This is a genomic window from Streptomyces sp. NPDC001380 (assembly GCF_042895785.1).
GTDB lineage: Bacteria > Actinomycetota > Actinomycetes > Streptomycetales > Streptomycetaceae > Peterkaempfera.
This window is the reverse complement of the sequence record NZ_JBIAWP010000011.1, coordinates 43085-100218: the sequence shown is the minus strand read 5'-3', so window position 1 is coordinate 100218 and position 57134 is coordinate 43085. Positions and strand designations below refer to the sequence as shown.

Here is a 57134-nt window from a genome sequence, read left to right as displayed (position 1 = left end):
GCAGCGTGATCGTCGACATGGCCGCCGCGCAGGGCGGCAACGTCGCCGGCTCGGTCCCCGGCGAGGTCGTCGTCACCGGCAACGGCGTGACGATCATCGGTTACACGGACCTGGCCGGACGGCTGCCCGCCCAGGCGTCCCAGCTCTACGGCACCAACCTGGTGAACCTGATGAAGCTGCTGACGCCGGGCAGGGACGGGCAGGTCGTCCTCGACTTCGACGACGTGGTCCAGCGGTCCATGACGGTCGTGCGGGACGGCGGGAAGACATGGCCGCCACCGCCGGTGGAGGTGTCGGCCGCGCCCGTGGCGCGGCCGTCGGACACCGCGGGGCCCGCCGTGGGGAAGCCCGCCGTGGGGAAGAGGTCGAAGCCGCCGCTCACCGACCGCCGCAGGTTCGCGGTCGTCGGCCTGGGCGCGGCGGCGCTGTTCCTGCTCGCCGGGTTCTCGCCGAACCAGCTGGCCGGGAACTTCACCGTCTTCGTCCTGGCCGTCGTCATCGGCTACTACGTCATCGGCAGCGTGCACCACGCACTGCACACCCCGCTCATGTCGGTCACCAACGCGATCTCCGGGATCATCGTCGTCGGCGCGCTGCTCCAGATCGGGCACGGGCACACCGCCGTGGACGTGCTGTCGTTCGCAGCCGTCCTGCTGGCGAGCATCAACATCTTCGGCGGCTTCGCGGTCACCCGCCGCATGCTCAGCATGTTCACGAAGGACTGAGGCCCATGACCGCCGCAACGGCCACCCAGGCCGCCTACATCGTCTCCGCCCTCCTCTTCATCCTCAGCCTGGCCGGACTGTCCAGGCACGAGACCTCCCGCTCCGGCACCGTCCTGGGCGTCTCCGGCATGGCGGTCGCCCTGGCCGCCACGGTCGGGCTCGCCTCGCGCAGCATCCCCGCGACCGGCGTCGGCCTCGCCGCCGCCGCCATGGCGATCGGCGCGGGGATCGGGCTGTGGCGCGCCCGCGTCGTCGAGATGACGGGCATGCCCGAGCTGATCGCCGTCCTGCACAGCTTCGTCGGCCTGGCCGCCGTCCTCGTCGGCTGGAACGGCTACCTCGACGTCGAGGCGCGGCCCGGAACCCCGACCGAGGTCGCCGGCTCCCTGCTGGGCGTGCACCACGCCGAGGTGTTCATCGGCGTCTTCATCGGTGCCGTCACGTTCACCGGGTCGGTCGTCGCCTACCTGAAGCTGTCCGCGCGGATCAAGTCCCGCCCGCTGATGCTGCCGGGCAGGAACGCGCTCAACCTCGGCGCCCTGGCCGCCTTCGCCGTCCTCACCGTGCTCTTCGTGGTGCAGCCGGGCCTCGGGCTGCTGATCGCGGTCACGGCGGTGGCGCTCGCCCTCGGCTGGCACCTGGTCGCCTCCATCGGCGGCGGCGACATGCCGGTCGTGGTGTCGATGCTCAACAGCTACTCCGGCTGGGCGGCCGCCGCCTCGGGCTTCCTGCTGAACAACAACCTGCTCATCGTCACCGGCGCCCTCGTCGGCTCGTCCGGCGCCTACCTCTCGTACGTCATGTGCCAGGCGATGAACCGGTCCTTCCTCTCCGTGATCGCGGGCGGCTTCGGCATCGAGGCGCCCGCCGCCGCCTCCGCCGAGCAGGGCGAGTACCGCGAGATCACCGCCGAGGAGACCGCCGGGCTGCTGCGCGACGCCTCCTCGGTGGTCATCACCCCCGGGTACGGGATGGCCGTGGCCCAGGCGCAGCACCTGGTGGCCGACCTCACCCGCAGGCTGCGGGAACGGGGCGTCGAGGTGCGCTTCGGCATCCACCCCGTCGCGGGACGGCTCCCGGGCCACATGAACGTCCTGCTCGCCGAGGCCAAGGTGCCCTACGACATCGTCCTGGAGATGGACGAGATCAACGACGACTTCGCCAAGTCGTCCGTCGTCCTGGTGATCGGCGCCAACGACACCGTCAACCCCGCCGCCGAGGAGGACGCCGCCAGCCCGATCGCCGGCATGCCCGTCCTGCGCGTCTGGGAGGCGGAGGACGTCGTCGTCTTCAAGCGGTCCATGGCCCCCGGCTACGCCGGCGTGCAGAACCCCCTGTTCTTCCGTGAGAACAGCCGGATGCTCTTCGGCGACGCCAGGGACCGGGTCGAGGACATCCTGAGCGCTCTGGGCACGCCGGTGTGAGCCGCGGCGGGGCCGGTCCCGGCCCCGCGCGGGCTCCCCGGGCCCCGGGCTCCCGTGCTGCCGTCCCGGCGGCACGGGAGCCCGTTCTCGGGTCTCAGGCGTGCCCGGGGAACTCCTCGGCCCGCACGCCGCTGATGAAGTCGGTCCACGCGTCGGCCGAGAAGCAGAGGACCGCCCCATGGGGGTCCTTGGAGTCCCGGACGTCGACCAGGTCGAACCGGTCGCGGACCTCGACGCAGTCCCCGTCCGGGATGCTGTGGCCGGACTTGTGCCAGGTGGTCGGGCCGTCGTGCGTGCCTGCCGTGTCCATGGTTTCCGCGTCCTCCTTCTCGGGGCGTGCCCGCTGTCCTGCCGCCGTCGGTCCGCAGCGCCGGGACCGGTGTGCCCTCCGGCGCGTACGGACCGGTGAACGCCCGTCGGGCGCCGGGGGTTCAGGCCTGCGGTCCCTGCAGCCCGTCCCGCCTCGGGCGGGTAACGGTCCGGGCGGCTCGTGCGATGCACGGGAGCGGACCGCGCAGGCGGACGGAAGGGGATGCGGTGTCGTTCGACGGATGCGACGCGGGGGCGGAGTTCGACCGGCAGCTGGGGGTGCTCGTCGACCGGGGGTACCCGGAGGCGGCCGGAGTGGACGCGCGCGCGTTCGCCGCGATGCTGGCCCCGCTGCGGGAGGTCGCCGTGGCGCGCGGCGCGGGGACGGCTCCGCCGAGCGGCGGACGGGTGCCGTTCCTGCTGGTGGTGACCCGCGACCTGGTGCCGGTGGAGGAGTCCGTCCCCCGGACGACGCTCGAGGGGAAGGACCGGCCGGGTGTCGTCGACCGGAACTACAGGGACGGTGACCTCGCCCGGTTCGCTCCGGCCCGAGGCGTCGTCCTCCCGGCGGGCGGCGCCTACCTGCTGCTCGACGTGGACCGTGGCGAGGAGTTCTGCGGGGCGGTGCCCGACGAGGCGGTGGAGGCGGTAGCGGCGCGGGGGAGGAGCCCGCTGACCATCGAGGAGGGCATCGCCCTCGTCACCCTGTACCCGGGGGCGCTGGAGAAGAACAGGTGCTTCTCGCTGGGGGGTTCGCGCTGCGGTGACCGGCGGGTGCCTGCGGTGTGGATCAGCCGGGGCGCGCCGAAGCTGGGCTGGTGCTGGGCGGGCAACCCCCACACCTGGCTCGGCATGGCGTCCGCCGCCGCGCGGGTGGGAACCGGCACGGACCGGTCGGCCGCGGTGGGCTGAGAGGCATGCCCCGGCAGGGCGGCCCGGTACTGCTGCCGGGCCGCGGCCCGGGTCCTGCCGGCGCCCTCACCCGGGTTCGCCGTGGAGTCCGGCCGGGGTTCCGGCGGGTGTTCCGTCGGGATCCCGATGCGGCTCCGTCGCCCCGGCCGCCGGTGCCCTCCGTCGGTGGTCCGCCCCGGGACGGTCCCGGCCGCCCTGGGGGAGGTTCCGCGCCTCCGGTTCGGCGGCTGTCCCGCGGGACCAGACCCGGTGGGCGGCATCACGGCGGCCCGGTCGGCGGACGGCACCGCGGTTCCGGCCCCGTAGTCCCGGCAGCACGATTCCGGCCCCGCGATCGCTCCCCGGCGGTCGGCCGGCCGTGCACCGGTGGGATGATCTGCCGTCACCGGGGTGGACCGCGCGGTGCGCAACGAGGACGCAGGGGCAGGGGCAGGGAACGCGGGGCACGGGACACGGGACACGCGGGACACGCGGGACACGGGGAGGACGGGCATGCGGGTGGACGGGGCCGGGGCGGAGCGGGCGGGGGTCTCCCGTACGGGGGGCGGTGCGGAGGCGCGGCGGCCGGGCAGGCGCGGGGTGCTGCTGGCCGCGCTGGGGGGCGGCGCGGTCGTCCTGGGCGGGGGCGTGGGCGCCGCCGTGGTCGAGGACGTGCTGCCCGGCGGCGTGCGGCTGCGCCGCGCCCTGGGTCTGACCGGCCCCGACGGCACCGTTCCGGACGTCGCCCCCGGGCCCGTGCACACCGTCACCGAGCGCTCCCGGGCCCGCGGCGGCGCGGTCCGGCTCGTCACCATGGCCCCGCCCGGCCACGATCCGGCGCGGCTGCCCGTCTGCCTGGCCCTGCACGGCCGGGGCGCCGACGCGCGGACCCTGGTGACCCTGGGGATGCCGCAGTTCCTGGCGGCCGCGGTGCGCGCGGGCGTCCCGCCTTTCGTGGTGGCGGCGGTGGACGGCGGCGACGCCACCTACTGGCACCGGCGGCGCGGCGGGGGCGACCCGCAGGCGATGCTGCTGCACGAGGTTCCGGGGTGGCTGCGCGCCCGCGGGCTGGGCCGTTCCACGGCGGGGGAGCCGCAGGCGGTGCTGGGCATCTCCATGGGCGGCTCCGGCGCCCTCCAGTACGCCCTGGGCCGGCGCGGCGCCGTGGACGCCGTCGCGGCCCTCAGCCCGGCGGTCTTCCGCACCTGGCCGGATGCGGCCACCACGGGCGGCTACGACGGGGAGGCGGACTGGCGGGCCCACGAGCCGCTGCTCGCCCTCGGCCGGCCGCACGGCCGGCGCCTCGGGGTCTGGTGCGGCACCGAGGACCCGTTCTGTGATGCGGCCCGCGTGCTCGCCGACCGCGGGGGAGCCGTCGAGCGGCACTTCCCGCGGGGCGAGCACACCGACGGCTTCTGGCGGCGCGTCATGCCGGATGCCTTCGCCTTCGTCGGCCGGTCCCTGGCTGCGGCCCGCCGATGACAGGATCATGTCGTGAACTGAGCCGCATATGACATGGTGCTGGGGCGTCGCCTCATCCCGGCTGGGCTGCGGACCCGCTTCCGTCATCTCCAGGAGAGACAGGCGCCTTTGAGGCCCGCCGCATACCCGCCGCCGCCCTCGCCGTAGCCGCCGCCCTCGGCGCTGCCGCGCTGCTCACCGCCGCCCCGGTCCGGGCCGCCGGATCGGTGCACCTCGCCAAGATCTCCTACGACAGCCCCGGCAAGGACATGCGCTCCAACGCGAGCCTCGCCGCGGAGTACGTCCAGACCAGGAACTCCACCTCCCGGCCGGTCAGCCTGCGCGGCTGGACCCTCACGGACGCCTCCCGCCACGCCTGCGTCCTCCCCGCCTTCACCCTCCGGGCGGGCGCGACCGCCACCGCCCACACCGGCCAGGGCCGCAACTCCGCCGCCCACCTCCACCAGCAGCGCCGCGCCTACGTCTGGAACAACGACCGGGACAGGGCGACCCTGAGGCGCTCCTCCGGCGCCGTCCAGGACGCCCGCTCCTCCGCGAACGCCGACCGCGACTGGACCTCCTGCTGACGTTCCGTCCGAGGGGATGACGGGCTCCGGCCCGCCCGTCCGGCCGCTGGCCACCCGTCCGGCCGCTGGCCACCCGTCCGGCCGGTGGCCGCCCGACGGGGCGAGTGCCGGCCGGACGGCGTTGCGGCGCCGGTCCGGGGCGGGTGCACCGGGGGGGGCCGACCCCCTCCGCGCCGTCCGCCGGCAACCGGGGTGTGGCAAGCTGTCCCGTCCGGTGGCGCCGAGACCCGGAGGATGAGAGCGTCGTGGCACGTCCCTCGATAACCCGCGCGCACCGCGCACTGATCGGCGTGGTCGCCGCGGGCGCCTGCCTGATCGCCGGCATCGGCTTCGCCGGTTCCTACAACGCGGTGCGCGAGCTGGCCCTCCGCAAGGGCTTCGGCACCTTCTCCTACGCCTTCCCCGTCGGTGTCGACGCCGGGATCGTGGTCCTCCTCGCCCTGGACCTGGTCCTCACCTGGCTGCGCATCCCCTTCCCGCTGCTGCGGCAGACCGCGTGGCTGCTCACCGGCGCCACCGTCGTCTTCAACGCCGCGGCCTCCTACCCCGACCCGCTGGGCATGGGGATGCACGCCGCCATCCCCGTGCTCTTCGTGGTCGTCGTGGAGGCGGCCCGGCACGCGGTGGGCCGCATCGCGGACATCACCGCCGACCGGCACATGGAGTCCGTCCGGCTGGTGCGCTGGCTGCTCGCCCCCGTCCCCACCTTCCGGCTGTGGCGCCGCATGAAGCTCTGGGAGCTGCGCTCCTACGACGAGGTGGTCCGCCACGAGCAGAACCGCCTGGTGTACCGGGCCCGGCTGCGCGCCCGGTACGGGCGCGCCTGGCGCCGGACCGCCCCGATCGAGGCGGTCCTGCCGCTGAAGCTCGCCCGGTACGGGGTCCCGCTGGACATCGCCGCGCTGGAGCGCGGCGGCGGGGCCGACCCCGCGCCCGGGTACGGGCAGGAGCCGGCCGCGCCCGTCCTGGACGGGGCCGCCCGGATGCAGGAGATCGCCGTGGCGGCGGAGCAGCCCGAGGCGTCCCGGGAGGGGGCCCAGGACGCCGGGGCGGCGGCCCGGGCCGGGTCCCGCCCCGTGCCCGACGCCGCACCCGGGGCCGGACCGGTGCCGGCGGACCCGGAGGTCCCCGAGCAGCCCTCGGAACCGCCTGCGGAGCCCTACGCGGAGCTCTACGCCGAGCCCGAGGAGGACCTGGTGGCCTCGGCCAACGGCCACCGGCGCCCCCTGCGGGTGCCCAGGCCGCGGCAGGCGCAGCCGTACGCGGACGGGCCGCCGCAGCCGCAGCCCCAGCGGCGCCCGGAGGCGGACCCCGAGGCCGCCTGGGCGCCTCGGGCCGACCCGGGCCCCGCCCCCGCCCCCGCCCCCGACCCCGACCCCGCGCCGGGCCCGTCCGCCGGTCCCGCCTCCTCCTCCGGGCCCGTGGGCGGGCCGGAGGAGCCGTGGCCCGGGGTGCCGGAGGCGCCGGAGCCCGGGGAGCCCGAGCCCGCCGCGTCGTCCAGGGAGCAGAAGCTCGACGTCTACCTCAAGGGCCTCTGCACCTACATCGACACGTACGGCAAGGAGCCCGACCACTTCCGGCTCTCCCAGCACCTCTTCCACCAGCACGGCGTGACCGGCCGCCCCGGGCAGCCCGTCAGCCCGGACCAGTTGCGCCGCGCCTGGCCGCAGCTGCAGGAGCGGTACGCCGAGCTGGGCCGCGAGTAGCCGCTGCGGTCGGCCTGCCCGCGGCGGCCGCCCGCCCGCCGGCCGCCCGCTCACCGCTCGGCCAGCCGGCGGCGGCACTCCGCCGCCAGCTCCGGGTAGGCGCGGGCGATGGCGTCGAGGAGCCGCTCCCGCAGCAGCTGGGCCGCCTCGGTGCGGCCGGCCCCGCCGTGGAGGCCGTCCAGCAGGGCGTCGTACCCGGTGAGCCGGTGGCGCAGGTAGTCGACCTGCCAGCGGGCGAGCGTCGCGGTGTCGGTGGTGGCCAGGACCGCGGGCCTGGGTACGTGGTCCGGCCGGTCCCAGGCCCGTTCCCGGTCGCGGCGGTTGCGGTGCCGCACGGCTTGCTCGGCGAGCTCGTCCCGTGCGAGCCGGGGCACCGCGACGGCCTCGGCCGCGATGCGGTCCAGCACCGCCCGCCGCCGCCGCGCCGCGGCCTCACGTGCGGCGGCCGACCGCCGGGCCGCAGCGGCCAGTGTGCGGGCGAACTCCTCGGTGCCCTCGGCGGCCTCCACCCGGCCGACGGCGAACATCCGGGTCGGCGCCTCGGCCCCGTAGAAGGGGCTGCGCCCCTGGGCGTCGGGCTCGCCCAGCAGGTCGCGGACCATGGACGGCGTCCAGCCGCGGGCCCGCAGCGAGGCGAGTGTGTAGTAGGCGCGGTGCCGTCCGCCGCGCTCGCGGTCGGCGGCCGCGGCGGGCGTCTGGGTGTCGCTGGTCCGGGATTCCGCCATCGTGGTGTTCCCCCCGTCGTCCGGCGAAAGTCGGAACCCCATGTATAGACGACACGACTGACAGTGACCGCAGCGGCTGTGCGCCCCGGAGGATGCGGGCGCACGCCCGGCAGCGGGTCCGCAGGGCCTCGGCCCGCCGCGTCCGCGGCCCTCCGGCGCCGGAGGGCGTCCCGGAATACGCCCCGTGGCGGCGGACTTGGCCTCCCACAGCGCCCGCAGACCGAAAGGACGTCCATGTCCCGCTCGTTCCTCCTCCTGCTGGCCAGCAGCCGCCCGGACGGCAACACCGAGCTGCTGGCCCGCGCGGCCGCCGGGCACCTCCCGCCCGGCACGGAGCAGCGGTGGGTCAGGCTCGCCGAGCGCCCCCTGCCCGACTTCTCCGACGTCCGCCACGCAGACGGGCCCAGGGCCGCACCGGTGGGGGAGGAGGCGGACCTGCTGGATGCCACGCTCGCCGCCACCGACGTCGTCATCGCCTCGCCGCTGTACTGGTACACCCTCTCCGCCGAGGCCAAGCGCTACCTCTACCACCGGAGCGGCTGGCTGCGCCTCCCCGGGCGGGACTTCAAGGCCGCGATGGCGGGCCGCACCCTGTGGGGCGTCACCGCGATGGCCGGCGACGCCGGGACCGCCGGCCCGCTGGTCGGCGCGCTCCACCACACGGCCGCGTACATGGGCATGCGCTTCGGCGGCGTACTGCTCGGGAACGGCACCAGGCCCGGGGACGTCCTGGCCGACACCGGCGCCCTGGAGCGCGCCGGGACGTTCTTCGCCCGGGAGGCGCCGCTCGCCCGCTTCCCGCAGGCGGCGGATGCGTCGGCCGGGTGACGGGCGGCAGCGGCCCCCGTCGGGCGTCGTCGTCGAGCCGGGAGCATCGAGCCGGGAGCATCGGGGCGGGACCACCGGGGCGCGCCGCTACCGTGCTGCCGTGACCGCTTCTCCACGTCGCCCGCTGCTCTTCCTCGATGTCGACGGACCGCTCATCCCGTTCGGGGCGGCGCCGCAGCAGTACCCGACGTACCGGACCGGCCCCCACCTGCGGGAAGGCGGCTCGAATCCGCTCCTGGCCAGGATCAATCCCGCGCACGGGCCCCGGCTGGCGGCGCTGCCGTGCGAACTGGCCTGGGCCACGACGTGGACGGCCGACGCGAACGAGTGCGTCGCGCCACTGATCGGCCTGCCGCCGTTGGCCGTGGTGGCCTGGCCGGAGCCGTCCGACCTGGATGAGCAGGACGAGCGGAACGGGTTGCACGGGAAGACCCGCGCTCTTGTCGGCTGGGCAGCAGGGCGCTCATTCGCCTGGGTCGACGACGAGATCACCGACACTGACCGCACCTGGGTCTCCGCGCACCATCGAGGACATGCCCTGCTCCATCGTGTCGATCCGCGTCGAGGCCTCACCGATCATGATTTCGAGTCTCTTCACGCATGGCTGCAGTGGGCGGCCGGGCCCGTCGGCACCTGATCCCGTGTCACCGGGCGTCCACTGCCCGTCCACCACCGGGTGAAGGGCGGAGCCGTCAGGCCGTGAGAAGGGCCCGTCCGCGGAGCAGGCCGAGCCCGGCGCGGCCGCAGCCCTTCTGTCCGATGAGCTCGATCCGCGGGGCCCGGCCCTCGACCCGGCCCGGACCCCAGGAGCCGGACAGGCCGGCGACGACGGCGTCCTGGTCCCGGCGGAGGCCGCTGACCGGGGAGAGCGGAGCCGGCGGGTCGCCGGCGATCAGGCCGGTGTCCCCGCCGGTCGTGTGGTCCCGATCGGTCCGCAGCCCGTCGTCGTCCGGCAGCAGCCGCGCCCGCACGGCGGGCGGGACGTGCCGCGCCGCGTGCGGTACGTGGGGCACGTGCGGGACCGCCGGGACGTCCGGGGAGCCGCCGACGGTGCGGAGGCCCGGTGGGCCACCGGGCAGGGCGGAGTCCGCCGTGGGCGCGCTGCGGGCGGCGGGCCGGGCGCGCCGGGCGGTGGTGTTGCCCGGGCGGCCCGGTCGGTACCGGTCAGCGGTGCGGCGTCCTCCCCCGCGCTCACAGGCGCCGGTGCATGATGTGCAGGCCGACGTAGCCGTGCTCCGGGTGGAGGAAGCCCTCCGGCAGGGTGCCGATCACCTCGAAGCCGAGCGAGCGCCACAGCGCCACGGCCCGGGTGTTGGTCTCCACGACCGCGTTGAACTGCATGGCGCGGTAGCCCTCCGCGCGCGCCCACGCCAGCACGTGCTCGCCCAGCGCCCGGCCGGTGCCGCGGCCGGAGTGCGCGGGTGCGACCGCGAAGCTCGCACTGGCGATGTGCGCGGCGGGGCCCATGTGGTTGGGGTTCATCTTGGCGGAGCCGAGGACGGTGCCGTCGGCGTCGACCGCGACGACCGTGCGGCCCGGGGCGTCGAGCATCCACATGCCGCGCGCCTGCTCCTCCCCGACGTCGCGGGGCCAGGTGTAGGTCTCGCCGGCCGCCATGATCGGCTGGAGGAACGCCCAGACCGCCGGCCAGTCCGCCGGGGTCGCCTCTCTGATCATCATGGCCCCAGCATGGCGCCCGGCCCGGGGGAGGCGCGAGCGGATTACGGTCGGCGAGGCGCCCTCCGGCCGGCCTGCGGGGTGCGGCCGGGCGGCGCAGGTTCACCCGCGGGAGGTCCGGGGCGCCGAGGCGCTGCCGGTCCCGGCGGCGCCGGGCCGGACCGCCGAGGTGATGTCGAGCACGAAGACCATCGTGGCCCCCGGGCCCACCCCCAGGCCCGGGCTCCCCTTGCGGCCGAACGCCTCGGCCGGAGGCGCCACCACCAGCAGCCTGCTGCCGACCCGCCGCCCGATCACGGTGTGCTCCAGTGCCCCGATCACCTGGTCGGCGCCCGCCTGGAAGAGCTGCGGCCGCTCGCCCCGGTCGTACGAGCTGGGCACGGCCCTGCCCGCCGTCCAGTCCACCGCCGTGTAGTTGACGGTCACCCGGTCCTGCCGGCGCACCACCCGGCCGTCGCCGGCGCCCACCAGGCGCACGGCGAACCGCTCGCCCCGCGGCGGCCGGTCCGGCAGGGTCAGCACCGCCCTGGTCCCGAAGGCGCCGGAGACCGTGATCCCCGGGTCGATGCTCCCGACGTCCCCCGCGGCACCGGCGCTCCCCGTCCCGCCGCCCGGGGCGGCCGCGCCGGGGGTCCCCCCGGCCGGCGGGACGGCCCGCGGCGCGCCGTTCCCGGGCCCGGCGGCCCCCGGGACGGCCGGGGCGGCCGCGCCGCCCGCCGGCTCCCGGGTGCCGCCCGACACCTGGTTGACCACCGTGTACCCGACACCCCCGCCGGCCAGCAGCACGAGCGTGGCGACCGCGGCCAGCAGCCGGGGTCGGCCGGGGCGGCGCCCGCCGGGGACGGTCCACTCCTCGTCCGGCGCCGGCCCGCCCCGGGCCTCCCAGCCGGTCCGCCCGTCGAAGCCCCGCCCGTCGAAGCCCCGCCCCCCGAGGTCCCACCCCCCGAGGTCCCACCCGTCGCCCGGCGGCACCGGCCCGCCGCCGGCCCACCGGTGGGGCGCCTCAGGCCCGCACGGCACCCGCCAGTGCGCCGCCAGGGCCGACTCCAGCGCACCGCCGCCCGCCGTGCCCCCGCCGCCCGGGGGCGTCCCGGCGGACAGCAGCAGCAGGCAGCGCCCCGCCAGCTCCGCCGCGGCGGGCCGCCGCGCCGGGTCCTTGTCCAGCGCGGCCCGCACCAGCGGCAGCAGTCCCGCGGGCACCCCCGCGGTGTCGGCCTCCTCCCGCATGATCCGGTACGCCACGGCGTCGGGTGCCCCGCTGCCGAACGGCAGCCGTCCGGTGGCCGCGTACGCGACCAGGGCGCCCCAGGCGAAGACGTCCGCCGCGGTGCCGCCCCGGTCGCCCCGGTACTCCTCGGGGCTGGTCCAGCCGGGCGTCCCGGTCCAGCCGCCGGTCCGGGTGATCGCCGTCTCGTCCAGGACGCGGGCGATGCCGAAGTCGAGCACCCGCGGCCCGTCGGACGCCAGGACGACGTTGCCGGGCTTGAGGTCGCGGTGCACCACGCCCGCGGCGTGCACCCGGTGCAGGGCGTCGGCGACGCCCGCCGCCAGGGCCGTCGGGGTGGCGCCGGGCAGCGCCCCGTGGCGGGCCAGGTGGTCGTGGAGGGTGGGGCCGGCGATGTACTCGGTGGCCAGCCAGGGGCGGGCGGTGTCGGTGTCGGCGTCGAGCAGCGGCACCAGGCAGGGGCCGGTGACCCGCCGCAGCAGGTCCACCTCGCGGCGGAAGCGGGCGCGGAACGACGGGTCGCCGGCGATCTCGGCGCGGACCGCCTTGACCGCGACCCGGCGGCCGTCCCGGCCCTCGCAGGCGTAGACGATGCCCATCCCGCCCGCGCCGAGCCGGCCGAGGACCCGGTACGGGCCGATCTCGGCGACGTCTCCGTCGACCAGGGGAAGAACGCGGCTGGTGGCCATGGCTCCTCGGGTGGCGGTCGAGCCCCGCTCCGGCGCGGGGCGGCGGATCGGGGCGGCGGACCGGCCGCCGCCCGGGCGGCGGCGGCGTACTGCTGCACGCATGACGCGGCCGGGTGCCGAAGGGTTCACCCGGGACGGGTCCCGCGCCGCGGTGAGGGGACCGCCCCGCCGCGTGCCGTGACACCCTGCCGCGCGCCGCGGCGGCCGGGCACGCCGTTGACGGCGCGGACGGCGCTGGCTAGCGTCCCGTCAACAGAGTGTTGAACCCGGTACCGGACCCCCGGAAGGGGCGCGGATGGCGCAGCACGACACCCCTGCCCGCACCACGCTCCCCGCCGCGCTGCGCGCGGACGTGGACGCCTCGCTCGCCGCCGTGGACGCCGACCTCGCCCGCCGCTACCCGGGCGACCCCGGCACCCGGCAGCCGGTGCACACCGTCTACGTCCCCGCGGACGTCCTCGACGCCGGCACGGTGCGCTCCTGGGGCGACCGGGCCCTGGCGGCGATGGACGCCCACGCGCCCGGCCCGGCGGCCTTCGCCGCCGCCCTCGGCCTGCCCGCCGGCCCGTCCGCGGAGGAGGTGCACGGCCGGGTCCGGGCCAAGCTCGCCCGCGAGCCCGTGGAGGACCTGCGGGTCGACTTCGAGGACGGCTACGGGGTGCGTCCCGACGCGGAGGAGGACGCCGCCGCGGTCCGGGCCGCCCGCCTGCTGGCGGAGGCCGCCGCCGAGGGCTCCGGGCCGTTCTGCGCGGGCATCCGGATCAAGTGCCTGGAGGCGGCGTCCCGCAGCCGCGGCGTCCGCACCCTCGACCTCTTCCTCACCGCCCTCCTCGACGCGGGGGGCGGCCTCCCGGAGGGGTTGCGCGTCACCCTGCCCAAAGTGGCGTACCCGGAGCAGGTGGCCGCGATGGTCCGGCTGTGCGCCGGGTTCGAGGAGGCGGCCGGGCTGCCCGCCGGGCGGATCGGCTTCGAGATCCAGGTCGAGACCACGCAGGCCGTCCTCGGCGCCGACGGCCGCGCCACCGTCGCCCGCATGATCGACGCGGCGCGGGGCCGCTGCACCGGGCTGCACTACGGCACCTTCGACTACAGCGCGGCCTGCGGCGTCGGACCGGCCCAGCAGAGCCCGGACCACCCGGCGGCCGACCACGCCAAGGCCGTGATGCAGGTCGCCGCGGCCGGCACCGGCGTCCGGCTCTCCGACGGCTCGGTGAACGTGCTGCCGACCGGCACCACCGCCGAGGTCCACGCCGCCTGGCGGCTGCACCACGCCCTGGTCCGCCGGGCCCTGCACCGCGCGTACCACCAGGGCTGGGACATGCACCCCGGCCACCTGCCGACCCGCTACGCCGCCGTGTACGGCTTCTACCGCGAGGGGCTGGCCGGGAACGGCCGCCGCCTCGCCGCGTACCTGGCCCGCACCGCCGGCGGCGCCGTCCTGGACGAGCCCGCGACCGCGCGGGCGCTCGCCGGGCACCTGCTGCGCGGCCTGGACTGCGGGGCGCTCGACGCGGCGGAGGTCGAGCGGGCGTCCGGACTGGACCGCGCCCGGCTGGAGGCCCTGTCGGGGCGCGGACCTGCGGGCTGAAGGCGCCCGCCCGCGCCCCGCGCTGTCCCCCGCACTCCGTCCGCCGTCCCCCGTGCCCCGCGCCCCTCATGCCCGGCCCCGGACGCAGCCGACCCCGCGCCGGCGGTCGGCGCGGGGTCGGCGGGCGGGTCCGGGACGGGCCCGGACGGGGGTCAGCGCAGGTCGGCCGCCTTCACGGACCAGATGCCGCGCCCGTGCGTCGCCGCGTACACCTTCCCGTCGGGGCCGAGCTTCAGCTGCTGCACCGCCACCGCGGGCAGGTCGCCGACGACCTCCCAGCCGCTACGGTGCGGGGCCCGGTAGACCACGCCGAGGTCGGTGGCGAGGGCCACGCCGCCGCCGGGCAGCACGAGCAGCGCGTCGGCCGGGGCGTCCGGCAGGTTCGCCGAGACGTCCTTCCAGCTCGTGCCGCCGTTCCAGGACTCGAAGACGTGGCCGATGCCGGCGCCCGGCCCCTCCGTCCAGTGCCGGGAGAAGCCGTTGACGGCCAGGTAGACGTGGTCTGCGTCCGCCGGGTCCACGGCGAAGCCGGACAGGTAGCGGTTGGGCACGGTGCCGTCGACCGGCAGGTTCAGCTGGTGCCAGCCGGTGCCGTCCGCGTTGCCGACGGCGATGCCGCGGGCGAAGCCCACGTTGTTGCAGGGGCCGCACCAGGCCGCGTAGACCCGGCCGCCGGAGGAGGCGACGGCGGTCGCGACGTGGCCGGCGCCCAGGTCGAAGGCGTTCCTCCACTCGTCGGAGCTGCGGATGGCGTACCCGTGGGTCTGCACCCACACGTGCCGGCCGCCCGCGATCCAGGTGTTCCCGTCCTTGCCGTCGGCCGCCAGCGGGGCGATGAAGCGGGCCCCGGCGCCGCCGAGCCGGTTGTCGGGCGGGGCGACCGCGTACGAGGTGGCCTTCGACGGGTCGGTGAGCCAGGAGCCGTCGTTGACGGCGCAGTTCTGCGTCACCTGCAGCGCCAGGTACACGTACTCCTGGGCGATGTTGCAGCCGTTGCCCGGGTCGGTGAGGGTGTCGCCGCCGTCTCCGCCGAAGTTGGAGCCCATGACCCGGTCGCGGCCGCGCAGGATCGACTGCCCGTTGTCCTGCAGGCCGCCGTTGACGGCGACGCCGCCGAAGTCCCGGTCCTGCCCGACGCCCACCGAGTAGTACTGCAGGGTGTCGATGGTGCCGTCGTTGAGCGAGGTCCAGTCGGTGGCGTGCCCGGAGGCGTCCGCGGCGCCGCGCGTCGGGCGCCGGTACACGCCGCCGTCGTCGCCGACGTACAGGTAGGACCTGCCGTGGCTGCGGCCGACCGCGACGGCGTGCTGGTCGGGGTGGGTGGTGGCGTTGCAGTCGCCGGTCCGCTTCGACGGGTCGATGGACCAGCAGGGGAAGCCGAAGTTCCAGTACGGGCCGGGCGCCGACCAGTTCGCGCCGCCGTCGCGGGTCTCGAAGACCTCCTCCAGGCCCGCCCACACGTGCTCCGGGTCGGCCGGGTCGACCTGCAGGAACTGGTTGTACCAGGCCTGCACGCCCGGCATGTAGCCCGGGTCGGTGAGCGCCGAGCCCGACTTCGCGAGCGTCTGGTAGTCGGCGATCCGCTTCCAGGGGCCGAGCGGCGAGCCGCTGCGCGAGACGTAGACCCCGGCGAGCGAGCTGTCGGGGTTGGTCGCCAGCTGCGTCGGCGACTGGTCGATCGCGTAGTAGCGCGAGCCGTCGGCGGAGCGCGCGAAGGTCACCGAGCCCACCTCGTCGGGCGCGGTCGGCAGGTCCCCGAGGCCGGTGGTCAGCCGCTGCCAGCTGCCGTCGGCCGCCTTGGCGTAGAAGCCGTTGTAGTCGTCGCCGCTGCGCCAGCCGACCGCCAGCACCACGCGGGAGGGGTGGCGGGGGTCGACGGCGACGTCGTTGGTGATGTTCTTGTACGGCGCGTCCGGGTCGGAGGCCTTGGGGTGGCCGGGGAGGTAGTCGGGGTTGGGGGCGTACTCCAGCTTCCACGCGCCGGTGAGCGTGCGGGAGGAGTGGCTCCACACGCCGCTGCTGGTCGCCGCCCAGACCCTGCCGCCGGCGAAGCGCAGCTGGTGGATCGTGGTGTTCTCCAGCTCGGGGCCGCCCACCCGGTCGCGCTCGGTGAAGGCGCCGTACCGGGGGTTGGAGAGCGCGTAGACGCCGCTGCCCAGGTAGGCGTCGGCGTTGGTGTTGGCCTCGCCCGTCGCCAGCCACAGCCGGCCGCCGTCCAGGGCCAGGGCCCCGGTGGACTGCGAGGGCAGCCGGTCGCTGATCGGCTGCCAGTGGCCCCCGCCCTGCGAGGAGCGCCACACGCCGCCGCCCGCGCTGCCCGCGTAGACGTACCCGTCGCCGTCGGCGGCGAGCGCGGTGGTGCGGCCGGTGACGCGTCCGGCGCCGCCGCTGGAGTTGGAGTCGATGTCGCGGTAGCGCGGGTCGTCGGAGTCGTAGGGCAGCTTCGTCACGTGCCGCCACCTGCCCCCGGCCTGCGGCAGCGCCTGCATGGCGTTCCAGGCGGCGGTGTACGCGCCCGGCCGGAGCGTGCCCGGCGAGGTGCGGGCCTCGGCGTACTGCGCGGCGCCCTCGGCGATCTCGTCGGCCGCCTCGCCCCCGTCCCCGTCCTCGGCCGCAGCGAAGGGGCGGGCGCCGGTGCTCCTCGCGTCCTGGACGCGGTGCCTGGCGGTGTCCGCCAGCTCCCGCGCCCCGAAGGGCTTTCCTGCGCCGCCGGGAGACGCCTGGCCGGCGGGTATGCCCACCAGGGTCGACACGGTGACGGCGGCACAGATCGTGAGCCACCGTCTGGTGCGGGTTGGTGCTGACAACAGATCCTCCCCAGCGTGGATGTCCGTTCCGGGGGGAACCCGACCACGGGAGGGGCGGGAGGAACCCGGCCGGTCGCAAGATTTGACCGAAGCTTTGTGCGGAACCTGACATGAGGGGCATACCGCCTCCCGCCGGGCCCGCGCATAGGGTGGACGGCGACACCGACCCGCCCTCCCGGGAGCCGCACCCGCCATGTCCGACCCGCACCGCCACCTCACCGTCAAGGGGCCGGCCCGGCACGGCATCGAGATCAAGAAGTCCCGCTTCGTCTGCTCCCTCGCCCGGGTCGCCGACGAGGAGGAAGCGCAGGCGTTCATCGCGGCGGTCCGCAAGGAGTTCTGGGACGCCCGGCACAACTGCACCGCGTTCGTCGTCGGGGACGAGCAGCGCCGGGAGCGCTCCAGCGACGACGGGGAGCCCGCCGGGACGGCGGGCGTGCCGATGCTGGAGGTGCTGCGCCGCCGCGGGCTCACCGACACGGCCGCGGTGGTCTCCCGCTGGTTCGGCGGCGTGCTGCTGGGGGCGGGCGGCCTGGTACGGGCCTACGGCTCCGCGGTCTCCGAGACGCTCGACCTCGCCGGCGTGGTGGAACTGCGGCCCGTCGCCCTGCTCGCCGTCACCGCCGACCACGTCCGCGCGGGACGGCTGGAGAACGACCTGAGGGCCGCCGGGCACGCCGTGCGCGATGTCTCCTACGGCGCCGCGGGGGTCCGCATCGAGGTCGGGGTGCCCGAGTCCGGCACCGCCGCCTTCCACGCCTGGCTGGCGGAGGCCACGGGCGGCACCGCCTCCGCCGTCGAGACGGGGCGGACGCGCATCGAGGCCGACGCGGACTGACCGGCCGGGCCGGGCCCGCAGCCGCCGCCCGTCCGCCTGCGCCTGCCCGGGCCCGCCGCCCGCGACCGGTCCGGTGCGCGTCCGGTGCCGCTTCCACGCGTCGCCGGCCGGCTGCACCGACGTGCCCGTGCGCCCTGCTGAGAGGCCCCCCGGGGGGGTACCGCCCGGCGCACGCCGGGCCGGTGCGCACGCCGCTCCCTGCAGCCCCTGCCGGCCCCGTCCGGACCTTCCCCGGGCCTCTCCCCCGAAGGCCGCCCCGGCTGCGCTCCGCAACCGCCGAATCACTCGAACGGGTGACCACCGTCCGGCCCAGGAACTCATGCCCGGGGCGGCGGCGTTCTCCCACCAACCGGTACGGACGGGACACCTCGCCCGGCCGACGGCCGACACCCACCCACGGAGGACAGCAGGATCCCACCGCAGCACCACGGGAGGACCAGCGCATGACCCGTCCCACCTCGTCCGACCAGTCCGATCCACCCGCAGCCCGCTACCGGATGGTCGTCACCAGCGGCCACGGCCACACCGACACCGCCGCCCTCGCCGACCAGCGGCTCCGCGGCTGGCTCAAGCAGGAGGGCTACGACGAGCCCCCCGCCGCCCCCGCCCCTCCCGTCGCGGGCGGTGCCGCCCCGCCCGAGGCCGCCCGGCACCGCATAGGCGACCGCGCCTCCCTCGACCTCGACGCCGGACCGCTGCGCGGCGGCACCGGCCGCTACCTGCGCCGCCGCGTCCGCCAGCCCGCACCGCACGGCGTCCGCCAGACGACCCTCACCGTGGCGACCCCGTCCGGAGGTCCCACCTGGGTCCGCCTGGAGGCCGAGCACCTGCCCAACGGCCCCGGGGTGCGCAGCTCCGGGCGGGTGCCCGTCCCCGGCCTCGCCCGCGACCTGCTCCCGCTGCTCGACGCCTCCGACGGCCCGGCCGCGGTCCGCGACCGCCCCGCCGTGGTCGGCCCCCGCGCCGTGGACCGCCTGATCGACGAGCTGTGCGACCCCGACCGCCGACTGCCGATCGTGGTCGCCAGCGTCCCCGCCGACCTGGACCGCGACGCCTGGCTCGCCGACGCCGTCCGGCCCGCCGTGGCCAACCTCACCGGCCTGGCCGTCCTCTACGTCCTCGACCACGCCGCCCGCCCGGCCTTCAACCTGGCGCTGGAGTACCACCCCGTCTACGGCGGGGCCGTCCGCACCTACCTCCCCGGACTCGACCCGGCCGCCCGCGGCGACGGCGTCCACCACCCCGTGATGTCGCGCCGCCTCCTGGAGGACGATCCGCGCCGCGCCGCCGCCATCCTTGCCCGGGAGCCGCGCCGGCTCGCCGCCGACACCCCGCTGCCGGACGTCCTCGCCGACGTCCCGGTGCTCCGGACGCTTCCCCTGCCCCCTGCGCCGCCCCGGCCCGGCAGCCCCGCGGCCGGCCAGGACGCCCGGGGTGCCCGGACCGACCAGGAAGCCCGGGACGCCCAGGCCGCAGAGTCCGCCGAGGCCGCCGAGCAGTCCGCACGGGAGGAGCAGGCGGGAGCGGACGAACTGCAGCGCATAAGGCGTCAGCTGCAGCACGCCGAGAGGCTGGAGCGCTCCCTCCTGGCCGAGGCCGACGACCAGTACGAGGCGCTGAGGCACGCCCGGGCGCAGGTCCGGGTGCTCACCCGCAGGCTGGTCAGCGCCGCCGGCCCGGCCGCCGCCGATCCGGCGGAGGTCGCCGGCGAGGCACGGCGGGAGGAGGACGCCAACCCGGCGACCTTCGCCGAACTCGTCGCCCGCCTCGGCGAGTTCCCGTCCCTGGTGTTCACCGGGGACGTCAAGGAGGCGCTGGCCCTCGACGAGCGCAACGCCGGGCCCGGATGGGCGCGCCTCGCCTGGGACGGCCTGCTGGCCCTCCAGGACTACGCCGACGCGGCCGCACGCGGCCGCGCCCACGGCGACTTCAAGCAGTGGTGCGAGCACACTCCGCCGGACTGCCACCCCTTCCCGCCGCGCAAGGCCGTCCGCGGGGAGTCGCACACCGTGAGCACCAACGCGAAGTGGAAGAAGGAGCGGATGCTGCCGGTGCCCCACGCGGTCGACCCCTCCGGCCGCGCCTTCATGGGGGCCCACCTGCGCATCGGCGGCGGCGGAACCGCGCCCCGGCTGCACTACCTCGACGACTGCTCCGGCACCGGCCGCATCTACATCGGATACATAGGACTCCACCTCACCAACACCCGGACGAACTGAGCGGCGGAAGCGGCGCCCGCCGCCGGGTCTCCGCCCCGGTGCGGAGCGGCGGACGCGGGCCGGGGGTCCCGCCCTCCGCTGCCCCCGGTGTCCCGCCACTCCGCGTGCGCGGGCCCGGAGGCCTGGGCACCGGGCCGTTCCCTGCGCCGGCCCTGGTCGCTCCCCGTGCGCGGGTCCGGAGACGTCCGGGCCCGTCGGGCTGCGGCAGAGGCATGTTCCTCCGCAGGGCCCGGATCCCAGGGTTCCGCCTCCGGGCGGGATCCACCGGAACGGGGCCGGCCGGCTGCCGCGACCCCGCCGCTGCGACCGTGCCGCCGAGACCGTGCCGCCGCGACATCGTCGGCGCGGCACCTGCGGGGCGGTACCGCTCCTGCGGCAGTGCCGTCACGGCACGGCCGCCCGGACGCGGCCGGGACGCCTCCGGGGCGCACCCCCCGCGCTCCGGCGCGCCCCCGTCCGCCGGAAAGCTCGCCGGTGATCTCCCACAGGACCCCCCGGGGCGGAACAATGGCCCCTGGGGCCGCCGGAACGCCCGCGGGCGATGCCCCCGGTACCCGACGACCTGCCGCGCGACCGGACGAAGCCGACCACGGGGGAGCGACCGCCGATGCAGTACCCGCAGAACCGCACCACCGGCCGCCTCACCCGCTCCCTGTTCCGCCGGGATCCGGACGGTCCCGTCCCGCACGACCCGCTCTCCGACGGCACCCCGCCGGGCCCCGCTGCGCCGGGCGTCACCGTGCCGGCCGGCCCGGCGTCCGGCGATCCGGAGCAGTCCGGCTCCCCGGCGGGGCGCGGCACCGCCACCGCTCCGGACGCTCCCGGGGCCGGGCCCGGGGCCGGCGGCGCACCGGACCACGGCGTCCGCGTCGCCCGTGAGCGCACCGCCACCGCGGCGGCCGAACTGGCGCGCTTCCTCGACCTGCTCGACCGCGCCGGCCGCCCCGGCCCGGCGGTCGACTTCGCGTCGCAGCGGCGTGTCCACGAACCCCGTCCCTACGTCGCCCCGGCAACCGCCGAACCGCCCCGCTGGGAGGAGTTCGCACCGCCCGAGCCGGCGGGCGCGCCCGCCGGGTCCGCGGACGCCGCCGACGCCGGCCGCCGCCTGCTCGACCCCGTGTACCAGCGGGAGCGCGCCCAGGCGCGCCTGCGGCACCAGCGCGCCCTGCGGGAGTGGCGGGAGCGCCAGGAACTGCTGGAGGGCGACGACGACGCCCGGACCCGCGCCCGGCAGGACCGCATCGAGCACGAACGCGCCGAGCTGGCCCGTGCGCGCGCCGTGGAGGAGTACAACGCCACCCTCGACGAGTGCCGCCGCGCCTACCGGGCCGCCGAGCCGGCCGCCGTGGAGTCGCTCCTGGAACGGGCGCTCGCCGCAGCCGGGCACGCCACCCCCGACCTGCCCGCCGCCTGCCGGACGGTCTTCCGGCCGCTCACCCGCACCGCCGTGCTCGACCTGGAACTGCCCTCGCCCCAGATCGTCCCGTCCGTCGCCGGCTACCGGCCCTCCGCCGAGGGCGGCCCCCCGGAGCCGGTGCCCCGCCCGGACAGCGAGCGGGCCGTCCACTACCTCCAGCTCGCCGCCCGCCTGGCCCTGCGCGCCCTGCACGCGGTCGCGGCCGCGGACGGCGACGAGGTCCTGGGCGGCGTCGTGCTCAACGGCTTCGTCCGGGGGCCGGGCACGCCGCCGGGCGGCTGCTGCCTGCTCACCGTCGACGCCGACCGGGACGACCTCGCCCGCACCCGCCTGCTGCCGCCCGGCCGTCCCGGTCTCCCCGCCCGCGGCGACCGTGCCGACCGGGAGGACGCCCTCGCGGTGCTCCGCGCGCTGCCCTCCGCGGTCACCCCCGACCCGTACGGGCCCGCGCCGGTCGCGCCCCTGGCCACCGCCGGCGCCGCGGTGCCCGCCGAGGGGGATCTCTCACCGGCGGAGTTCGCCCGGCTGATACGCGAACTGACGGCACGTATGGGGCTCGGCGGCTGGACGCTCCGGCTGCGGGGCCGCGACGGCCTGGTCGCGGTCGCCGAGGGCGGCGAGGCGACGGCGCTGCCGGGGCGCCGGGTGGTCTGGGCGGCCCGCCGCCCCGACGGGGTCGACGCCGATGCGGTCCGGACCCTGGCCGAGGCCGTCGCCGAGGAGCGCGCGGACGGGGGTGTCTGGCTGACCACGGCGCACTTCACCCCCGAGGCGGCCGAACTCGCCGCCGCCGACGAGCGGCTGCTGCTGATCGACGGCGATCGGCTGCGCCTGCTGCTCCGCACCCACCTGGACGGGGAGCTCGCCTCCGGCGCGGACTGACGGACCCCGCGGTCCCGGCCGGTCACCTCCTCCGCCGACCGCCGACCGCCGACCGCCGACCGCCGAGTCGCCCGCCGACCGCGTTCCCCGACCGCCGGCTGAGGCCTCGCGCGCCTGCGACGCCGGAGGGCCGCGGCGCAGGCGATGACCGTCCCCGCGCGCCGGGCCCCCGTGGCACCGCGTGCGGCCGGGGCGCGCCGGAAGGCGTCGAGCCCGGAGCGCGCCCCGGTCGGGCGGCCCCGGCGCGGACTCCCGGGGCGCGGCGCCCGCAGCGCGCCGTTCGGTTGCGGGTCCTGTTCCCGGAAGCCGCAGGCTGTCACGCTGGTGGGTATGGGAATCGCGTTTGTGGACAGGTGGCGTGCCCGGCACGGCGGGGCGGCGGTCGCACCGGCGGCGCGGGCGGCCGGTGCGTCCGACGCAGCCGGTGCCGCCGGGGGGACCGGCGAGGGGATCGGCGGACTCCTCGCCGAGTGCGAACTGCTGCGCGAGCAGGCGGGCCTGGCCGGCGTCGTCCTGGACGACACCCCGGCGTCCCTCTCCGCGCTCGACCAGCTGCTGCCCCGCTGGCGTGACGACCCGGAGGCGTCCGACTGGCTGGGCAACGACGCCGGCCTCTACCTGGGCACCGTCATCGTCCGCACCGTGCCGGGGGCCGCCTGGCGCGTCTGGCCGGACGGCCGCCCGACGGTGCTGCTGCCCGCGGGGCGCGAACTGGACGTGGTGCGGATGGGCCACAGCTGGGCCACCGACGGCTACCCCGAGCTGGCGGTCGCCTGCGCGGAGGCCGAGGAGGACTGACCCGCCGCCGGAGCCCCCGGCCCGCCGGGCGCCGGGTGGCGGCCCATCCCGGGTCCGGCCGGGTCCGGGCGGTGTCCCTGCACCGTCGGGTGGGCCGGGAGGGACGACGCCGGCATGCGGAACACCGCCACCGCCCTGAACGGCGCCAGGCACTCCCGCGGTGCCGCGCCGCCGCCGGTCCAACGCACCGTGAGGTCCGATCCGCGCGCCCACAGTTCGGCGCCGGTCGGCTGCCCGCAGCCGACCGCGTCGGTCACCGCGACGAGCACCTGCCCCGGCGCCGGGACGGCCGGCCCGCTGCCGGCGAGTCTGGCGCGCAGTGCCGCGGCGGTCTCCCTCCCGCCGCCCACGTCGAACCAGTGCGGGTACGCCCGGGCGTCCTGCGGGGTGGTGAGCACCGAGTCGGCGCCGCTCGGGATGCCCACCGCCACGCGGAGGAGGACGGTCCCGGCGTCCACCCGGTGGCCGCCCGTCCCGGCCGGTCCCGACGGGGACCCGGTGGGTGGGGCCGGGGGCGGGGGAGCGGCCGACGACCCGGCGGTGCCGCTCCCGGACGGATCCCCGCCCGGGGTGACCCGGGCGGACGGGGTGGAGCCGCAGCCCGCCAGGACGGCCGCGCCCAGGACGGCGGCGAGCAGTCCGGCCGCCGGCCCGCCCCTCCGCCTCCGCGCGCCGCCCGCTCGTGTGCCGCCCGCTCGTGTGCCGCCGGCCTGCGTGCCGCCCGCCGACGTACTGCCCAACGGTCCGGACCGGTCTGTGTGCGTCGCAGTCATGTCAATCCGACGCGGCCGGTGCCCGCCCGGTTCCACCGTTCCCGGGGACCGGGTCCGGGGCGGGGGCCGCCGCCGGAACCGCGCCCGGACGCAGGGCGTCCGCCGTCCGCCCCGTGCCCGCCGTGCGCCCCGTGCCCGGCTCGGGGGCGGCACCCCGCGTCGGCCAGTGGTCCCGCACCGCAGCCAGCGCCGCCGTGATCGCCGGGCGGCGCGACGCCTGCTGCCGCCAGAGCGCGAACACCCGGCGGACCGGCTCCGGCCGCACCGGCCGCGCCACCACCCCCGGCGGGAGCGGACCGCGGCCGAGCCGCGGCACCAGCCCCACCCCCAGGCCCGCCGCGACCAGCGCGATCTGCGTCTCGAACTCGCCCACCTGGTGGACCACGTCCGGCTCCTCGCCGGCCTCCCGCATGGTGCGGACCAGCCAGTCGTGGCAGATGTTGCCCGGCGGGACGCTGATCCACCGCCGGCCCCGCAGGTCGGCGGTGCCGACCACCGCCGCGGCCGCCAGCGGGTGCCCGGCGGGCAGCACCAGGTCGACCGGGTCCGTGCCGAAGTCCTCCCGGGCCAGCCCGTCGGGCACCGGCAGCGGCGTGTTCTCCCAGTCCTGCACCACCGCGAGGTCGACCTCGCCGCGCGCGACCATCTCGGCGGCCTGGTAGGGGTCGGTCTCCAGCAGGCGCACGTCCAGGTCCGGGCACCGGACCCGCAGCTCCGCCAGCGCCCCCGGCAGCAGCCCGCGGGCCGCGGTCGCGAAGGCCGCCACCACGAGCCGCCCGGCGGCGCGTCCGCGCTGCTCCTCCAGGGACACCTCCGCCTGCTCCACCAGCGCCAGCACCTGCCGCGCCGTGGCGGCGAGCGCCTGCGCGGCGTCGGTGAGCACCACGCCCCGGCCGCGCCGCTCGAGCAGGACGGTCCGGGTCTCGCGCTCCAGCTTGGAGATCTGCTGGGAGACCGCCGAGGGGGTGAAGCCCAGCGAGGTGGCCGCCGCTCCCACCGAGCCGTGCACCGCCACCGCGTGCAGCGCGCGGAGCCGTCCGAGATCCATCATGCAGCGATGCTAAACCCCAGCTTTCAGATGTCATCGCTGGTGCTGAACGGTCGTCCGGCGTCATCCTCGTGCCATGCCCCCGCCCCCCGCCGCAGGACGCGGCGCCATGGCCCCCGCCCACATCGGCCTCGCGGTCGCGGTCGCCGCCGTCTGGGGCCTCAACTTCGTCCTCATCGACGTCGGGCTGCACGACTTCCCGCCGCTGCTCTTCTGCGCCCTGCGGTTCGCCGCGGTCGCCCTGCCCGGCGTGCTGTTCGCCGGGCCGCCGCGGGTCCCGTGGCGGTGGGTCCTGGCGGTCGGGTTCGTGCTGGGCGTGGTCAAGTTCGGCCTGCTGTTCGTCGGCATGCACGCCGGCATGCCCGCCGGGCTCTCCTCGCTCGTGCTGCAGAGCCAGGCCGTCTTCACCGCCGTCTTCGCCGCGGTGCTGCTGCGCGAGCGCCCCGGCCGCCTGCGCCTCGCGGGCATGGCCCTGGCCCTCCTGGGCATCGCCCTGGTCGCCGCCGACCGGGGCGGCGGCGGCCCGGCCGGATCCTTCGCCCTGGTCGTCGCCGCGGCGGCGGCCTGGGGGCTCTCCAACGTGCTGACCCGCCGGGCCGCCCCGCCCGACATGCTCCGCTGGACGGTCTGGGTGAGCGCTGTGCCGCCGCTCCCGCTCCTCGCCCTCTCCCTGCTGTTCGAGGGGCCGCGGGCGGACCTCGAGGCGCTGCGCACCATCACCCCGGCCGGCCTCGGGGCGGTCGCGTACGTCGCGTGGGCCGCCACCCTCTTCGGCTTCGGCGCGTGGGGGTACCTGCTGCGCGCCTACGACGCCTCGGCGGTGGCGCCGTACTCGCTGCTCGTCCCGGTCTTCGGCATGTCCTCGGCCTGGCTGCTGCTCGGCGAGCGGATCAGCCCGGCGGCCGCCTGCGCGGCGGTCCTGGTGGTCGGCGGGGTCGGACTCACGGCCCTCAGGCCGCGCCGCCGGACAGGCCCCGCCCCTGCTCCGGGCACTGCCCCGGACCACCGTCCCGCTCCAGGTCCCCCTCCAGGTCCCGCTCCAGGTCCCGGTCCGGCCCCGGTCCCTGCTCCCGCTGCGGGTGCGCCGTCCGCACCCCGTACGACGCCTCCGTCCGGCGCAGGACGCGCAGCAGCGCCTCCCGGTCCCCGGCGCTGACGTCGGCGAAGTACTCCTCGGCGACCTCCTGCCGGACCAGGCCGATCCGCTCCACGGCCCGCCGGCCCGCCTCGGTGAGGTGCAGGCCGACGGCCCGCCGGTCGGCCGGGTCCGGTGCGCGCACCACCAGGCCGGACGCCTCCAGGGCGTCCACCACCGTGGTCGCCGAGCGGGGGGCGATGTGCAGGACGTCGGCCAGTTCGCTCAGGCGCATGGCGCGGCCGGGGGTCTCGCAGTCCGACGCGTGCGCCAGGACCCGCAGCGCGCGCCCCTGGCCCGGCGTGATCCCGTACGGCTCCAGGCCCGCGGCGGTGCGGCGGCGCATCCGCTTCACGGCGCGCGTCAGCGCGTCGGCGAGCTCGGCGGCGTCACCGGGCTCGGCGGTGCCGCCGGGCTGCGGGGCGTCGGGTCGCGGGGCGCCGGGTCGCGGGGCGTCGGGCCGCGGGGCGTCGGGCCGGGCGTCGTCGCCGGGCCGGACAGGGGTGCCGGAGCCGGCGGCGGGCCGGGCGGCGGCCGGTCCGCCGGCGGACCTGGTGGTCGGCGGGGCCATGGGCGGGGCTCCTCGGTGCGGGGTGGTCGCCCAGCGTAGTGGCACGGTGCGGACGGGGAATACGGCGAGGCCGGGCCGCCTTGCGGCTGGTGACGGCCCCGCCTGTCGCAGCGTACGTCCGGCCCCCTGGAGGGAACATGCCCCGATCCGAGGCGCGCGTCACCACCGACCGCCCGCACCGCTACGCCAAGCAGCTCGCCTCCCACCTCGGCCGCCGCATCGAGGCCTCCTGGGACGAGGAGGCCGGCCGCGGCGAACTGGCCTTCGCCACCGGGACCGGCACCCTCACGGCCGAGCCCGGCGCCCTGCTCCTGGCCGTCGAGGGGGACGCCGCGAGCCTCCCCGTGCTGGAGGACGTCGTCGGCCGCCACCTGGTCCGGTTCGGCGCCAAGGACGAGCTCGTCGTGGAGTGGCACCGGGACACCGGCGAGCCCGGCCTGGTCCACCGCGGCGAGGGGGAGCAGGACTGACCCCCGGACCCCCGCGGACCTTTCCCCGCGAACTCCGGCCGGGAGGCGGCGGACCCGGGCCGCCCGCGCCCCCGCGCGGGCCCCGCCACCGGACTCGGCACCGGCCCCGGAGCCGCCCCGCCCCCCGCCCCGGCGCCGGGCGCCGCCCGCGATGTCCGAGCCGGGGGGTACGGTTCGTGCCAAGGCGTACCGCACGACCGCAGGGGGTGCCTCATGGGCGGACGCGCGGCGGTGCAGCAGCCGCCGGGGGAGCGGCAGCTCGCCGTGGTCGAGGGTGTCCTGGAGCGGATCACCTACGCCAACGAGGAGACCGGCTACACCGTCGCCCGCGTCGACACCGGCCGCGGGGCGAACGACCTGCTGACCGTCGTCGGCGCGCTGCTCGGCGCCCAGCCCGGCGAGTCGCTGCGGCTGCACGGCCGCTGGGGCTCGCACCCCCAGTACGGCAGGCAGTTCACGGTGGAGAACTACACCACCGTGCTGCCCGCCACCGTCCAGGGCATCCGCCGCTACCTCGGCTCCGGGCTCATCAAGGGCATCGGCCCGCGGCTCGCCGAGCGGATCGTCGACCACTTCGGCACCGAGACCCTCGACGTGATCGAGCGGGAGCCCGCCCGGCTGATCGAGGTGCCCAAGCTCGGGCCCAAGCGCACGAAGCTCATCGCCGCCGCCTGGGAGGAGCAGAAGGCCATCAAGGAGGTGATGGTCTTCCTGCAGGGCGTCGGCGTCTCGACCTCCCTGGCCGTCCGCATCTACAAGCAGTACGAGGACGCCTCCATCGGCGTGGTGAAGAACCGGCCCTACCGCCTGGCCGCGGACGTGTGGGGCATCGGCTTCCTCACCGCCGACCGCATCGCGCAGGCGGTCGGCATCCCGCACGACAGCCCGGAGCGGGTCAAGGCCGGCCTGCAGTACGCGCTGTCGCAGAGCAGCGACCAGGGGCACTGCTACCTCCCCGAGGAGCGCCTGATCGCCGACGGCGTCAAGCTGCTCCAGGTCGACGTCGGCCTGGTCATCGAGTGCCTGGCGGAGCTGGTCGCGGAGGAGGGCGTGGTCCGCGAGCGGCTGCCCTCCCCCGAGCCGGGCGGCGACCCGGTCACCGCCGTGTACCTGGTGCCGTTCCACCGCGCCGAGATCTCGCTGGCCGCCCAGCTGCTGCGGCTGCTGCGCGCCGACACCGACCGCATGCCCGGCTTCGCCGACGTCGACTGGGAGCGGGCGCTCGGCTGGCTGCGCACCCGCACCGGGGCCGACCTGGCGCCCGAGCAGGAGCAGGCGGTGCGCCTGGCGCTCACCGAGAAGGTCGCCGTGCTCACCGGCGGTCCCGGGTGCGGCAAGTCGTTCACCGTGAAGTCGGTCGTCACCCTCGCCCTCGCCAAGGGGGCCAAGGTGGTGATGGCCGCCCCCACCGGCCGCGCCGCCAAGCGGCTGGCCGAGCTCACCGGCTGCGAGGCGTCGACCGTGCACCGGCTGCTGGAGCTCCGGCCGGGCGGCGACGCCGCCTACGACCGGGACCATCCGCTCGACGCCGACCTGGTGGTGGTCGACGAGGCCTCCATGCTGGACCTCATCCTCGCGAACAAGCTGGTCAAGGCGGTCGCCCCCGGCGCCCACCTGCTGCTGGTGGGCGACGTCGACCAGCTGCCGTCGGTCGGCGCCGGAGAGGTGCTGCGCGACGTCCTGGCCGAGGGCGGACCGGTCCCCGCCGTCCGCCTGACCAGGATCTTCCGGCAGGCCCAGCAGTCCGGCGTGGTCGTCAACGCCCACCGCATCAACGAGGGCCTGCCGCCGCTCACCGAGGGCCTCGCCGACTTCTTCCTCTTCGTGGAGGACGACGCCGAGCGCGCCGCGGGCCTCACGGTGGACGTGGTGGCCCGCCGCATCCCGGCCCGCTTCGGGCTGGACCCGCGCCGCGACGTGCAGGTCCTCGCGCCCATGCACCGCGGCCCGGCCGGCGCCGGCAACCTCAACGTGCTGCTCCAGGCCGCCGTCACCCCCTCCCGCCCCGACACCCCGGAGCGCCGCTTCGGCGGCCGCACCTTCCGGGTCGGCGACAAGGTCACCCAGATCCGGAACAACTACGAGAAGGGCCGCAACGGCGTCTTCAACGGCACCGTCGGCGTGGTCACCGGCATCAACCCCGAGGAGCAGCGGCTCACGGTGCTCACCGACGAGGACGAGGAGGTCCCCTACGCCTTCGACGAGCTGGACGAGCTGGCCCACGCCTACGCGGTCACCATCCACCGCTCGCAGGGCAGCGAGTACCCGGCCGTCGTGATTCCCGTCACCACCTCGGCCTGGACGATGCTCCAGCGCAACCTGCTCTACACGGCCGTCACCCGGGCGAAGCGCATGGTCGTCCTGGTCGGCTCGCGCAAGGCGATCGGGCAGGCCGTGCGCACCGTCAGCGCGGGGCGGCGGCACTCCGCCCTCGACCACCGGCTGGCGGCGGGCTAGCGTCGCGGTCGCGGCCGCGTTCAAGGGGTGAACGTGCACACCTGCCCCTTTCGGGCGACCCCGGGTGCGCGGTTGTCCCCCGTATGGGGGAAGGTAGACCTAGTCAATACACCTTGGCAGAGGTTTCATTCGTCGGTGAGGAAGACGTGAGCGACAACTCGGTAGTACTGCGGTACCAGGACGGCGAGTACGAGTACCCCGTCGTCGAGAGCTCTGTGGGCAACGCCGGCTTCGACATCTCGAAGCTCCGCGCGCAGACCGGCCTGGTCACGCTGGACAACGGCTTCGGCAACACCGCCGCGTACAAGTCCGCGATCACCTTCGTGGACGGTGAGAACGGCATCCTGCGCTACCGCGGCTACCCGATCGAGCAGCTGGCGGAGCAGGGCAGCTTCATCGAGACCGCCTACCTCCTGATCAACGGCGAGCTGCCCACCGCCGACCAGCTGGAGACGTTCCGCAACGAGATCACGCAGCACACCCTGCTGCACGAGGACGTCAAGCGGTTCTACCAGGGCTTCCCGCGCGACGCCCACCCGATGGCGATGCTGTCCTCGGTGGTCAGCGCCCTGTCCACCTTCTACCAGGACAGCCACAACCCGTTCGACCCCGAGCAGCGCCACCTCTCCACCGTGCGCCTGCTCGCCAAGCTCCCCACCATCGCGGCCTACGCCTACAAGAAGTCGGTGGGCCACCCGTTCGTCTACCCGCGCAACGACCTCGGCTACGTCGAGAACTTCCTGCGGATGACCTTCGCGGTGCCGGCCGAGGAGTACGAGCTCGACCCGGTCGTCGTCAACGCCCTGGACAAGCTGCTCATCCTGCACGCCGACCACGAGCAGAACTGCTCGACCTCCACGGTCCGCCTGGTCGGCTCCAGCCAGGCCAACCAGTTCGCCTCCATCTCGGCGGGCATCTCCGCCCTGTGGGGCCCGCTGCACGGCGGCGCCAACCAGGCCGTCCTGGAGATGCTGGAGAAGATCAAGAACGACGGCGGCGACGTCGACGCCTTCATCCGCAAGGTGAAGAACCGCGAGGACGGCGTGAAGCTCATGGGCTTCGGGCACCGCGTCTACAAGTCGTTCGACCCCCGCGCCCAGATCATCAAGAGCGCCGCGCACGACGTCCTCTCCCAGCTGGGCAAGGCCGACGAGCTGCTGGACATCGCGCTGAAGCTGGAGGAGCACGCGCTCTCCGACGACTTCTTCACCGAGCGCAAGCTCTACCCGAACGTGGACTTCTACACCGGCCTGATCTACCGCGCCATGGGCTTCCCCACCAGCATGTTCACCGTGCTGTTCGCCCTCGGCCGCCTGCCGGGCTGGATCGCCCACTGGCACGAGATGATCAAGGACCCGGGCAGCCGCATCGGCCGTCCCCGCCAGATCTACACCGGCACCGAGATCCGCGACTACGTGCCGCTCGGCAGCCGCTGAGCCCGGGGCGCGCCCTGCCGCGCCCCTCGGTCCCGGTCCGGCCGGGCCCGGCTGCCGCCTCCCGCCCTCGGGCGGTGCGCGCGGCCGGGCCCCCTGCCGCCTCCTCCCCGCCGGGGGCGGGGCGGCGCACGACGCCGGACGTCCGGCCGGGACGGCCGCTCAAAGCGTCCCGTTCCGTGTCGCGGCGCCGTGCGTGGGCGGACCGTCCAGCGAAGACGGTCCGGTGTCCGGGGTCCGCCGGAACCCCGTCGGCGGCGTGCCCGGGCTGGTCCGCCCGGCCGCCGCACTCCCAAAGGTATGACGCGGAAGGCTCCGGCGGTGCGCCGGGGTGCGGTGTGAGATGACTCTCACGCCCGGACGGGTCCGCGCCGGGGCACCCCCGCCGCCGGGCCCGCTCACCCTCCGTGATACTAATCACCCGTTCCGCGACCGCGGCCCTCCCGGGCCGACCAGCCCAGGGAGGGACGCATGGCCAGGAACGTCGTCGTCACCGGCGGCGGCACGGGCATCGGCCGCACGGTGGCGCGCCGCTTCGCCGAGGCGGGGGAGCGGGTCGTGATCGTCGGCCGCCGCCGCGAGGTGCTGGTCCGCGCGGCCGCCGAACTCGGCCCCGGTGTCACCCCGCTGGTCTGCGACCTCGCCGACCCGGACGCGGTGGAGGCCGCCCTGGGGGAGCTGCCCTCCCGCATCGACGTCCTGGTCAACAACGCCGGCAGCCGCGAGACCGCCATGGGCCCGGGCCCGCACGCGCTGCTGGCCCGCTGGCGCGGCGACTTCGAGCGCAACGTCATGACGGCGGTGCTGCTCACCGAGTCGGTCCGCGACCGGCTCACCCCCGGTGAGGGCCGGGTGGTCACCGTCAGCTCCATCGCCGCCCTGCGCGGCGCGGGCTCGTACGGCGCCGCCAAGGGCGCCCTGCACGCCTGGAACCACTTCCTCGCCGCCCAGCTCGGCCCCTCGGGCATCACCGCCAACATCGTGGCGCCCGGCACCGTCGCCGGCACCGAGTTCTTCGGGCCCCGCCTGGACGAGGCCGAGCTCTCCCGCCGCGCCGGGCGCACCCTGCTGGGCCGCATCGGCCAGCCCGCCGACGTCTCGGCGGCGGTGTACTTCCTGGCGTCGCCCGAGGCCGGCTACATCACCGGCGAGATCCTCAACTGCAACGGCGGCGAGCTGCTGGGACGCTGAACGGCTCCGCCGCCGGCCCCGGGCCGGGGCCCGCCGCCCCTGCCGGGGACCGGCGGCGGCCGTCCCGCACCCCGCCGGCCCGGAGGCCGAACCGGCGTCGGGGCCGGCCTCCGGGCCGCCGCCGCCGGCCCGTCCGTCCGTGCCGTCGGTCCGTCCGTACCGTCAGTCCGTCCGCGCCGCCTGGAAGGTGCGCAGGCGGAGGCTGTTGGTGACGACGAAGACGGAGGAGAAGGCCATCGCCGCTCCGGCGATGACGGGGTTGAGCAGGCCGAGCGCGGCGAGCGGCAGGGCAGCGACGTTGTAGGCGAAGGCCCAGAAGAGGTTGCCCTTGATGGTGGCCAGGGTGCGCCGGGCCAGGCGGATGGCGTCGGCGGCCACCCGCAGGTCGCCGCGGACCAGGGTGAGGTCGCCGGCCTCGATGGCGGCGTCGGTGCCGGTGCCCATGGCCAGGCCCAGGTCGGCCTGGGCGAGGGCGGCGGCGTCGTTGACGCCGTCGCCGACCATGGCCACCGTGCGGCCCTGCTCCTGGAGGCGGCGGACGGTGGCGACCTTGTCCTCGGGCAGGACCTCGGCGATCACCTCGTCGATGCCGACCTCGGCGGCCACGCTCCGGGCCGCCGCCCGGTTGTCGCCGGTGAGCAGGACCGGTGTCAGGCCCAGGGCGCGCAGCTCGCGGACCGCCTGCGCGCTGGTGGGCTTGACGGTGTCGGAGACCTCCAGCACCGCCCGGGCCCGTCCGTCCCAGCCGACCGCGACCGCGGTCCGCCCGGCCTGCTCGGCGGCGGCCTTCGCCCGGACGAGCTCCTCGGGCAGCTGCTGGGACCGGTCGGCCAGGAACTGCTCGCGGCCGGCGAGGACGGCGTGGCCGTCGACGACGCCCTGCACGCCCCGGCCGGGGACGCCGGCGAACTCCTCGACGGGCGGCAGGGACCCGACGCGGTCGGCGGCGGCGGTGGCGACGGCGCGGGCGACGGGGTGCTCGGAGGCGTGCTCCAGGGCGCCGGCCAGCCGCAGCACCTCCTCCTCGTCCTCGCCGTCGGCGGTGTGCACGGCGGTCAGGGCCATGCGGCCGGTGGTGACGGTCCCGGTCTTGTCCAGGACGACCGTGTCGACGGTGCGGGTGGTCTCCAGGACCTCGGGGCCCTTGATGAGGATGCCGAGCTGGGCGCCGCGGCCGGTGCCCACCATCAGGGCCGTGGGGGTGGCCAGGCCCAGCGCGCAGGGGCAGGCGATGATCAGCACCGCCACCGCGGCGGTGAACGCCGCCGCGGCGTTCCCGTCCACTGCCAGCCAGGTCGCCAGCGTGGCCGCGGCGAGCAGGATGACGACCGGGACGAAGACGGCGGAGATCCGGTCGGCGAGCCGCTGGGCGGCAGCCTTGCCCATCTGGGCGTCCTCCACCAGCTTCGCCATCCGGGCCAGCTGCGTGTCGGCGCCGACCCGGGCGGCCTCGACCACCAGGCGGCCGCCGGCGTTGAGGGTGGCGCCGGTGACGGGGTCGCCGGGTGCGACCTCGACGGGCACCGGCTCGCCGGTGAGCATGGAGGCGTCGATCGCGGAGGTGCCCTCCACCACGACGCCGTCGGTGGCGACCTTCTCCCCGGGGCGCACCACGAACCGGTCGCCGACCTGCAGCCGGTCGGCGGGGACGCGGACCTCGCGGCCGCCGCGCAGGACGGCGACGTCCTTGGCGCCCAGGTCGAGCAGGGCGCGCAGCGCGGCCCCGGCGCGGCGCTTGGAGCGGGCCTCGAAGAACCGGCCGAGAAGGATCAGGGTGGTGACGGCGGCCGCGGTCTCCAGGTAGAGGGTGGAGGCGGCGTCGGCCCCGCCGACGGCGAGGGTGAAGCCGTGCTTCATCCCCCGCATGCCCGCGTCGCCCCAGAACAGGGCCCACACCGACCAGCCGAACGCGGCCAGGGTGCCCAGCGAGACCAGGGTGTCCATGGTGGCGGCGCGGTGGCGCAGGTTGGTCCACGCCGCCCGGTGGAAGGGCCAGCCGCCGTAGGCCACGACCGGCCCGGTCAGCGCGAACGCCAGCCACTGCCAGTCGTCGAACTGCAGCGCGGGGACCATGGAGAGCAGGACGACCGGGACCGACAGGGCGGCGCTGATCCGCAGGCGCTGCAGCAGCGGGTCGGGCCCGCCGCGCTCGGCGGCCCCTGCGGCGGCCCCGGCCGCGGCGGTCGGCTCCGGCTCGGGCGGCGGGGGGAGTTCGGCGGTGTAGCCGGCCTTCTCCACGGTGGCGATCAGGTCCTCGACCCGGATCCCGGGGCCGAAGTCGACGCGGGCCTTCTCGGTGGCGAAGTTCACCGACGCCTGCACGCCGTCCAGGCGGTTGAGCTTCTTCTCGATCCGCGCGGCGCAGGAGGCGCAGGTCATGCCGCCGATCGCCAGCTCGACGCGGTCCGGGTCCTCGCGCACGGGGGCGCTCGTGCTCATGATCCCCTCCTGGGGTGGTGCCGAGTGGGGTGAGGGGCGCGGGCGGGCAGGCCCGCGCCCCGGCGGGTCAGGCGCGGCCGACCAGCTCGTAGCCGGCCTCGTCCACGGCGGCGCGCAGCGCGGCCTCGTCCACCGGCTGCTCGGAGGAGACCGTCACCGTGCCCGCCTTGGCGTCGGCCGACACGCCGGTCACGCCGGGCAGGGCGGAGACCTCCTCGCTGATCGACTTCTCGCAGTGGCCGCAGCTCATGCCGGTGACGGTGAAGACGGTGGTGGTGGACATCTCTCGTGCCTCCTGTGGACGGGTCTCTCCGATGGACAACACCATACCCCCCTGGGGTATTCCCGAGCAGGGGGGCCCGGGGTGGATGATGCCGATGAGGCCGAGGGTAGTGAGGTCGCGGAGGTTTGCCCCTTTCGGTCGCCCCCCGGCAGGCCGGGCCGGGCGCAGAACCACCCGCCCAGCCCGCCCAGCCCGCCCCGCCCGCCCCGCGCGGCCCCGCCCGGTCCAGCCCGCCCCGCCCTGCCCCGTCCGGGCCGGCCCCGCCCGCCGGGCCTGCCCGGCGCCGCCGTCGGCCGGGCCCCGGCCTGGCCCCGGCCGGGAACGGCGAAGCGGCCTGCGGGCCGGAGAGTGCTCTCCGGCCCGCAGGCCGCTTCGGGTTTCGGGTCCCGGGTGCCGCCGCCCCGCGGCGGTGGCGGGGTCAGAGGGGCAGCAGGTCGGGCCGCTTCGCCTCAATGTGGTCGCCCGAGGACTCGCCCCGCAGCCGCCGCCCCACCCACGGCACCAGGTGCTCGCGCGCCCACTGGAGGTTCTCCCGGCGCAGCTCCGCCGGGCTGTGCCACTCCGGCGGCGGCCACGCCTCCTCCGGGTCGCGCTCCACCGGCAGCCCGAGCACCTGGGCGGCGCGCAGGGCCACCCGCTGGTGCCCCTCCGGCGACAGGTGCAGCCGGTCCGAGCTCCACGCCCGGCGGTCCTGGACCGACCGCAGCGACCAGAGGTCCAGCACCGCGCAGCCGTGCCGGTCGGCGATGGCCCGCAGATGGGCGTTGTACGTCGCGATCCGGCCGCGCAGCCGGCGCAGCACGGGCATGTCCCGCGTGTCGAAGCCGGTGCAGATCAGCACCGTGCCCGCGGCGGACCGCAGCTGCACCACGGCGGCCTCGAAGGTCTCGGCGATCGCGTCCGGGTCGCTGCCCGGGCGCAGCACGTCGTTGCCCCCGCCGCAGATGCTCACCAGGTCGGGCCGCAGCTCCTGGACCCGGGGCACCTGCTCCTCGACCATCTGCGCGATGAGCCGGCCGCGCACCGCGAGGTTCGCGTACCGGAAGCCCCCGTCCGGGCGGCCGGCGGCCAGCAGCTCGGCCAGCCGGTCGGCCCAGCCCGCGTATCCCGCGCCGTCCGGTCTGGGGTCGTTCAGGCCCTCGGTGAAGCTGTCCCCTACGGCCACGTACGAGGCGATGGTGAAGTTGTCCGATTGATCTGCCACGGCTCCCCATCCTGAACCCGCCCACGTGACCTACGCCACCGTAGGGAGGGGTTGACGAACCGTGACATCCACCACTCGGTCACCGGGAATAGCAGGTCCGGGCGCTGCTCGGCCGCCCCCGCCCCCCGCTGCCGCCCCCCGGCAGTCCCCCGTCCGGCGCCCGGCCACCGGCCCCCGGCCGCCCCGCTCCCGCAGCGGCCCCGGCGTACGGCCCCGCCACCGTCCGCCCCCGCCACCGCCCGCCCCCTCCGCGCCGGCCGCCGGTCCGGCGGCGTCCCGCCCGATCCCCCGTCACTTGGCGTCGGCGTAGCAGTCCACCACCCGCGTCTCCATCGGCATCCGGACCGGCGTGTCCCCGAAGACCAGGGTGCGGGCCTCCTCCGCGGCCGCCGCGACGGCGGCCGCGGCCTCGTCCGCCTGCTGGGTGGGGACGTGCACCACCACCTCGTCGTGCTGGAAGAACACCAGGTGCGGCCGCCCGCCGGTGGCGTCCGGGCCGATCTCCGCCAGCCTGCGGCGCAGCGCGGCGAGCAGGGCGAGCGCCCAGTCGGCGGCGCTGGCCTGGATGACGAAGTTCCGTGTGAAGCGGCCCCGGGCGCGCGCCGCCCGCTCGCCGTCGGAGCCCGCGGCCGGGCTGCCCCCGGGCGGGCCGCCCGTCGGGCCGCCCTCCTCCGGCCCGTCCTCCCCGGCCCGTCCCGCCGACGGCGGCGGGCACACCCGGCCCAGCCGCGAGGCGACCACCCCGCCCTGCTCGCCCGTGCGGGCCGCCGCCTCCACGTACGCCATCGCCGCCGGGAACCGCCGGTTCAGCACGGCCAGCAGCGGCCCCACCTCGCCGCTGGTCTGCCCGTACATCGCGCCCAGCAGGCCCAGTTTGGCCCGGGCGCGGTCACCGCCGAACGCCGTCCGCGCCAGCGCCTCGTACAGGTCGCCCTGCGCGGCCGCCCGCGCCAGGCCCGCGTCCTGCGACACCGCGGCCAGCACCCGCGGCTCCAGCTGCGCCGCGTCGGCCACCACCAGCGACCAGCCCGGGTCGGCGACCACCGCGCCGCGCAGCATCCGCGGGATCTGCAGCGCGCCGCCGCCCCGGCTGGCCCAGCGGCCCGACACCACACCGCCGACCACGTACTCCGGACGGAACCGGCCGCCGCGGGCCCATGCCTCCTGCCACGCCCAGCCGTGCGCGGCGTGGATGCGCGACAGCTCCTTGTAGCGCAGCATCAGCGCCGCCGCCGGGTGGTCGACCCGCTGCAGCACCCAGGAGCGGGTCGACGGCAGGCTGATGCCCTGCTCGGCGAAGGCCCGCAGCACCTGGGCGTGCGAGTCCGGGTTGAAGGGGCGTCCGCCCAGCGCCCGCTGCACCTCGCCGGCCAGCTCCGCCAGCACCCGCGGCCGCACCCCGGGCGGTGTGCGCGGGCCGAGGAGGCGGGTCAGCAGCCGGTCGTGCACGTCCGCCCGCCACGGCAGGCCCTCGTACGTCATCTCCGCCGCGGCCAGCGCCCCGGCGGACTCCGCAGCGCACAGCAGCCGCAGCAGGCCGGGGCGGTCCCCGCGGGCGGCGCGGCGCTGCTGGTCGGCGTGGACCTCGACCACGGCCCGCAGCACGTCCGTCCCCGGCGGCAGCTGGTGGCGGTCGGGCTGGAACAGGCCGGGCTGGCCGTCGTGCGCGGGACCGTCCGGCAGGTCCTCCGGGACCGGCAGGCCGTGCAGCCGGGCCCAGGCGGCGCCCAGCGACCGCGGCGCGCCGTGGCGCCCCTCCCGGCCCAGCAGCAGCGGCTCCACCAGGGACAGGTCGTGGCAGCGGGCGACCCGCAGCGGCAGCAGCCCCGGGTACACGCCGTCGGCCGACGCCCACACCCACCGCGGCCGCTCCCGGGCCTCCGCGGCGGCCACGGCCGCGGCCAGGTCCGGGGCGTGCTCGGGCGGCCCGGCCGGGGTGCCGTCGTCGGCCAGGCGCTGCAGCCGGCCGCCGGGGCCGTCGGGGTCGGCCACGAGCGCGATGCGGGCTGCCATGGGGTCCTTGGGTCCTTCTCCGGGTCAGGGGACGCCCCCGACCATAGCCGCGAGGTCCGACAGCCGGACCCGGCCGGACCGCCGCCGCGCCGCACCCGGTCCCGGCCCCGGTCCCGGCGGCCCCGGTCCTCCGGCCGGGCCCGGTCCTGCGGCCCCTGCCCGCCCGGACCGGCGGCCCGGGCGCGTGCGGCCTGGAGGGGCGGGCACAATCGGGGCATGGACGAAGGCGGGGACGCGGCGTGCCGGCTGGACCGGGTCTGCACCGGGTGCGGACGGTTCCGGGAGGACGGCGCCGCACCCGTCTGCGACCACTGCGGCACCCCCGTGGAGGGGGCCCGCGGACCGTCCGCGGGCGGTGACGACCACCCCCGGCCCGCCCCGGACGCCGGGCCCGCCCCGGACGCAGGGCCCGCCCCGGACCGCGACCGCGACGCCGGCGGCCGCGCCCGCAACGCCCGGCCCCGGGACGGCCTCGGCCGCCCCCTGCCGTACGGCTCCCCGGGCGTGGCCCGGCAGCCGGAGGGCGTGCGGCGCACCCCCGCGGAGACGCTCGCCGAGGCGCAGCGGCTCCTGGACGGCGGCATGCCCTTCCACGCCCACGAGGTGTTCGAGGACGCCTGGAAGGCGTCGGCCGGGCCCGACCGTGGACTGTGGCGCGGCCTCGCCCAGCTGGCGGTGGGGCTTACCCACGCGGCGCGCGGCAACCCGTCCGGCGCGGCGGCTCTGCTCGGCAGGGCCGCCGACGCCCTGGCCCCGTACGGCGCCGACGCGCCCCACGGCGTCCCGGCCGCCGCCCTCGCCGCCTGGGCCCGCCGGGCCGCGGCCGCCGGCGGGACCGCGGACGGCGCCCCGCCCCGCCTGCCCGCGCACCCCGGCGGCGCCCCGGACGCCTCCGGCGCCGGGGAGCGCGCCGCCGCACCCGGCCCCCGGGACCGCCGGCCCCAGGACGGCGCCCGACCGGACGGCATCCGACCGGACGGCACCTGACCGGACGGGACCCCGCCGGACGGGACCCCACCGGACGGCCGGGGCGGCCCTACCGCAGGATCCCCGCGGTCCGGGCCGCGACGAGCCAGTCGGGGAACTCCACCATGAGGCGGTCGTACAGGTCCGTGTCGGAGACGCCCCGCGGATCCGTGCCGGCGCCGAAGTAGCCGGCGTTGTCGACGACCCTCCTGCGGAGGGTGTCCAGGCCGCGGAGGAAGCCCAGGGCGCTGCTCGACCCGAAGCCGACGAACTGCCAGAAGATCGGCAGGGAGGAGGAGGCGCGCAGGAGCCTGCGGGTCCTCCTGCGGTCGAAGGGGTCCCCGTCGGTCTGGAAGATCACGAAGGCCGGGTCGACGGCCCCGCTCTCCCGGTAGTGGTCGATGACGGCCCGCATCGCGGGGACGTAGCGCGTCCCGCCCCAGCCCAGCGACCGGTGCAGGCGGTCGATGCGGCCCCGGTGGTTGTCCAGGCCGATCTCGGCCACGAGGTCGACGCCGGAGGAGAAGAACACGAGCGGGACGACCCCGTCGTCGTCGAGGTTGGCGGAGAGCCCCAGGGCCTGTTCGGCCAGGTGCTGCATGGTGCCGTCGCGGTAGAACCCCTGCATGCTCGCGGAGTGGTCCATGACCAGGTAGACCGCCGCACGCTGCCCGGCGACGCCGCGTTTGGCCAGGGAGACGCCCGCCGCCTTGTAGAGGCTCACGAGCTCCGGTGCCGTGCGCCGGACCTTGTCCAGGCTGACGGCCGCCGGGCCGCCCGCCGGGGCGCCGCCGCCCTTGCCGGGATCGCCGTCCACGTCTTCCTCCCCCCGGGCCGTCCGTCACGGCGAGCCCGCGGAACGCAGGCCGCCCCGGTCGGGCCCGCGCCAGACCCTAGTGGTGCGTGCACGGCAACTCCAGTGCCCGGGGCCTCCGCGGGTGCAGTTGACGGAGCGTCACTTCCTGCCGCCGTTCCGCCCCCGCCGACCGGTGCCGCGGCCGCTCCTCCGCCCCGCCCCGTCTCCCGGAGCCGCGGCCACCGCTCCCGCGGAGGCGCCTCCGGACGGCTGCCGCCCCGGCGCCGGGCCCGCAGAATTCCGTTGCGGTCCCCGCGGCGCCGTGCGACGGTGGAGGCCGTCCGCAGTCGTCGAGAAGGAGCAGGCCGTTGCTCGTCTGAGGCCATGAGACACCGTGCCCCGCGTGAGTCCTCCGCGCGGCATGCGTCCGGCCCAGGCAGCGAGCCGCCCTCCCGCACCCGCCCCCCGTGTCCGTCCCCCGGACCCGGCGCCCCGCGGACGGGTCCCGCACCGCCCCCTGCCGTCCCCGCCGCCGCAGCGGTGTCTCCGCACCACCGCCGAGACCGCCACGCACACCGCCGGGAGACACCTTGGCCACCGCCCGACCCACCACACCCTCGATCCGCTGCTCCGCCCTGGGCTTCGACTGGCCCGACGGCACCCCCGCCCTCGACGGCCTCGACTTCACCGTGGGGGCCGGCCGCACGGGGCTGATCGGCTCCAACGGCTCCGGCAAGTCCACCCTGCTGCGGCTCGTCGCCGGGCAGCTCACCCCCACCCGCGGCACCGTCCGCGTCACGGGCACCCTCGGCCTGCTCCCGCAGGACGTCGTCCTCGATGCGGGCCGCCGCGTCGACGAGGTGCTCGGCATCGCCGCCGCCAGGGCCGCGCTCCACGCGATCGAGGGCGGCGACACCCGCGAGGAGCACTTCACGGCCGTCGGCGACGACTGGGACGTCGAGGAGCGCGCCCACGCCGTCCTCGACCGCCTCGGACTCGGCCGCATCGGCCTGGACCGGCGCATCGGCGAGCTCTCCGGCGGCGAGTCCGTGCTGCTCTGCCTGGCGGCGCAGCTGCTGCGCCGCCCCGACGTCCTGCTTTTGGACGAGCCGACCAACAACCTCGACCTCGACGCCCGGCGGCGGCTCCACGACGCGGTCGCCTCCTGGACCGGGGTGCTGCTGGTCGCCAGCCACCACAGCGGGCTCCTGGGCCTGGTCGACCGGATCGCCGACCTGCGCGACGGAGGTGTCCGCTGGTACGGGGGCGACCTGGAGGCGTACCGGGAGGCCGTGGCCGCCGAGCAGGAGGCGGCGCGGCGCACGGTGCGGGCCGCGGAGTCCGACGTCCGCCGGCAGCGGCGCGAGCTCGCGGAGGCGCGGGTCAGGCTCGACCGCCGGCAGCGGTACGGGCAGAAGATGGAGGACACCAAGCGCGAACCGAAGATCGTGATGGGGGGACGCAAACAGCAGGCCCAGGTGTCCGCGGGCAAGCACCGCGCCCTCCACGACGACCGGCTGGAGCAGGCCCGGGAGCGGCTGGCGGAGGCGGAGGGGGCGGTCCGGGACGACGACACGATCCGGGTGGACCTGCCGGACACCGCGGTCCCGGCCGGGCGCACCGTGCTCACCCTCTCCGGCGTGCGGCTGCGCTGCGGTGCCCTGGCCGACCTGGAGGTGCGCGGCCCGGAGCGGATCGCCCTGACCGGCCGCAACGGCGCGGGCAAGTCCACGCTGCTGCGCACCCTCGCGGGGGAGCTCGCACCCGAGGCGGGCGAGGTCGCGGTCGCGGTGCCGGTGCGGTACCTGCCGCAGCGGCTCGACCTGCTGGACGACGGGCTGACGGTCGCCCGGAACGTCGGCCGCTTCGCCCCGGCCGCCACCGACAACCAGATCCGCGCCCGGCTCGCCCGCTTCCTCTTCCGGGGCGGGCGGGCCGACCTGCCGGCCGGCGCCCTCTCGGGCGGCGAGCGGTTCCGGGCGACCCTGGCGGCCCTGCTGCTGGCCGAGCCCGCCCCGCAGCTCCTGCTGCTGGACGAGCCGACCAACAACCTCGACCTGGACAGCGTCCGGCAGCTCGCCGCCGCCCTGGAGTCGTACCGCGGGGCGCTGGTGGTGGCCTCCCACGACCTGTCGTTCCTGGACGCGATCGGGGCCACCCGCCGGCTGCACCTCGACGGCAGGCTGAAGGAGGCCGGCGGCCCGTGAGGGCCGCACGCCGCCCCGCCGCCCCGCCTCCCCGCCTCCCTGCCTCCTCGTCTGCCTGCGGCCGAACCTGGCTGGCGACCTGGCGGCCTGACGGCCTGACGGCCTGACGGCCTGACGGCCTGACGGCCTGACGGTCCGGCGGACCGGCAGTCCGACGGCTCGACGGCCCGGCGCGCCGTCCCCGCGACAGGGTCCGCGGGGGCGGTGCGGCGGAGCGGTGCGGCGGCGTAGGGTCGCCCGCGTGACGAATCCCCTCCTCAGCCCCAGTCCGCTCCCCTACGAGCTGCCGCCCTTCGCCGAGATCCGGGAGGAGCACTACCTGCCCGCGTTCGAGCGCGGCATGGCCGAGCAGCTCGCCGAGGTCGAGGCCGTCGCGGACAGCCCCGAGCCCCCGACGTTCGAGAACACCGTGGTCGCGCTGGAGCGCTCCGGCGCCCTGCTGCGCCGCGTGGAGAACGTCTTCTTCAACCAGGCGTCCGCCGACACCAACGAGGCCGTGCAGGCCGTCGAGGCCGAGGTCAGCCCCCGGCTCGCCGCCCACAGCGACGCGATCCTCCTCCACCGCGGCCTGTTCGGGCGCGTCGGCGCGCTGTACCGCGACCGCGCCGGCCTGGGCCTCGACCCCGAGTCGCTGCGCCTGCTGGAGCGCTGGCACGACCGCTTCGTGCGGGCCGGCGCCCAGCTCTCCGAGGTCGGCCGGCAGCGCGTGCAGGAGATCAACCAGGAGCTCGCCGCCGCCGCCACCGCCTTCGAACGCAACCTCCTCGCCGCCACCCGGGACGCCGCCCTCGTGGTCGGCACGGCCGAGGAGCTGGCCGGGCTCGCGGAGGACGCCGTCGCCGCCGCCGCGGAGAACGCCCGGGAGCTCGGCCGCGACGGCGCGTACGTGCTCAGTCTGAAGAACTTCTCCAACCAGCCGGAGCTCGCCGTCCTCGACGACCGCGACGTGCGCCGCCGCCTGCTGGAGGCATCGCTCGGCCGCGGCCTGCCCGAGAACGGCGGACTGGCGGTGCGGATGGCGCGGCTGCGCGCCGAGCGGGCCGCCCTGCTCGGTTTCGAGAGCCACGCCGCGTACGAGGTCGCCGACCAGACCGCCGGCAGCACCGGCGCCGTCTCCGACCTGCTGGCCCGGCTGGTGCCCCCGGCCGTCGCCAACGCCGGGCGGGAGGCGGAGGCGCTCTCCGCCCTCGGCGGCGGCGACCTGGAGGCGTGGGACTGGGCGTACTGGTCCGAGAAGGTGCGCAAGGAGCGGTACGACGTCGACGGGGCCGCCATGCGCCCCTACTTCGAGCTGGACCGGGTGCTGCGCGACGGCGTCTTCTTCGCGGCGGAGAAGGTCTACGGCCTGTCCTTCACCGAGCGGCCCGACCTGCGGGGCTACCACCCGGACGTGCGGGTCTGGGAGGTCCTCGAGGAGGACGGCACGCCGCTGGGCCTCTTCCTCGGCGACTTCTTCGCCCGCGCCTCCAAGCGCGGCGGCGCCTGGATGAACGAGCTCGTCTCCCAGTCCCGGCTGCTCGGGCAGCGCCCGGTCGTGGTGAACAACCACAACATCGCCAAGCCCCCGGCGGGCGAGCCCGCACTGCTGACGCTGGACGAGGTCACCACCCTCTTCCACGAGTTCGGCCACGCCCTGCACGGCCTCTTCTCCGACGTGCGCTACCCCCTCTTCTCGGGGACGAACGTGCCGCGCGACTTCGTCGAGTACCCCTCCCAGGTCAACGAGATGTGGGCGCTGTGGCCGGAGGTGCTCGCGAACTACGCCCGCCACCACGCGACCGGCGAGCCGATGCCGGCCGCGCTGGTGGAGCGGATGCAGGAGGCGGAGCGGTTCGGACAGGGCTTCCGCACGGTGGAGTACCTGGCCGCGACCCTCCTGGACTGGGCCTGGCACACCCTGCCGGCCGGGACCGACCCGGGGGACGCGGAGGCGTTCGAGGCGGCCGCGCTGGAGAAGGCGGGCGTCGCGGTGCCGGCGGTCCCGCCGCGCTACCGCTCCGGCTACTTCGCGCACATCTTCGCCGGCGGCTACGCGGCCGGGTACTACTCCTACGTCTGGAGCGAGGTCCTGGACGCGGACACCGTCGAGTGGTTCCGGGAGAACGGCGGCATGCGGCGGGAGAACGGCGACGCCTTCCGGCGCGCGCTGCTCTCCCGCGGCGGCGCCACCGACCCGCTCGAGGCGTTCCGGGCGTTCCGCGGCCGGGCGCCGGAGACCGGTCCGCTGCTGGTGAGGCGCGGACTGGCCTGACCCCGGCCCTCTCCCGGACCCGCCCCCGGATCCCGTTTCCCGCACCCCCGACCCCCGATCCCCGCCGCCGGTCCTCCGGCGGCCACGGCGCCCCGGACACCCGCGTGTCCGGGGCGCCTGCCGTTCCGGGGGTGTTCGCCGTGTCGGGGCGCCTGCCGTGCGCGGGGTGCCCCATGTGTCCGGATCGTGGCGGACACGCCGCGGTCGGGGACACCTCGTGGCAGGAGTGTGCATTCACTCGACACATGTCTAGTCAGTGGGCCGGGGGCTGGCTACGCTGGCGCACCCACCCGCCTGCCGGGGCCCGGTACCGGGCCGCCCCGCGTGCGACCGTCCGCCCGGCCGCCCACCCGTCCTCCGTCCCGCACCCGTCCGCACCGGCCGGTACCGCGGGCGCCCGGCGGCAGGAGACCCACCCTCATCCGTCCCGAGGAACGCCCCCATGCCAGCCATGCAGCCCCCGCCCCGCCGCACGGCGGCCGGTCCGCCCCGCCGCCCGCCGCGCCGTGCGCAGGCCCCCGCCCCCGGCACGCAGGCACCCGGCCTCCACCTCCGGGCCGCAGGCCTCCACCCCCAGGCCCCCGAGCCCGCCGCGCCCTCCCTCGCGCCGGTCCGCACGGCCGCCCGCCGCCTCAACCGGCGCTTCGCCGCCGCCAACGCCGCCTGCTTCGCCGTCACGGTGCTCCTCGCCTGCACCTCCGGGGACCTCCTCGCCACCGAGGTCGCCGGACGCGTCAACCTGGGCATGGCGCTCGGCCTCCTCCAGGGCGCCCTGCTGCTGTGGACCGCCGCCCGCTTCGACCGGCGCTCCGAGCACCTCTGCGACCGCCGGGCCGACGCGCTGCGCGCCCACTGGGAGGCGCAGGCCGGGGCCGAGGCGGATGCGGAGGCCCGGACCCAGGCCCCGTCCCGCCCCCGGGCCGGACACGGCCACCGGTACCGCAGCCACGGAGCCGCCCGATGACGACAGCCCTCCCGCCGTCCCCCGCCGGGGCGCTCCCCCTCGCCGCCGCCCCGCACGCCGCCGCCCCGCACGCCGTCCTCGGCGAGAGCACCCAGACGATGGTGCTCATCTCCTTCATGATCTTCGTCGGCCTCGCCCTGCTCCTCTGCGTCTTCGCCGGCCCCGACCGCGACGAGGTCGCCGACTTCTACACCGCCAACCGCACCCTGACACCGCTGCAGAACGCCCTCGCGCTCTCCGGCGACTACATCTCCGCCGCCACCGTGCTCGGCACCACCGGCATCGTCGCCCTCTCCGGCTACGACGGCTTCGCCCTCGCCTTCAGCACCGTCCTCGCCCTCGGCGTGCTGCTGCTGCTCGCCCGGCCGATGCGCAACGCCGGGCGCTACACCCTCGGCGACATCTTCGCCATCCGCGCCTCCGGCGGCGCCCCCCGCACCGCCGCCGCCGTCGCCACCCTCGCCGTCTCGCTGCCCTTCCTCGTGGTGCAGCTGTCCGGCGCCGGCTCCGCCACCGCCCTGCTGCTCGGCCTCACCAGCGACGGCGCCCAGCAGACCTGCACCGCGCTCATCGGCGCCCTGATGGTCTGCTACACCGTGCTCGGCGGCATGCGGGGCACCAGCCTCGTCCAGATCGTCAAGGTCGTCCTCACCTTCGGCACCGTCGTCGCGGTCGCCGTCTCGGTCCTCCACCACTTCGACTGGCACCCCGGCGCCCTGCTGGACGCCGCCGCCAGGGGCAGCGGGCAGGGCGACGCCTACCTCCGCCCCGGCCTGCAGCTCGGCCACACCGCGGAGGGCCGCCTCAACTTCATCGGACTGCAGCTCACGGTCGTCCTCGGCGCCGCCTGCATGCCCCACATGATCATGCGGGTCAACGCCGCCCCCGACGGCGCCGCCGCCCGCCGCTCCACCCGTCACGCCGTCGCCATGGTCGGCCTCTTCTGCCTGGTCGTCGTCGTCCTCGGCCTCGGCGCCGCCGCCATGGTCGGCGACCGGGTCATCGCCGCCGTCAACCCCAACGGCCAGGGCGCCCTGCTGCTCCTCGCCGGCACCGTCGAGGGCGGCACCGCCACCACGGCCGGCGGCGTCCTGTTCACGGCGGTCGCCTGCTCGGTCTTCGTGACCGTGCTGGCCGTCGTCGCCGGCATCACCCTGACCGCCGCCGCCACCCTCGCCCACGACGTCCATGCCCACGCCGTGCACCGCGGCCGCCTCACCCAGAAGCGCGAGGTGCGGGCCGTCCGCTGGTCGGTCCTCCTCTTCGGCGCGCTCGGCATCGTGCTCTCCATGGCGGCGCAGGGGTACAACGTGCAGTTCCTGTCGTCGCTGGCGGTCGCGGTCGCCGCCTCCGCCGTGCTGCCGGCGCTCGTGTACTCCCTCTTCTGGGCGCGGTTCAACCGCACCGGCCTGCTGTGGAGCGTCTACGGCGGCGTCCTGCTCTCCGTCGGCCTGCAGGCCTGCTCGCCCACCGTGTCCGGCAGCCCCTTCGCGCTCTTCCCGCAGAGCGACTTCGCCTGGTTCCCGCTGCAGACGCCGGGACTGGTCTCGGTGCCCGCGGCGTTCCTGCTCGGCTGGGCCGGAAGCGTCTGCGGCGCGCGCCGCCCCGCCCCGGCCGGGGAGCCCTCCTACGCCGCCGCGGAGGCCCGCATCCTCACCGGCGTCGGATCCGAGTAGGACCCGCCGCCGGCACGGTGGCGGTCTGCACGGCGCCGGTCTGCACGGCGCCGGTCTGCACGGCGCCCGCCGTTTCTCAGGCCCTGGGCCCGGACCCGTCCGGGCCCAGGGTGGCGTGCCAGCTCGCCGACATCACGTCCAGCAGCAGCTCCCGGTCCGTGCGCCAGGTGCCCTGCACCGCCGTGTCCATGGCCACCTGGTGCAGCTGGCGCACCAGCAGCTGCAGGCGCAGCTGCGCCTCCGTGCGGGCCGCGCCCTCGAACCGGTCCAGGTAGCCGGACATGGTCTCGACCAGCCGCTCGATCGACTCCGACCGGCGCTCGGCGACCATCCGCTCGACCGCGCCCGCCTCGTTCAGGGCGGCCAGCAGTCCGGCGTGCGACTCGTACCAGTGCAGTGCCTCGTCCATCCAGCGCCGCAGCCCCTCCCGCGAGCCGACGGCCTGCTCCAGCGCCGTGTACCAGCCGCGGTCCGAGGGCGTCACCTGCTCCAGCAGCGCCGCGGCGGCCTCGGCCTTCGAGCGGAAGTGGAGGTAGAACGTCGCCCGGCTCGTCCCGGCCCGGCCCACGATCTCGTCGACCGTCGCCGCCGCGTAGTCCTCCTCCTCCAGCACCTCCCGCACCGCGGCGAGCAGCCGCTTGCGGGTCAGCTCCCGGTACTCGGTGCGCAGTGAGGACGGCCGGCCGGCGGACCGCCGTGCGGATCCGGCGGCGGCTGAAGAGGTCACGCGCCCACCCTATCCCGGTCCGCCGGGCCGGCGGCCTGCCCGGTCGTGCCGCCTGCCGGGTCGGTCGTGCCGGCCGTCGTACCGGTCGTCGTACCGGTCGGGGGCGGCTCCGTCCGTGGCGTGCGCGGGACGGCGCCGGTCCGCCGCACCGGCTGCGGCGCGGCCCGTCCCGCGCCGATGCCGCAGCAGGTACCGGGCCGCCCCCGACGCGGACCCGTCCGGACGGCTCCGGCCGCCGGCCGCCGGAACCCGGCTCCCCGGCCCCGGCCCCGGCCCCGGCCGGTGGCCGTCCCCGGCCCGGCACCGGTGTACTGCCCTGCGGCGCGAACGCTCCCGGGGCCGGACGACAAGTACAGGACGAGACCGCCGCCCGGCGGTCGGAGACGGAGACTCCGTGGAACCGGACCACGACGGTCGGCGCGGCCGCGCCGACGACCGCGCCGCCGACCACGCCGAGGCCCAGGCCGACGCGGGTGCCGACACCGATGCCGACGCCGACGAGCGCCGCAGCGACGCCCAGCTGACCCGGGCGGCGTCCGACGCGGCGGCGTTCGCCCCGCTCGTCGAGCGGTACTCGGCCGCCCTGCACGGCTACTTCGCACGGCGCGCCCCCGCTGCCGCCGACGACCTGCTGTCCGAGGTGTGGCTGCAGGCGTTCGCGGCCCGGCGCACCTTCGACGTCTCGCGCGGGTCGGCCCGGGTCTGGCTCTTCGGGGTCGCCCGCAACGTCCTGGCCGGGCACATCCGGCGCGCCGGACGCGACGGGGGCGCGCCCGCACCCGCGCCCAGCGACCCGTGGCAGGCCGTGGACCAGCGGCTCGACGCCGCGGCCCTGGCCCCCGCACTCCACCGGGCCCTGGCCGAACTCCCCGCGGACGAGCGGGAACTGGTGCTGCTCGTCGCCTGGGAGGAGCTGACGCCGACCGAGGCCGCCGCCGTCGTCGGCGTCCCCGCCGGCACGGCCCGCTCGCGCCTGCACCGGGCCCGGAACCGAATGCGCGAACGCCTCGCGTCCTCCCGTCCGGCACCCCTGGGCCTCACGGCGGTCGGAGACCGGGCATGAACGGCAGCCATCCCCGAAGCCGCCCCCGCACCCGCGGCACGGCACCCGTGGCCCCCGCGCACGACGCATCCCCTCCCCACCGCACGGAAGGAATCGGCATGACCGACCGACAGGCACTCCTCGACTTCCCGGGCGCCGAGGCACTCCGCGCCGCGGGCCGCGTCGAGCCCCCGTCCGCGCGGACTCTCGCCCGGGCGGCCGCGGCGGTCGACGCCGCGATCAGGGACGAGGCCGCGACCGGCGGCGGGAGCGCGGCGCAGGAGCGGGCCGGCGTCGTCCCGTTCCGCCGCCGCCGGCTCGTCACCGGCCGGCGGGCCGTGGCGACGGTCCTCGCGGCGGCCGCGGTCGCCGCCGGTGCGGCGGTGTACGCCGACCCCGGTGCGGGAGCGTCCGCCGGACGGGCCCCGGGGCAGGCCCGGGCCGCCACCGCCGCGACGTTCCTCGAGGACACCGCGAAGGTGGCCGCCGCCCTGCCGGCCTCCTCCGGGCGGTACTGGAGGATGCACCTGAGGACCGCGGCCCCGGGCGGCGGGTCGAGGACCTTCGACGAGTACGTGTCGCGGTCCATGCACTACTCCGTCGTCGCCCGCGGCCACACCTTCACCAAGCCTCAGCCCGGCGTCTGGAAGCTGGGCCCGAGGAGCTTCGGGTGGAAGGGCCTGGACGCCCTGCCCGCCGACCCGGCGGCCCTCCTCAAGATCATGAACAGTTCCCGGGAGTACGCGGGCCAGAGCGCCTTCATCCAGGCCGGCACCCTCCTCGGCGGCGCCCCCTCCAGCCCCGGGCTCCGCGCCGCCCTGTACGGCGCCCTCGCCAGGATGGACGGGGTCAAGCTCGTCGGCCCCGCCAGGGACAGCGCCGGCCGCAAGGGGACCGAGCTGGTCTTCAGCGGCGTCGCGAGCACCGACTACCTGATCATCGACCCCCGGACCAGCGCGCTCCTGGAGACCCGCAGCGTCACCACCAAGGGCCGCCCCGACCCCGTCGACCGCACCACCTACCTCTCCGTCGGCCCCGCCGACCGCATCGGCTGACCACCCCCGGCGGCGCCCCGCCGCCCGCACGCGTCGACGACCGCCGAGGGGCCCCAGGCGGTCTCGGGCGGTGTCGGTACGGGCGAGGCGGGCGCCACAGGAACGGCACCGGAGGAGGAAGGCGGCCGGCATGCCGCCCCGGTCCGGGGCGGCATGCCGGCGGTCGACCATCCGGGCGGCCACCCCGTGGTCCTCTGCCCCCACACCGGTGATCAGCGTGGCCGCTGCCACCCCCGGATCGGACCTCCACCGCCACGACCGCGACCTGCTGCGGCCGGAGTCCCCGACGGGTGCGGGCCCTGTCAGGCAGAGCCGCCGATCTCCCGGTCTGCGGCAGCGATCTGGTCGTGGAAGCGCCTGTGGACCCAGTGACGCTCTCCGAGGAGTTCGATCTCCCCCCATCGTCCGGACACCGGGCCGAGCCGGGTGGCGCGCGGCATCGTGGCCGCCAGGCGCTGCGGGCGGGCGCCGCCGGACAGTTTGCTGCTGTCCAGCACGTGGATGGCGTCCTGGGTGACCGCCACGCACCGGTACGTGTTCCAGAACATCGTCAGGCCGGTCAGATAGGTGAGGACGAAGAAGAAGAAGTTCGGCGCGCTCTGGCAGATGAACGCCTGCCGTACCTCGCTTCCAGCGGGCAGAAGGGCTGTCGAGCGGTGCACCAGGTCCTGCCGCGGTCCGAGAGGACGCCGGTCGCTCCCGTCGAGCCCGTCGGTCATGGGTGTCCCCTTCCCTCCCGCGTGCCTCCCCGGATGCCGCGAGACGGCCGCGTCGCCGGGGCGCGTCGCGTACGTGTGAGCCGGCGGTCCGCCGTCCGAACACCATATGACCTTGTGTCAGGTCGAGACCCACGGCTGGAGCATCGGCTGCCGTACAGCGGAGGCCGGGAATGTGGGGAACCAGCCGCCATGCAGGGCGGTGAAGCCCGGCTCTGCGCAGATCACGGGGCCGCTTGTGCGGCATGCTGCTTCTTCGCTGTCGCCGGTGCAGGTGGGGCAGGTAGGGCAGGTCAGCAGTGGAGAGGCCGGCCGCGGTCTGGCAGCTGGCGCGCGGGATATGAGCCGCTGATCACCGCATGAGTCGCTCCTGGGCACCATCGGAGAGCCAACCCGGCCGAGCCGGCCCTGCCGGACCGCCCAGAAGCGTTGGTCCGGCGCCGTCAGGCGTAATTTTGGCATTCATCTTCTGCCCTCGATCATGAGAAAAATCCACGCTGAAAACGTACCTCCGGACTGCGGCCGGGCCTTCCTCGGCAACCTGCGTCAGTTGGCGGAGAAGGAGCGGACCGAGCAGCCATGGATGCTCCCGCACGGGCGTTGATACGCTCTTTGGCCAGCGGCCTGTTCAGGCTGGGGTCGAGCACGGGCAGGGGGCTCTCGCAGTCCCACTTCTTGTCCGGAGTCTTGGCGATCTGGGTTCTTCCTGGTCATGGGTAGTGGGTCCGTGGGCCTGGTCGTCGTTTGTGGTCCTTGGCCGCTGTCGAGCGACCTCGGACGGCCCAGGGGCGGCCCAGCCGGGCGGCCTCGGGTTTCGGTCGCCTCGCTTTGTCAGCGGGGGCGGCAGCACAACCAGCCCCGCTCCGTGCCGCGGATCACTGCTTCTCCAAGGAGACCTTGAGAGCTCGCGTAGTCCTGCGGGGACGGAGCGCTCTGAAGGCCCGTTTCATGGCCTTCACGAACCCTTCGAACAGCACGTCGCCGATCAGGCCGAAGATGAGCCATGCAATACCGCGAGAGATGGCGCCCACAATAGCGCCGACTATCTCTTCCACCAGGCATCCCAGGGCCCAAGGCGGATGACGTTGCACGCGGGCGTTGGCGCGATCTTTTGCCGGTGGCCTGCCTGGGCTGGGATCGAGCATGATCAGGGGCCGTACGCCTGTTGGCAACTCGGGCAGGTCCTGGGCCTGCCCGCAATGTGTCCGAGTGGCCTCCTGGTCGCGCTTGACGCGGGTCCCGGACCTGGCAGGTGCCCAAAGATCGTGTCGGCGTCCGCGTCAGCCCCGCCGGCCTTCCCTCGTCTGCGGGGCGCGCGGGCGGCCGCCGGAGCGGCACGGAGGCAGGAGCGACGGCGGGCGGACCGGCGCGCGCCGCGCCGCGCTGTGCGCGGTGCCTTGAACCCGTGGAGAAGGTTGTTGTTCAGCTGCTCATGGATGCCGGTTCCGGCTGCTGCGCTCGGGTCTTCTCGTCATGGTGCAGCGCGACTCTGACGGTCCGGCCGTTCGTATGGCTGAGCACGTCCATACGGTTGGAGAAAGCTTCGACCAGGGTGAGGTCTCTGCCACGGGTGGAGCCGTCGCCGGCTTGGCGGGCGTGGGGGATGCCGAGGGCTCCGCCGTTGTCGGAGACTGCCGGCGACCGGTGGCAGGACCGGGCCCGGTCTTCGCGACGGCGAACGGCACGCCGATCGAGCCGCGGAACCTCAACCGCCGCGGGTGCGGCGTCCGCGAGCGGGCCGGCCGGACCGCCCGGTTCCACGGCCTCCGGCACACCGGCGTCACGCTGCTGCTCGGTCTCGGTGCCCCGCCGCACGTGGTCCGCGACATCGTCGGGCACAGTGCCCTGGACGTGACGATGAACATCTGCGCTCATGTCGGCCTGTCGGAGGAGCGCGCGGCGCCCGACCGGCTGGTTGGTCTCCTCGACGGGCGACCCCGTTGCCGTCGGCACTGCCGCCAGAACGCACCGGCGCCCCTGAACCGATCATCGGTCCGGGACGTTCGTCCTGCTGAGAGGTGGCGCCCCCGGCAGGACTCGAACCTGCGACCAAGTGCTTAGAAGGCACCTGCTCTATCCGCTGAGCTACGGGGGCCGGACAGGAGCCGGACGGGCTGCCGTGAGCGGCGCGGGTGCGGCACGCGGCGGCGGTGGCCGGTCCCGGGCGGATGCGCGGTGCACGGGGCGGGCCGTTGTCCTGTCGGGGACAGGATAAGGGTGTCCGGGGTGTCTCCCTGGTGTTCCACGGGTGCGCCGTGCGGTGCGGCGCGGGTGAAGCGGTCCGATAATCGCAGGTGGGCGGCGGGTGCGCATCGGTATTGGCGGGCGTCCCGCCGGACGTTGTGCACTCGTTACGGCCCTGCGGCCCCACCCGTTATGGACCCGGTGGGTATCGGGGGGAGGTGTCCTTTTCGTCCGCACAGGGGATCCGGGCTGGTGGGGGGCGTGGCGTCCGGAGAGGGGAATGGCGGGCAAAGAATTGTCATGCACTCAGCGGAATGGTCAACGGGAAGGGGGAAAACCCACTCGCCCGAGGGATCGGAGTTTTCCCCATGCCGCGGTTGTCCACAGGTTTCCGGGGGCGGCTGGTGCGGGTGCTCCGGTCGGCGGCACTCTCGCCACAACGCAACCAACGACGGGGAGTGTCCGTGAACGAGACCCTGGTGACGATCGTCGGCAACGCCGCCACCGGCGTCCGCTACTCCACCACGTCTGCCGGAGTGCCGCTCGCCAGCTTCCGGCTCGCCTCCACCGAGCGCCGCTACGACCGGCAGCGGGGCTCCTGGGTGGACGGTGAGACCAGCTTCGTGACGGTGTGGGCATGGCGGTGGATGGCCGAGAACGTGGTGAGCTCGGTGAGCAAGGGCGATCCGCTGGTCGTGACCGGCAAGATGCGGGTGCGCGACCGCGAGCAGGACGGGAAGCGGACGATCACGGTCGATGTCGACGCCTGGGCCCTGGGTCACGACCTGGCGCGCGGCACCTCCGCCTTCCGGCGGGCGGTGCGGGCCCGGCCGGAGGCGGCGGGAGGTCCGGCCTGGGGGCAGTCCGAGGTCGTCGGCGGCGCCGGCGGCACCGGTGGCGCCGGCGCCGGCGGGGTCGAAGGGGTCGGTGGCGTCGCTCACGGAGACGGCGCAGCCCGTGGCGGCGGTGCCGTGGCCCGTGAGCGGGTGGCCGCCCCGGTCTGACCGGCCCGGCGCGGTGGCCGTGTCGCCGGCCGGGGAGGGTCGCCGCCGGTGCCCGGATTTGCTGACTTGTCGACAGTCTCCGCTGGTTGAAGGGGGTTTGGTAACAGAAGCGAAACGGGATCGTCCTGGTTCCGTACGGGGGTTTAAGGCCCGTTCTGGATCAATAGGATGCCTCGGGTAAGGAACGGCCGCGCTGGGGGGCTGCGGCAGTGTGCGGTGTCGCGCCGTCGTGCGCGACCGCTCGGAGGAGACATCTATGTTCCGTGTTCGCGGGCGGGTCATACCCCGCGTATCAACTGTCATGCTCGCGTCGAGCGTGCTCGTCGTCGGCGGTCTCGCCGCGGCCGGGTCCGCTGCCGCTGAGGACGGCTCGGGTGACGCCGGCGCCACCGCCACCCTGGAGCAGCAGCTCTACCACGGGGGTCCCGTGGTGGTCGACGGCAGCGAGCGGGTGGCCGGCGGGCTCTTCACGCTCGACACCGGCAAGGGCAGCGTCTACACCTACTGCATCGACTTCGGCCACTACACCAAGGACGGCGCGAAGTACCAGGAGGCCGGCTGGGACGCCACCTCCCTGGCCAACAACCCGAACGCCGGCCGGATCAAGTGGATCCTGGAGAACTCCTACCCGGCCAAGGGCGTCGCCGAGCTGCCGGTCAAGGGCCTCAACGAGGACCAGGCCGCCGCCGGCACCCAGGCCGCGATCTGGCACTTCTCCGACGGCAAGGACGCCGTGCCGAAGGACCCGGCCGCGGCCAGGCTCACCACGTACCTGGAGGAGAACGCCGCGGTCCAGGAGGAGCCCAAGCCCTCCCTGGAGCTGACGCCCGACGCCGTCTCCGGCAAGAGCGGCGACCTCATCGGCCCGGTCAACGTCTCCGCCAACGCCACCGTGCAGCTCCGGCTGGACGACGCCGCCGCCAAGTCCGGCGTCAAGCTGGTCGACCGGGACGGCAGGCCGGTGACCGAGGCGTCCAACGGCAGCGCCGTGTACTTCTCCGTCCCGGCCGGTGCCGCCCCCGGCACCGCGACCCTCACGGCCTCCGCCACCACCGAGGTGCCGGTCGGCCGCGCGTTCACCAGCCTCGGCTACACCCCGCAGCAGCACAGCCAGACGATGATCCTCGCCGGTTCCGGCAAGGTCGACGTCTCCGACACCGCCACCGCGACCTGGGCCCGCAAGGGCGCCATCCCGGCCGCCGAGGCCCGCGAGTACTGCCAGAGCGGCAAGGTCGTCGTCACCGTCTCCAACAACGGCGACGAGGACTTCACCGGCACCGTCTCCGGCCGGCCCGTCACCGTGCACCCGGGCGGCAAGCAGGAGGTCGCCGTCCCGGTCGCCGAGGACGCGCACTACGCGATCGAGGTCAAGGGCTCCAACGGCTTCTCGAAGACCTTCGAGGGCGTCCTGGACTGCCGGACCAGCAGCAGCACCGGCGGCGGCACCGCGGGCGGCACCGCCCCGAGCGCCTCGCCGAGCCCGGCCCCGAGCAGCAGCGCCACGGGCGGCACCACCGGCACCGCGGGCGGCAGCACCACCGGCGCCACCACCGGGGGCGGCCTGGCCGAGACCGGCAGCAGCAGCGCCACCCCCGTGATCGCCGGCGTGGCCGCGGTCCTCGTGGTCGTCGGCGGCGGCGTGGTCTTCTTCCTCCGCAGGCGCCGCTCCTCCTGATCACGGATTCCGCCGATCACGGATTCCACCGGTCCCGGATCCCGCTGGTCCCGGACCGCCCCGGAGCGGCACCGCCCGGCTTTCGGCCGCCCCGCCGGGGCGGTCACGCCGGACCGGCGGCGCCGCCCGGAGCAGCACCGCACCGGACCCGGTCCCCGTCCGCGGGGGCCGGGTCCCGGCATGCGGGGCGGCGCTCCCGGGTGCGGCACAATGGAGGGTCGTAACCCCGTAAGCCATTCCCGACGACGCCGGAGCGATTTCCTTGGCTGAGTTCATCTACACCATGCGCAAGGTGCGCAAGGCGCACGGCGACAAGGTCATCCTTGACGACGTGACGCTGAGCTTCCTTCCGGGAGCGAAGATCGGCGTCGTGGGCCCCAACGGCGCCGGCAAGTCCACCGTGCTGAAGATGATGGCGGGCCTGGACCATCCGTCCAACGGCGACGCCTTCCTCTCGCCCGGCTACACCGTGGGCATGCTCCTCCAGGAGCCCCCGCTCGACGAGTCGAAGACCGTGCTGGAGAACGTCCAGGACGGCGTCCGCGAGACCAAGGCCAAGCTCGACCGGTTCAACGAGATCGCCGAGCTCATGGCCACCGACTACTCCGACGAGCTCCTCGACGAGATGGGGAAGCTCCAGGAGCAGCTGGACCACGCCAACGCCTGGGACCTCGACGCCCAGCTGGAGCAGGCCATGGACGCCCTGGGCTGTCCGCCCGGCGACTGGCAGGTCACCAACCTCTCCGGCGGCGAGCGCCGCCGCGTGGCGCTGTGCAAGCTGCTGCTGGAGGCCCCCGACCTGCTGCTGCTCGACGAGCCCACCAACCACCTGGACGCCGAGTCCGTGCAGTGGCTGGAGCAGCACCTGGAGAAGTACGCCGGCACCGTCGTCGCGGTCACCCACGACCGGTACTTCCTCGACAACGTCGCCGAGTGGATCCTGGAGCTGGACCGCGGCCGCGCCTACCCGTACGAGGGCAACTACTCCACGTACCTGGAGACCAAGCAGGCCCGCCTCAAGGTCGAGGGCCAGAAGGACGCCAAGCGCGCCAAGCGGCTCAAGGAGGAGCTGGACTGGGTCCGCTCCAACGCCAAGGGCCGCCAGGCCAAGTCCAAGGCCCGCCTCGCCCGGTACGAGGAGATGGCGGCCGAGGCCGAGAAGATGCGGAAGCTGGACTTCGAGGAGATCCAGATCCCGCCGGGCCCGCGTCTGGGCAGCATCGTGGTCGAGGTCAAGAACCTCCACAAGTCGTTCGGCGACAAGGTGCTCATCGACGACCTGTCGTTCACCCTGCCCCGCAACGGCATCGTCGGCGTGATCGGCCCCAACGGCGCCGGCAAGACCACGCTCTTCAAGATGATCACCGGCGACGAGAAGCCCGACTCCGGCGAGATCAAGGTCGGCGAGACCGTCAAGATCTCGTACGTCGACCAGAACCGCGGCGGCATCGACCCCAAGAAGACGCTGTGGGCCGTCGTCTCCGACGAGCTGGACTACATCAACGTCGGCCAGGTCGAGATGCCCTCGCGGGCCTACGTCTCCGCCTTCGGCTTCAAGGGCCCGGACCAGCAGAAGCCGGCCGGCGTCCTCTCCGGCGGCGAGCGGAACCGCCTCAACCTCGCGCTCACCCTCAAGCAGGGCGGCAACCTGCTGCTCCTCGACGAGCCGACCAACGACCTCGACGTCGAGACCCTCTCCTCGCTGGAGAACGCGCTGCTGGACTTCCCCGGCTGCGCCGTCGTGGTCTCCCACGACCGCTGGTTCCTGGACCGGGTCGCCACCCACATCCTCGCCTACGAGGGCGAGAGCAAGTGGTTCTGGTTCGAGGGCAACTTCGAGTCGTACGAGAAGAACAAGGTCGACCGGCTCGGCGCCGAGGCCGCCCGGCCGCACCGCGCCACCTACAAGAAGCTCACCCGCGGCTGAGACGCCGCACCAGGCCGCCGGGCCCGCGGGACACCGCGGGCCCGGCGGCACCCGGCCCGGGGGGGCCCCCCGGGGGCGGGCCCCCCGGGCGGGGGCCCGGGGGGGGGGGGGCGCCCGGGGGCCCGGGCGGC

Annotated in this window: 45 protein-coding genes, 1 tRNA gene and 1 pseudogene (1 of these 47 cut by a window edge); 29 read left to right on the top strand and 18 right to left on the bottom strand. The window is 76.2% G+C overall.

Annotated elements, in window-relative coordinates:
• A protein-coding gene (locus ACFY07_RS15880) for a Re/Si-specific NAD(P)(+) transhydrogenase subunit alpha (protein ID WP_390869178.1) crosses the window boundary here: on the top strand, positions 1-725 show its final stretch. 835 nt of this gene lie to the left of the window's left edge; the window shows 725 of its 1560 coding nt (coding positions 836-1560); its start codon lies beyond the left edge, outside the window; it ends in the stop codon at positions 723-725.
• A 5-nt stretch (positions 726-730) separates the two neighbouring features.
• Positions 731-2149 carry a Re/Si-specific NAD(P)(+) transhydrogenase subunit beta gene (pntB, locus tag ACFY07_RS15875; protein WP_390869177.1) on the top strand — a complete coding sequence of 473 codons (1419 nt, stop codon included), beginning with the start codon at positions 731-733 and terminating at the stop codon, positions 2147-2149.
• A 94-nt stretch (positions 2150-2243) separates the two neighbouring features.
• On the opposite strand, the gene ACFY07_RS15870 is transcribed toward pntB, so the two are convergent.
• Complete coding sequence (locus tag ACFY07_RS15870) at positions 2244-2459, bottom strand: DUF397 domain-containing protein (protein WP_230651985.1); 216 nt, start codon at positions 2457-2459, stop codon at positions 2244-2246.
• A 227-nt stretch (positions 2460-2686) separates the two neighbouring features.
• On the opposite strand from ACFY07_RS15870, the gene ACFY07_RS15865 reads away from it, so the two are divergent.
• The 4 genes from ACFY07_RS15865 to ACFY07_RS15850 all read left to right on the top strand — a co-directional run bounded on the left by ACFY07_RS15865 (position 2687) and on the right by ACFY07_RS15850 (position 7103).
• Complete coding sequence (locus ACFY07_RS15865) at positions 2687-3370, top strand: DUF5701 family protein (RefSeq protein WP_390869176.1); 684 nt, start codon at positions 2687-2689, stop codon at positions 3368-3370.
• A gap of 492 nt (positions 3371-3862) precedes the next feature.
• Entirely contained in the window at positions 3863-4831 is a 969-nt protein-coding gene (locus ACFY07_RS15860) for an alpha/beta hydrolase (protein WP_390869175.1), read from the top strand.
• Positions 4832-4953: 122 nt separating this feature from the next.
• A complete protein-coding gene (locus tag ACFY07_RS15855; RefSeq protein ID WP_390869275.1) occupies positions 4954-5397 on the top strand; it encodes a lamin tail domain-containing protein in 444 nt (147 codons plus the stop codon).
• A gap of 245 nt (positions 5398-5642) precedes the next feature.
• A complete protein-coding gene (locus tag ACFY07_RS15850; protein ID WP_390869174.1) occupies positions 5643-7103 on the top strand; it encodes a DUF2637 domain-containing protein in 1461 nt (486 codons plus the stop codon).
• A 50-nt stretch (positions 7104-7153) separates the two neighbouring features.
• Here ACFY07_RS15850 and ACFY07_RS15845 read toward each other — a convergent pair whose 3' ends face one another.
• Positions 7154-7828 (bottom strand): hypothetical protein, encoded by a 675-nt coding sequence (locus ACFY07_RS15845; RefSeq protein ID WP_390869173.1) that lies wholly within the window; start codon positions 7826-7828, stop codon positions 7154-7156.
• Between the two features lie 234 nt (positions 7829-8062).
• Here ACFY07_RS15845 and ACFY07_RS15840 point away from each other — a divergent pair, with 234 nt between their 5' ends.
• Positions 8063-8656, top strand: a complete 594-nt coding sequence (locus ACFY07_RS15840; RefSeq protein ID WP_390869172.1) for a flavodoxin family protein — start codon at positions 8063-8065, stop codon at positions 8654-8656.
• 100 nt (positions 8657-8756) lie between these two features.
• Complete coding sequence (locus ACFY07_RS15835; RefSeq protein WP_390869171.1) at positions 8757-9293, top strand: hypothetical protein; 537 nt, start codon at positions 8757-8759, stop codon at positions 9291-9293.
• Between the two features lie 55 nt (positions 9294-9348).
• On the opposite strand, the gene ACFY07_RS15830 is transcribed toward ACFY07_RS15835, so the two are convergent.
• From ACFY07_RS15830 to ACFY07_RS15820, 3 genes are all read right to left on the bottom strand, one after another.
• The gene (locus tag ACFY07_RS15830; protein ID WP_390869170.1) at positions 9349-9669 is read right to left on the bottom strand and encodes a hypothetical protein; all 321 of its coding nucleotides are present in this window, start codon (positions 9667-9669) and stop codon (positions 9349-9351) included.
• A gap of 178 nt (positions 9670-9847) precedes the next feature.
• The gene (locus tag ACFY07_RS15825; protein WP_390869169.1) at positions 9848-10336 is read right to left on the bottom strand and encodes a GNAT family N-acetyltransferase; all 489 of its coding nucleotides are present in this window, start codon (positions 10334-10336) and stop codon (positions 9848-9850) included.
• A 99-nt stretch (positions 10337-10435) separates the two neighbouring features.
• The gene (locus tag ACFY07_RS15820) at positions 10436-12247 is read right to left on the bottom strand and encodes a protein kinase (RefSeq protein WP_390869168.1); all 1812 of its coding nucleotides are present in this window, start codon (positions 12245-12247) and stop codon (positions 10436-10438) included.
• Positions 12248-12542: 295 nt separating this feature from the next.
• On the opposite strand from ACFY07_RS15820, the gene ACFY07_RS15815 reads away from it, so the two are divergent.
• Positions 12543-13835 carry a DUF6986 family protein gene (locus ACFY07_RS15815; protein ID WP_390869167.1) on the top strand — a complete coding sequence of 431 codons (1293 nt, stop codon included), beginning with the start codon at positions 12543-12545 and terminating at the stop codon, positions 13833-13835.
• 152 nt (positions 13836-13987) lie between these two features.
• Here ACFY07_RS15815 and ACFY07_RS15810 read toward each other — a convergent pair whose 3' ends face one another.
• A complete protein-coding gene (locus ACFY07_RS15810; protein ID WP_390869166.1) occupies positions 13988-16642 on the bottom strand; it encodes a glycosyl hydrolase in 2655 nt (884 codons plus the stop codon).
• 193 nt (positions 16643-16835) lie between these two features.
• On the opposite strand from ACFY07_RS15810, the gene ACFY07_RS15805 reads away from it, so the two are divergent.
• From ACFY07_RS15805 to ACFY07_RS15790, 4 genes are all read left to right on the top strand, one after another.
• A complete protein-coding gene (locus ACFY07_RS15805) occupies positions 16836-17480 on the top strand; it encodes a YigZ family protein (protein WP_390869165.1) in 645 nt (214 codons plus the stop codon).
• Between the two features lie 443 nt (positions 17481-17923).
• Positions 17924-19699, top strand: coding sequence for a hypothetical protein (locus tag ACFY07_RS15800; protein WP_390869164.1), 1776 nt, complete (start codon positions 17924-17926; stop codon positions 19697-19699).
• A gap of 607 nt (positions 19700-20306) precedes the next feature.
• Positions 20307-21998 (top strand): restriction endonuclease, encoded by a 1692-nt coding sequence (locus ACFY07_RS15795; RefSeq protein WP_390869163.1) that lies wholly within the window; start codon positions 20307-20309, stop codon positions 21996-21998.
• Between the two features lie 330 nt (positions 21999-22328).
• Positions 22329-22796: a DUF6278 family protein gene (locus ACFY07_RS15790; protein ID WP_390869162.1), complete on the top strand. Its 468-nt coding sequence runs from the start codon at positions 22329-22331 to the stop codon at positions 22794-22796.
• Here the strand turns inward: ACFY07_RS15790 and ACFY07_RS15785 are convergent.
• Together ACFY07_RS15785 and ACFY07_RS15780 are read right to left on the bottom strand one after the other, a co-directional pair.
• The gene (locus ACFY07_RS15785; protein ID WP_390869161.1) at positions 22751-23227 is read right to left on the bottom strand and encodes a hypothetical protein; all 477 of its coding nucleotides are present in this window, start codon (positions 23225-23227) and stop codon (positions 22751-22753) included. The two genes, ACFY07_RS15790 and ACFY07_RS15785, sit on opposite strands and share 46 nt — an antisense overlap.
• 343 nt (positions 23228-23570) lie before the next feature.
• Positions 23571-24620: a LysR family transcriptional regulator gene (locus ACFY07_RS15780; protein WP_390869160.1), complete on the bottom strand. Its 1050-nt coding sequence runs from the start codon at positions 24618-24620 to the stop codon at positions 23571-23573.
• A 106-nt stretch (positions 24621-24726) separates the two neighbouring features.
• Here ACFY07_RS15780 and ACFY07_RS15775 point away from each other — a divergent pair, with 106 nt between their 5' ends.
• On the top strand, positions 24727-25773 hold the full coding sequence (locus tag ACFY07_RS15775) for an EamA family transporter (protein ID WP_390869274.1): 1047 nt from the start codon (positions 24727-24729) through the stop codon (positions 25771-25773).
• Positions 25774-25873: 100 nt separating this feature from the next.
• Here ACFY07_RS15775 and ACFY07_RS15770 read toward each other — a convergent pair.
• A pseudogene (locus tag ACFY07_RS15770) lies at positions 25874-26098 on the bottom strand (MarR family winged helix-turn-helix transcriptional regulator); the annotation flags it as partial.
• 362 nt (positions 26099-26460) lie between these two features.
• Here ACFY07_RS15770 and ACFY07_RS15765 point away from each other — a divergent pair.
• The 4 genes from ACFY07_RS15765 to ACFY07_RS15750 all read left to right on the top strand — a co-directional run bounded on the left by ACFY07_RS15765 (position 26461) and on the right by ACFY07_RS15750 (position 31874).
• On the top strand, positions 26461-26793 hold the full coding sequence (locus ACFY07_RS15765; protein WP_390869159.1) for a DUF2218 domain-containing protein: 333 nt from the start codon (positions 26461-26463) through the stop codon (positions 26791-26793).
• 213 nt (positions 26794-27006) lie between these two features.
• Positions 27007-29250 carry an ATP-dependent RecD-like DNA helicase gene (locus ACFY07_RS15760; RefSeq protein ID WP_390869158.1) on the top strand — a complete coding sequence of 748 codons (2244 nt, stop codon included), beginning with the start codon at positions 27007-27009 and terminating at the stop codon, positions 29248-29250.
• A 146-nt stretch (positions 29251-29396) separates the two neighbouring features.
• Complete coding sequence (locus ACFY07_RS15755; RefSeq protein ID WP_230652037.1) at positions 29397-30686, top strand: citrate synthase; 1290 nt, start codon at positions 29397-29399, stop codon at positions 30684-30686.
• Between the two features lie 468 nt (positions 30687-31154).
• Positions 31155-31874: an SDR family NAD(P)-dependent oxidoreductase gene (locus ACFY07_RS15750; RefSeq protein WP_230652039.1), complete on the top strand. Its 720-nt coding sequence runs from the start codon at positions 31155-31157 to the stop codon at positions 31872-31874.
• A gap of 162 nt (positions 31875-32036) precedes the next feature.
• On the opposite strand, the gene ACFY07_RS15745 is transcribed toward ACFY07_RS15750, so the two are convergent.
• The 4 genes from ACFY07_RS15745 to ACFY07_RS15730 form a co-directional block, all read right to left on the bottom strand.
• Positions 32037-34313: a heavy metal translocating P-type ATPase gene (locus tag ACFY07_RS15745; RefSeq protein ID WP_390869157.1), complete on the bottom strand. Its 2277-nt coding sequence runs from the start codon at positions 34311-34313 to the stop codon at positions 32037-32039.
• 67 nt (positions 34314-34380) lie between these two features.
• A complete protein-coding gene (locus tag ACFY07_RS15740) occupies positions 34381-34641 on the bottom strand; it encodes a heavy-metal-associated domain-containing protein (RefSeq protein ID WP_230652043.1) in 261 nt (86 codons plus the stop codon).
• 373 nt (positions 34642-35014) lie between these two features.
• Positions 35015-35800: an SGNH/GDSL hydrolase family protein gene (locus tag ACFY07_RS15735; protein ID WP_230652045.1), complete on the bottom strand. Its 786-nt coding sequence runs from the start codon at positions 35798-35800 to the stop codon at positions 35015-35017.
• Positions 35801-36091: 291 nt separating this feature from the next.
• Entirely contained in the window at positions 36092-37813 is a 1722-nt protein-coding gene (locus ACFY07_RS15730) for a bifunctional 3'-5' exonuclease/DNA polymerase (protein WP_390869156.1), read from the bottom strand.
• A gap of 216 nt (positions 37814-38029) precedes the next feature.
• On the opposite strand from ACFY07_RS15730, the gene ACFY07_RS15725 reads away from it, so the two are divergent.
• Positions 38030-38800: a DUF309 domain-containing protein gene (locus ACFY07_RS15725; RefSeq protein WP_390869155.1), complete on the top strand. Its 771-nt coding sequence runs from the start codon at positions 38030-38032 to the stop codon at positions 38798-38800.
• 49 nt (positions 38801-38849) lie between these two features.
• Here the strand turns inward: ACFY07_RS15725 and ACFY07_RS15720 are convergent, their stop codons facing one another.
• Positions 38850-39596, bottom strand: a complete 747-nt coding sequence (locus tag ACFY07_RS15720) for a VWA domain-containing protein (RefSeq protein ID WP_230652049.1) — start codon at positions 39594-39596, stop codon at positions 38850-38852.
• A gap of 569 nt (positions 39597-40165) precedes the next feature.
• Between ACFY07_RS15720 and ACFY07_RS15715 the strand changes: the two genes are divergently transcribed.
• From ACFY07_RS15715 to ACFY07_RS15700, 4 genes are all read left to right on the top strand, one after another.
• A complete protein-coding gene (locus ACFY07_RS15715) occupies positions 40166-41782 on the top strand; it encodes an ABC-F family ATP-binding cassette domain-containing protein (protein WP_390869154.1) in 1617 nt (538 codons plus the stop codon).
• A gap of 241 nt (positions 41783-42023) precedes the next feature.
• On the top strand, positions 42024-44033 hold the full coding sequence (locus ACFY07_RS15710) for a M3 family metallopeptidase (RefSeq protein ID WP_390869153.1): 2010 nt from the start codon (positions 42024-42026) through the stop codon (positions 44031-44033).
• Between the two features lie 442 nt (positions 44034-44475).
• Positions 44476-44997, top strand: a complete 522-nt coding sequence (locus tag ACFY07_RS15705; protein WP_390869152.1) for a DUF485 domain-containing protein — start codon at positions 44476-44478, stop codon at positions 44995-44997.
• Positions 44994-46673 carry a cation acetate symporter gene (locus ACFY07_RS15700; protein WP_390869151.1) on the top strand — a complete coding sequence of 560 codons (1680 nt, stop codon included), beginning with the start codon at positions 44994-44996 and terminating at the stop codon, positions 46671-46673. The genes ACFY07_RS15705 and ACFY07_RS15700 overlap by 4 nt, the downstream gene beginning before the upstream one ends.
• 76 nt (positions 46674-46749) lie before the next feature.
• Here the strand turns inward: ACFY07_RS15700 and ACFY07_RS15695 are convergent, their stop codons facing one another.
• Positions 46750-47400, bottom strand: a complete 651-nt coding sequence (locus ACFY07_RS15695; protein ID WP_390869150.1) for a TetR/AcrR family transcriptional regulator — start codon at positions 47398-47400, stop codon at positions 46750-46752.
• 394 nt (positions 47401-47794) lie between these two features.
• Between ACFY07_RS15695 and ACFY07_RS15690 the strand changes: the two genes are divergently transcribed.
• Positions 47795-48463 (top strand): RNA polymerase sigma factor, encoded by a 669-nt coding sequence (locus ACFY07_RS15690; protein WP_390869149.1) that lies wholly within the window; start codon positions 47795-47797, stop codon positions 48461-48463.
• 98 nt (positions 48464-48561) lie between these two features.
• Entirely contained in the window at positions 48562-49497 is a 936-nt protein-coding gene (locus ACFY07_RS15685) for a hypothetical protein (RefSeq protein ID WP_390869148.1), read from the top strand.
• A gap of 302 nt (positions 49498-49799) precedes the next feature.
• On the opposite strand, the gene ACFY07_RS15680 is transcribed toward ACFY07_RS15685, so the two are convergent.
• Both ACFY07_RS15680 and ACFY07_RS15675 read right to left on the bottom strand, forming a co-directional pair.
• Positions 49800-50216: a hypothetical protein gene (locus ACFY07_RS15680; protein WP_390869147.1), complete on the bottom strand. Its 417-nt coding sequence runs from the start codon at positions 50214-50216 to the stop codon at positions 49800-49802.
• Positions 50217-51088: 872 nt separating this feature from the next.
• Positions 51089-51358, bottom strand: coding sequence for a hypothetical protein (locus ACFY07_RS15675; protein ID WP_390869146.1), 270 nt, complete (start codon positions 51356-51358; stop codon positions 51089-51091).
• Between the two features lie 328 nt (positions 51359-51686).
• On the opposite strand from ACFY07_RS15675, the gene ACFY07_RS15670 reads away from it, so the two are divergent.
• The gene (locus ACFY07_RS15670) at positions 51687-52274 is read left to right on the top strand and encodes a tyrosine-type recombinase/integrase (protein ID WP_390869273.1); all 588 of its coding nucleotides are present in this window, start codon (positions 51687-51689) and stop codon (positions 52272-52274) included.
• Here the strand turns inward: ACFY07_RS15670 and ACFY07_RS15665 are convergent.
• Positions 52233-52308, bottom strand: a tRNA-Arg gene (locus ACFY07_RS15665). The genes ACFY07_RS15670 and ACFY07_RS15665 overlap by 42 nt on opposite strands.
• Before the next feature lie 553 nt (positions 52309-52861).
• On the opposite strand from ACFY07_RS15665, the gene ACFY07_RS15660 reads away from it, so the two are divergent.
• The 3 genes from ACFY07_RS15660 (at position 52862) to ettA (ending at position 57003) form a co-directional block, all read left to right on the top strand.
• The gene (locus ACFY07_RS15660) at positions 52862-53401 is read left to right on the top strand and encodes a single-stranded DNA-binding protein (protein ID WP_390869145.1); all 540 of its coding nucleotides are present in this window, start codon (positions 52862-52864) and stop codon (positions 53399-53401) included.
• A gap of 301 nt (positions 53402-53702) precedes the next feature.
• Entirely contained in the window at positions 53703-55076 is a 1374-nt protein-coding gene (locus ACFY07_RS15655) for a thioester domain-containing protein (protein WP_390869144.1), read from the top strand.
• Between the two features lie 262 nt (positions 55077-55338).
• Positions 55339-57003: an energy-dependent translational throttle protein EttA gene (ettA, locus tag ACFY07_RS15650; protein WP_230650146.1), complete on the top strand. Its 1665-nt coding sequence runs from the start codon at positions 55339-55341 to the stop codon at positions 57001-57003.
• Positions 57004-57134 lie beyond the last annotated feature (131 nt).

Excerpts from the sequence above, each read along its gene's own strand:
- pntB (WP_390869177.1), top strand. The coding sequence starts at position 731 with ATGACCGCCGCAACGGCCACCCAGGCCGCCTACATCGTCTCCGCCCTC.
- ACFY07_RS15870 (WP_230651985.1), bottom strand. The coding sequence starts at position 2,459 with ATGGACACGGCAGGCACGCACGACGGCCCGACCACCTGGCACAAGTCC.
- ACFY07_RS15860 (WP_390869175.1), top strand. The coding sequence starts at position 3,863 with ATGCGGGTGGACGGGGCCGGGGCGGAGCGGGCGGGGGTCTCCCGTACG.
- ACFY07_RS15845 (WP_390869173.1), bottom strand. The coding sequence starts at position 7,828 with ATGGCGGAATCCCGGACCAGCGACACCCAGACGCCCGCCGCGGCCGCC.
- ACFY07_RS15840 (WP_390869172.1), top strand. The coding sequence starts at position 8,063 with ATGTCCCGCTCGTTCCTCCTCCTGCTGGCCAGCAGCCGCCCGGACGGC.
- ACFY07_RS15825 (WP_390869169.1), bottom strand. The coding sequence starts at position 10,336 with ATGATGATCAGAGAGGCGACCCCGGCGGACTGGCCGGCGGTCTGGGCG.
- ACFY07_RS15820 (WP_390869168.1), bottom strand. The coding sequence starts at position 12,247 with ATGGCCACCAGCCGCGTTCTTCCCCTGGTCGACGGAGACGTCGCCGAG.
- ACFY07_RS15815 (WP_390869167.1), top strand. The coding sequence starts at position 12,543 with ATGGCGCAGCACGACACCCCTGCCCGCACCACGCTCCCCGCCGCGCTG.
- ACFY07_RS15805 (WP_390869165.1), top strand. The coding sequence starts at position 16,836 with ATGTCCGACCCGCACCGCCACCTCACCGTCAAGGGGCCGGCCCGGCAC.
- ACFY07_RS15800 (WP_390869164.1), top strand. The coding sequence starts at position 17,924 with ATGACCCGTCCCACCTCGTCCGACCAGTCCGATCCACCCGCAGCCCGC.
- ACFY07_RS15795 (WP_390869163.1), top strand. The coding sequence starts at position 20,307 with ATGCAGTACCCGCAGAACCGCACCACCGGCCGCCTCACCCGCTCCCTG.
- ACFY07_RS15790 (WP_390869162.1), top strand. The coding sequence starts at position 22,329 with ATGGGAATCGCGTTTGTGGACAGGTGGCGTGCCCGGCACGGCGGGGCG.
- ACFY07_RS15780 (WP_390869160.1), bottom strand. The coding sequence starts at position 24,620 with ATGATGGATCTCGGACGGCTCCGCGCGCTGCACGCGGTGGCGGTGCAC.
- ACFY07_RS15775 (WP_390869274.1), top strand. The coding sequence starts at position 24,727 with ATGGCCCCCGCCCACATCGGCCTCGCGGTCGCGGTCGCCGCCGTCTGG.
- ACFY07_RS15765 (WP_390869159.1), top strand. The coding sequence starts at position 26,461 with ATGCCCCGATCCGAGGCGCGCGTCACCACCGACCGCCCGCACCGCTAC.
- ACFY07_RS15760 (WP_390869158.1), top strand. The coding sequence starts at position 27,007 with ATGGGCGGACGCGCGGCGGTGCAGCAGCCGCCGGGGGAGCGGCAGCTC.
- ACFY07_RS15750 (WP_230652039.1), top strand. The coding sequence starts at position 31,155 with ATGGCCAGGAACGTCGTCGTCACCGGCGGCGGCACGGGCATCGGCCGC.
- ACFY07_RS15745 (WP_390869157.1), bottom strand. The coding sequence starts at position 34,313 with ATGAGCACGAGCGCCCCCGTGCGCGAGGACCCGGACCGCGTCGAGCTG.
- ACFY07_RS15740 (WP_230652043.1), bottom strand. The coding sequence starts at position 34,641 with ATGGTGTTGTCCATCGGAGAGACCCGTCCACAGGAGGCACGAGAGATG.
- ACFY07_RS15730 (WP_390869156.1), bottom strand. The coding sequence starts at position 37,813 with ATGGCAGCCCGCATCGCGCTCGTGGCCGACCCCGACGGCCCCGGCGGC.
- ACFY07_RS15725 (WP_390869155.1), top strand. The coding sequence starts at position 38,030 with ATGGACGAAGGCGGGGACGCGGCGTGCCGGCTGGACCGGGTCTGCACC.
- ACFY07_RS15705 (WP_390869152.1), top strand. The coding sequence starts at position 44,476 with ATGCCAGCCATGCAGCCCCCGCCCCGCCGCACGGCGGCCGGTCCGCCC.
- ACFY07_RS15700 (WP_390869151.1), top strand. The coding sequence starts at position 44,994 with ATGACGACAGCCCTCCCGCCGTCCCCCGCCGGGGCGCTCCCCCTCGCC.
- ACFY07_RS15685 (WP_390869148.1), top strand. The coding sequence starts at position 48,562 with ATGACCGACCGACAGGCACTCCTCGACTTCCCGGGCGCCGAGGCACTC.
- ACFY07_RS15680 (WP_390869147.1), bottom strand. The coding sequence starts at position 50,216 with ATGACCGACGGGCTCGACGGGAGCGACCGGCGTCCTCTCGGACCGCGG.
- ACFY07_RS15675 (WP_390869146.1), bottom strand. The coding sequence starts at position 51,358 with ATGCTCGATCCCAGCCCAGGCAGGCCACCGGCAAAAGATCGCGCCAAC.
- ACFY07_RS15670 (WP_390869273.1), top strand. The coding sequence starts at position 51,687 with ATGGTGCAGCGCGACTCTGACGGTCCGGCCGTTCGTATGGCTGAGCAC.
- ACFY07_RS15655 (WP_390869144.1), top strand. The coding sequence starts at position 53,703 with ATGCTCGCGTCGAGCGTGCTCGTCGTCGGCGGTCTCGCCGCGGCCGGG.